The sequence below is a fragment of the Streptomyces sp. NPDC036813 genome, from assembly GCF_055609245.1.
Genome location: NZ_JBVJPV010000003.1, coordinates 502,984 through 551,627 on the forward strand (window position 1 = coordinate 502,984; position 48,644 = coordinate 551,627).

Annotated in this window: 42 protein-coding genes (1 of these 42 running past the window's edge); 17 read left to right on the forward strand and 25 right to left on the reverse strand. The window is 72.4% G+C overall.

Annotated features, from left to right (window positions below):
* Both ACZ67Q_RS09855 and ACZ67Q_RS09860 read left to right on the forward strand, forming a co-directional pair.
* Positions 1-514: the 3' end of a pyridoxal phosphate-dependent aminotransferase gene (locus ACZ67Q_RS09855; RefSeq protein ID WP_471178798.1), read on the forward strand. Its footprint begins 698 nt before the window's first position; the window shows 514 of its 1,212 coding nt (coding positions 699-1,212); the start codon falls outside the window, past its left edge; it ends in the stop codon at positions 512-514.
* Between the two features lie 99 nt (positions 515-613).
* Positions 614-1,042 carry an SCO4983 family protein gene (locus ACZ67Q_RS09860; protein WP_471178801.1) on the forward strand — a complete coding sequence of 143 codons (429 nt, stop codon included), beginning with the start codon at positions 614-616 and terminating at the stop codon, positions 1,040-1,042.
* Between the two features lie 201 nt (positions 1,043-1,243).
* Here ACZ67Q_RS09860 and ACZ67Q_RS09865 read toward each other — a convergent pair whose 3' ends face one another.
* The 3 genes from ACZ67Q_RS09865 to ACZ67Q_RS09875 all read right to left on the reverse strand — a co-directional run bounded on the left by ACZ67Q_RS09865 (position 1,244) and on the right by ACZ67Q_RS09875 (position 7,289).
* Complete coding sequence (locus ACZ67Q_RS09865; protein WP_471178803.1) at positions 1,244-2,974, reverse strand: Ig-like domain repeat protein; 1,731 nt, start codon at positions 2,972-2,974, stop codon at positions 1,244-1,246.
* Positions 2,975-3,134: 160 nt separating this feature from the next.
* The gene (locus ACZ67Q_RS09870) at positions 3,135-5,171 is read right to left on the reverse strand and encodes a calcium-binding protein (RefSeq protein ID WP_471178805.1); all 2,037 of its coding nucleotides are present in this window, start codon (positions 5,169-5,171) and stop codon (positions 3,135-3,137) included.
* A gap of 297 nt (positions 5,172-5,468) precedes the next feature.
* Entirely contained in the window at positions 5,469-7,289 is a 1,821-nt protein-coding gene (locus ACZ67Q_RS09875) for a phosphoenolpyruvate carboxykinase (GTP) (RefSeq protein WP_471178808.1), read from the reverse strand.
* A gap of 290 nt (positions 7,290-7,579) precedes the next feature.
* Here ACZ67Q_RS09875 and trhA point away from each other — a divergent pair, with 290 nt between their 5' ends.
* The 3 genes from trhA to ACZ67Q_RS09890 all read left to right on the forward strand — a co-directional run bounded on the left by trhA (position 7,580) and on the right by ACZ67Q_RS09890 (position 9,957).
* Complete coding sequence (gene trhA / locus ACZ67Q_RS09880; protein ID WP_471178811.1) at positions 7,580-8,329, forward strand: PAQR family membrane homeostasis protein TrhA; 750 nt, start codon at positions 7,580-7,582, stop codon at positions 8,327-8,329.
* Positions 8,330-8,401: 72 nt separating this feature from the next.
* On the forward strand, positions 8,402-9,031 hold the full coding sequence (locus ACZ67Q_RS09885) for a TetR/AcrR family transcriptional regulator (protein ID WP_471178814.1): 630 nt from the start codon (positions 8,402-8,404) through the stop codon (positions 9,029-9,031).
* A 197-nt stretch (positions 9,032-9,228) separates the two neighbouring features.
* Entirely contained in the window at positions 9,229-9,957 is a 729-nt protein-coding gene (locus tag ACZ67Q_RS09890) for a Mut7-C RNAse domain-containing protein (protein WP_471178816.1), read from the forward strand.
* Positions 9,958-9,971: 14 nt separating this feature from the next.
* On the opposite strand, the gene ACZ67Q_RS09895 is transcribed toward ACZ67Q_RS09890, so the two are convergent.
* Positions 9,972-11,153: a glycosyltransferase gene (locus ACZ67Q_RS09895; protein WP_471178819.1), complete on the reverse strand. Its 1,182-nt coding sequence runs from the start codon at positions 11,151-11,153 to the stop codon at positions 9,972-9,974.
* A gap of 678 nt (positions 11,154-11,831) precedes the next feature.
* Positions 11,832-13,865 (reverse strand): thioredoxin domain-containing protein, encoded by a 2,034-nt coding sequence (locus ACZ67Q_RS09900; RefSeq protein ID WP_471178821.1) that lies wholly within the window; start codon positions 13,863-13,865, stop codon positions 11,832-11,834.
* Positions 13,866-13,954: 89 nt separating this feature from the next.
* Between ACZ67Q_RS09900 and ACZ67Q_RS09905 the strand changes: the two genes are divergently transcribed.
* Together ACZ67Q_RS09905 and ACZ67Q_RS09910 are read left to right on the forward strand one after the other, a co-directional pair.
* On the forward strand, positions 13,955-14,458 hold the full coding sequence (locus ACZ67Q_RS09905; protein WP_471178824.1) for a hypothetical protein: 504 nt from the start codon (positions 13,955-13,957) through the stop codon (positions 14,456-14,458).
* Between the two features lie 370 nt (positions 14,459-14,828).
* Positions 14,829-18,035: a tetratricopeptide repeat protein gene (locus ACZ67Q_RS09910; protein ID WP_471178827.1), complete on the forward strand. Its 3,207-nt coding sequence runs from the start codon at positions 14,829-14,831 to the stop codon at positions 18,033-18,035.
* A gap of 84 nt (positions 18,036-18,119) precedes the next feature.
* On the opposite strand, the gene ACZ67Q_RS09915 is transcribed toward ACZ67Q_RS09910, so the two are convergent.
* Together ACZ67Q_RS09915 and mca are read right to left on the reverse strand one after the other, a co-directional pair.
* On the reverse strand, positions 18,120-18,377 hold the full coding sequence (locus ACZ67Q_RS09915) for a hypothetical protein (RefSeq protein ID WP_471178828.1): 258 nt from the start codon (positions 18,375-18,377) through the stop codon (positions 18,120-18,122).
* Positions 18,370-19,230: a mycothiol conjugate amidase Mca gene (gene mca / locus ACZ67Q_RS09920; RefSeq protein WP_471178963.1), complete on the reverse strand. Its 861-nt coding sequence runs from the start codon at positions 19,228-19,230 to the stop codon at positions 18,370-18,372. Before mca ends, ACZ67Q_RS09915 begins: the two co-directional genes overlap by 8 nt.
* A 252-nt stretch (positions 19,231-19,482) precedes the next feature.
* On the opposite strand from mca, the gene ACZ67Q_RS09925 reads away from it, so the two are divergent.
* Together ACZ67Q_RS09925 and greA are read left to right on the forward strand one after the other, a co-directional pair.
* Positions 19,483-19,881: a DUF4307 domain-containing protein gene (locus ACZ67Q_RS09925; RefSeq protein ID WP_471178831.1), complete on the forward strand. Its 399-nt coding sequence runs from the start codon at positions 19,483-19,485 to the stop codon at positions 19,879-19,881.
* Between the two features lie 230 nt (positions 19,882-20,111).
* The gene (greA, locus tag ACZ67Q_RS09930) at positions 20,112-20,609 is read left to right on the forward strand and encodes a transcription elongation factor GreA (RefSeq protein WP_471178833.1); all 498 of its coding nucleotides are present in this window, start codon (positions 20,112-20,114) and stop codon (positions 20,607-20,609) included.
* Between the two features lie 70 nt (positions 20,610-20,679).
* Here the strand turns inward: greA and ACZ67Q_RS09935 are convergent, their stop codons facing one another.
* From ACZ67Q_RS09935 to ilvA, 3 genes are all read right to left on the reverse strand, one after another.
* Positions 20,680-21,537 (reverse strand): ABC transporter permease, encoded by an 858-nt coding sequence (locus ACZ67Q_RS09935; RefSeq protein WP_471178835.1) that lies wholly within the window; start codon positions 21,535-21,537, stop codon positions 20,680-20,682.
* Positions 21,534-22,511 (reverse strand): ATP-binding cassette domain-containing protein, encoded by a 978-nt coding sequence (locus ACZ67Q_RS09940; RefSeq protein ID WP_471178838.1) that lies wholly within the window; start codon positions 22,509-22,511, stop codon positions 21,534-21,536. Before ACZ67Q_RS09940 ends, ACZ67Q_RS09935 begins: the two co-directional genes overlap by 4 nt.
* 197 nt (positions 22,512-22,708) lie before the next feature.
* A complete protein-coding gene (ilvA, locus tag ACZ67Q_RS09945) occupies positions 22,709-23,938 on the reverse strand; it encodes a threonine ammonia-lyase (protein WP_471178840.1) in 1,230 nt (409 codons plus the stop codon).
* A gap of 163 nt (positions 23,939-24,101) precedes the next feature.
* Between ilvA and ACZ67Q_RS09950 the strand changes: the two genes are divergently transcribed.
* The 3 genes from ACZ67Q_RS09950 to ACZ67Q_RS09960 all read left to right on the forward strand — a co-directional run bounded on the left by ACZ67Q_RS09950 (position 24,102) and on the right by ACZ67Q_RS09960 (position 25,518).
* Complete coding sequence (locus tag ACZ67Q_RS09950; protein WP_471178842.1) at positions 24,102-24,608, forward strand: MarR family winged helix-turn-helix transcriptional regulator; 507 nt, start codon at positions 24,102-24,104, stop codon at positions 24,606-24,608.
* 141 nt (positions 24,609-24,749) lie between these two features.
* Complete coding sequence (locus ACZ67Q_RS09955; RefSeq protein ID WP_471178844.1) at positions 24,750-25,256, forward strand: sigma factor-like helix-turn-helix DNA-binding protein; 507 nt, start codon at positions 24,750-24,752, stop codon at positions 25,254-25,256.
* Positions 25,257-25,269: 13 nt separating this feature from the next.
* Positions 25,270-25,518 (forward strand): hypothetical protein, encoded by a 249-nt coding sequence (locus ACZ67Q_RS09960; RefSeq protein WP_471178847.1) that lies wholly within the window; start codon positions 25,270-25,272, stop codon positions 25,516-25,518.
* A 52-nt stretch (positions 25,519-25,570) separates the two neighbouring features.
* Here the strand turns inward: ACZ67Q_RS09960 and ACZ67Q_RS09965 are convergent, their stop codons facing one another.
* On the reverse strand, positions 25,571-26,725 hold the full coding sequence (locus ACZ67Q_RS09965) for a cystathionine gamma-synthase (RefSeq protein WP_361634260.1): 1,155 nt from the start codon (positions 26,723-26,725) through the stop codon (positions 25,571-25,573).
* Between the two features lie 131 nt (positions 26,726-26,856).
* Here ACZ67Q_RS09965 and ACZ67Q_RS09970 point away from each other — a divergent pair, with 131 nt between their 5' ends.
* Positions 26,857-27,975 carry a hypothetical protein gene (locus ACZ67Q_RS09970; protein ID WP_471178850.1) on the forward strand — a complete coding sequence of 373 codons (1,119 nt, stop codon included), beginning with the start codon at positions 26,857-26,859 and terminating at the stop codon, positions 27,973-27,975.
* A gap of 91 nt (positions 27,976-28,066) precedes the next feature.
* Here ACZ67Q_RS09970 and msrA read toward each other — a convergent pair whose 3' ends face one another.
* Positions 28,067-28,579 (reverse strand): peptide-methionine (S)-S-oxide reductase MsrA, encoded by a 513-nt coding sequence (gene msrA, locus ACZ67Q_RS09975; RefSeq protein ID WP_471178851.1) that lies wholly within the window; start codon positions 28,577-28,579, stop codon positions 28,067-28,069.
* 77 nt (positions 28,580-28,656) lie between these two features.
* Entirely contained in the window at positions 28,657-29,337 is a 681-nt protein-coding gene (locus ACZ67Q_RS09980) for a TetR/AcrR family transcriptional regulator (RefSeq protein WP_471178853.1), read from the reverse strand.
* A gap of 191 nt (positions 29,338-29,528) precedes the next feature.
* Here ACZ67Q_RS09980 and ACZ67Q_RS09985 point away from each other — a divergent pair, with 191 nt between their 5' ends.
* Entirely contained in the window at positions 29,529-30,314 is a 786-nt protein-coding gene (locus ACZ67Q_RS09985; RefSeq protein ID WP_471178855.1) for an SDR family NAD(P)-dependent oxidoreductase, read from the forward strand.
* A gap of 84 nt (positions 30,315-30,398) precedes the next feature.
* Here ACZ67Q_RS09985 and ACZ67Q_RS09990 read toward each other — a convergent pair whose 3' ends face one another.
* Positions 30,399-31,445 (reverse strand): NAD(P)-dependent alcohol dehydrogenase, encoded by a 1,047-nt coding sequence (locus ACZ67Q_RS09990; RefSeq protein ID WP_471178857.1) that lies wholly within the window; start codon positions 31,443-31,445, stop codon positions 30,399-30,401.
* A 175-nt stretch (positions 31,446-31,620) separates the two neighbouring features.
* Here ACZ67Q_RS09990 and ACZ67Q_RS09995 point away from each other — a divergent pair, with 175 nt between their 5' ends.
* Positions 31,621-32,586, forward strand: coding sequence for a helix-turn-helix domain-containing protein (locus ACZ67Q_RS09995; protein ID WP_471178859.1), 966 nt, complete (start codon positions 31,621-31,623; stop codon positions 32,584-32,586).
* A gap of 169 nt (positions 32,587-32,755) precedes the next feature.
* On the opposite strand, the gene ACZ67Q_RS10000 is transcribed toward ACZ67Q_RS09995, so the two are convergent.
* From ACZ67Q_RS10000 to ACZ67Q_RS10025, 6 genes are all read right to left on the reverse strand, one after another.
* On the reverse strand, positions 32,756-36,079 hold the full coding sequence (locus ACZ67Q_RS10000) for a S8 family peptidase (RefSeq protein WP_471178861.1): 3,324 nt from the start codon (positions 36,077-36,079) through the stop codon (positions 32,756-32,758).
* Positions 36,080-36,210: 131 nt separating this feature from the next.
* Positions 36,211-36,894 (reverse strand): ABC transporter ATP-binding protein, encoded by a 684-nt coding sequence (locus ACZ67Q_RS10005; protein ID WP_471178864.1) that lies wholly within the window; start codon positions 36,892-36,894, stop codon positions 36,211-36,213.
* Between the two features lie 77 nt (positions 36,895-36,971).
* Positions 36,972-38,405, reverse strand: a complete 1,434-nt coding sequence (locus tag ACZ67Q_RS10010; RefSeq protein WP_471178867.1) for an ABC transporter permease — start codon at positions 38,403-38,405, stop codon at positions 36,972-36,974.
* A gap of 74 nt (positions 38,406-38,479) precedes the next feature.
* The gene (locus tag ACZ67Q_RS10015; RefSeq protein ID WP_471178869.1) at positions 38,480-38,962 is read right to left on the reverse strand and encodes a GNAT family N-acetyltransferase; all 483 of its coding nucleotides are present in this window, start codon (positions 38,960-38,962) and stop codon (positions 38,480-38,482) included.
* Positions 38,963-39,048: 86 nt separating this feature from the next.
* Positions 39,049-40,296, reverse strand: coding sequence for a L,D-transpeptidase (locus tag ACZ67Q_RS10020; RefSeq protein WP_471178872.1), 1,248 nt, complete (start codon positions 40,294-40,296; stop codon positions 39,049-39,051).
* A 221-nt stretch (positions 40,297-40,517) separates the two neighbouring features.
* Positions 40,518-40,865 (reverse strand): hypothetical protein, encoded by a 348-nt coding sequence (locus ACZ67Q_RS10025; protein WP_471178875.1) that lies wholly within the window; start codon positions 40,863-40,865, stop codon positions 40,518-40,520.
* Positions 40,866-40,999: 134 nt separating this feature from the next.
* Between ACZ67Q_RS10025 and ACZ67Q_RS10030 the strand changes: the two genes are divergently transcribed.
* A complete protein-coding gene (locus ACZ67Q_RS10030) occupies positions 41,000-41,320 on the forward strand; it encodes an LAETG motif-containing sortase-dependent surface protein (RefSeq protein WP_471178878.1) in 321 nt (106 codons plus the stop codon).
* 86 nt (positions 41,321-41,406) lie between these two features.
* Here ACZ67Q_RS10030 and hutH read toward each other — a convergent pair whose 3' ends face one another.
* From hutH to ACZ67Q_RS10045, 3 genes are all read right to left on the reverse strand, one after another.
* On the reverse strand, positions 41,407-42,945 hold the full coding sequence (hutH, locus tag ACZ67Q_RS10035; RefSeq protein WP_471178966.1) for a histidine ammonia-lyase: 1,539 nt from the start codon (positions 42,943-42,945) through the stop codon (positions 41,407-41,409).
* Positions 42,946-43,053: 108 nt separating this feature from the next.
* Complete coding sequence (locus ACZ67Q_RS10040) at positions 43,054-44,196, reverse strand: GGDEF domain-containing protein (RefSeq protein WP_471178881.1); 1,143 nt, start codon at positions 44,194-44,196, stop codon at positions 43,054-43,056.
* A 262-nt stretch (positions 44,197-44,458) separates the two neighbouring features.
* The gene (locus ACZ67Q_RS10045; RefSeq protein ID WP_471178884.1) at positions 44,459-45,268 is read right to left on the reverse strand and encodes an enoyl-CoA hydratase/isomerase family protein; all 810 of its coding nucleotides are present in this window, start codon (positions 45,266-45,268) and stop codon (positions 44,459-44,461) included.
* 216 nt (positions 45,269-45,484) lie between these two features.
* Here ACZ67Q_RS10045 and ACZ67Q_RS10050 point away from each other — a divergent pair, with 216 nt between their 5' ends.
* On the forward strand, positions 45,485-46,114 hold the full coding sequence (locus ACZ67Q_RS10050; protein ID WP_471178886.1) for a hypothetical protein: 630 nt from the start codon (positions 45,485-45,487) through the stop codon (positions 46,112-46,114).
* Between the two features lie 4 nt (positions 46,115-46,118).
* Here ACZ67Q_RS10050 and ACZ67Q_RS10055 read toward each other — a convergent pair whose 3' ends face one another.
* Together ACZ67Q_RS10055 and ACZ67Q_RS10060 are read right to left on the reverse strand one after the other, a co-directional pair.
* Positions 46,119-47,222: an adenylate/guanylate cyclase domain-containing protein gene (locus tag ACZ67Q_RS10055; RefSeq protein ID WP_471178889.1), complete on the reverse strand. Its 1,104-nt coding sequence runs from the start codon at positions 47,220-47,222 to the stop codon at positions 46,119-46,121.
* A 325-nt stretch (positions 47,223-47,547) separates the two neighbouring features.
* Positions 47,548-48,408, reverse strand: a complete 861-nt coding sequence (locus tag ACZ67Q_RS10060) for a biotin--[acetyl-CoA-carboxylase] ligase (RefSeq protein ID WP_471178892.1) — start codon at positions 48,406-48,408, stop codon at positions 47,548-47,550.
* Positions 48,409-48,644: the final 236 nt, after the last annotated feature.

The following is a 48,644-nucleotide window of genomic DNA, read 5'->3' on the forward strand; positions in this document are numbered from 1 at the left end:
CAACGGCATGTCGAAGGCGTACCGGGTGGCCGGCTACCGGGTCGGCTGGATGTCGATCTCCGGGCCGCGCGCCCACGCCGACTCCTACATCGAGGGCCTGACGATCCTCGCGAACATGCGGCTGTGCGCCAACATGCCGGGTCAGCACGGTGTGGTCGCAGCACTCAGCGGACGGCAGACGATCAACGACCTGGTGCTGCCGGGCGGCCGGCTGAAGGAGCAGGTCGACACGGCGTACGAGCTGCTGACCCGGATCCCGGGCGTGACCTGCGTACGGCCCAAGGGCGCGCTGTACCTCTTCCCGCGGCTCGACCCCAAGGTCTTCAAGATCAAGGACGACCGGCGGATGGTTCTCGACCTGCTGCGCCGCGAAAAGATCATGGTGGTGCAGGGCACCGGCTTCAACTGGCCCGAACCCGACCACTTCCGGGTGGTGACCCTGCCGTCGGTGACCGACCTGAGGGACGCGGTGGGGCGCATCGGGCGCTTCCTCGACGGATACGGCCAGCACTGACGTCACCCTGGGTGTGCACGGCGTCCGCTTTTGCGAACGACTCAACTTTAGACAATATCTAAGCTAGGATGGCTTCCTGAAGCACTTGGGAGGCCATCCATGTACGAACCGATCCGCACCACTTCCTCCAGTCGGTCCGTCCACAGCACGATGGCCGGCACGCCCTCGGACTTCCCGCACCGCTCCCGCGAGGAGGAGCTGGAGTTCCAGCTCGCGGGCCATCTCGCCGCCCTGCTCGCCGTCACGGACGAGCTGCGGGCGCTGACGCCCTCGAACGACCTGGACGCCGCCGGTGAGCGGCTCGCCGAGCAGGTGGCCCGGCTGCGGGGAAGCGGTGCGCCGGTGCGCGCCGTGCCGGATGCGGGCGCCGGTGAGGCCCGGGCCCTGCACGAGCGGGCGCACACCCTCGCCGGACGCGCTCTCGTCGTCGCCGCGTCGCGGGCCGACACGGCCGCGGCGATCCTGGCCGCCCAGCAGATGGACTTCCACGCCGCGGCGCTGGAGCCGCGCGAGCTGGCGTCCCACTGAGCCCTCCGGGGGCTCCCCCTGATCGGCCCCGGTCCGCGTGCCATTGCAGCGACGCGCGGACCGGGAGCCACTTCACTGCGTTCGCTTTCGCCGCGTGACTCGCCGCAGGGGCTTGTGATCTTTTGCGGGTGCGGGTCCGTCGTGGCTCGTCGCGCAGTTCCCCGCGCCCCCAGGCCGGCATGGCGTGCCGGTGATGACGGGTCAGCGTGTGACGTACACCGTTGCCGATGCCGTCGACGGCAGGTGGAGGGTGTCGCCGGGCCAGCTGACGGTGTAGGTGACGTTGCGGCGGGCGCGCGGCAGGTCGTCGATGGAGAAGGTGCCGTCGGCGGCGACGGTCACCGAGCTGAGGACGCCGCTGCCGAGGCGGTCCGTGCGCTCGACCTTCAGCGTCGCCCGTTCCGGCAGCGTCTTGCCCTGCGCGGTGAAGGTGCCGGTGATGTGCACCCCGCCCGCCTGGCTCGCCTCGGCGGGGGCGGTCAGCGCGATCGAGGTGGGGGCCTTGCCGACGGAGACGGTGGTGGTGAGGCCGTCGGCGGGGCGGTGCGTCAGGTCGCCGAGGAAGGACACCGTGTAGGTGGCGTCGCCGATCAGGTCGGGCTCGTCGAGGACGGTGAAGGTGCCGTCCGCCTTGACGGTGACGGTACCCAGGTCGTGGGTGCCGTTCGCGTCGGTGCGCGTCGCCGTCACCTTCAGCGGCTGACCGGGCGCGGGGCCGTCCCACTCCAGCTGTCCGCGTACGGCGAGGGGCTCGCCGGCGACCGCCTGGGCGGGGCTGTGGGTGAGGCCGCCGGTGAAGCGGACGTCGTACTGGACGGCGGGCGGCTGGATGACGTGCAGCCAGTACTGGGTCCCGGCCGCGTTGGTGGTGACCGCGAACAGCCGGGATCCGTCGGCCGACCACTGCAGGCCGCGCGGCGCGACACGGTCGCCGTCCAGGCTGCCCTCGAAGGCGAACTCCAGCGGGGCCGTGGAGTCGGCCGGGTCGGCGGGCTGCACGAGCAGGTCGGGGGTGGTACCGGTGGCGGCGGCGCCGCGCGCGATGTACTTGCCGTCCCCGCCGAAGGCCACGGCGCTGGCGGTGGCGCCGTCGGGCAGGGGCTGGTATCCGGTGCCCGCGTCGGACAGGTCGCCGGTGTTGAGCAGCCGGGTGCCGTACGCGGCGTCGGCGAGGGCGACCTTACTGCCGTCCGCGGAGAACGCCATGTCCTGCAGGTTCAGGGCGCCCTTGCCGTCGGCGTCGGCGAAGCGGCGGGCGGCGTTGCGCACCAGGGTGCCGTTGCCGGTGTCGAAGACGGTGACGAAGGGGTCGGCCGCCTTGGCGTTGAGCGGCTGGCCCATGAGCATCCGGTCGCCGGGGCCGGCCTTCAGCAGCAGTCGGCCGGAGTCGGTCCACCCGGTGCGGGTGTAGCCGTTCGCGAGGGAGTCGAGGTCGGTCTGCGCGGTGGGGCACTCGGAGGCCCACTGGGCGTACGGCGTGGTGAAGTACAACTGGCCGCCGGAGAGGGCGACGTCGCGGCCGCAGGTGTCGGTGGAGGCGACGGCGGCGGAGGTGCGCTGGTAGGTGACGGTGTCGTAGGTCTCGATGCGCTCGCGCAGGCCGACGTAGAGGGTGCTGCCGTCGTCGCTGACCGCGAGCCCGGAGACGTGGTTGCGGTCGGTGGTGATCGTGGTGAGGCGCTCACCGCCGAAGTCGTAGACGGCGATGGTGCCGGAGTTGAGGTAGTAGTCGATGTTGCGGTCGGCGACGAAGACGCGCTGGTGCACGTTGTCGACGGCCAGGGCCGAGAACGACGAGATCGGCAGCTTGGCCACGACGTCGGATGCGGCCGCGTGCGCGGCGGGCGCCACGGCGACGGTGAGGCCGGTGCCGGCGAGTACGGCGGCGAGGACCGTGGACGCGAGCCGTCCGGTCCGGTGTGCTCTGTTCAACTGTGCCCCCCACAGAGTGACTTGAGCGCCTCACCGAGCCCGGTGAGGCGCCTGCCCGTCCATGAAACAGGGGTGAAGATCGTGTGAGCAAGGGGGCGCGACGACGTCAGGCGGGCCCTGCACCGAGGTGCGGGGCCCGCCTGCGAGGGGAAGTGCGGGGTCAGGGGCAGCTGATGCGGGTGTCGCCCGTGTCCGTGGTGCAGCTGTCGAAGTCCGGGCCGCCGTTGGCCGTGTCGTTGCCGGCCACGCCGTCGGCGGTGTTGACCCGGTCGGAGCCGTAGTTGCCGTAGACGTTGTCGTTGCCGGGGCCGCCGTACAGGGTGTCGTTGCCGGTGCCGCCGTCGACGGCGTCGTTGCCGTAGTCGCCGTAGACGGTGTCCGCGCCGCTGCTCGAGCGGATCGTGTCGTTGCCGCCGAGGCCGCAGATCACGTCGTTGCCGGCCGTGCCGGTGAGCGTGTCGGCGCCGCTGGTGCCGACGATGGTGCAGCCGCGGGTGTTGGCCACGCCGGTCGTCGCGGTGGCGGTGTTGTTGCCGGTGGCGGGGTCGGTCTCGGTGGCGGTGACCCGCGCGGTGTTGGTGAGCGTGCCGATGGTGCGGGGTTCGGCGACCACCGTGACGGTGGTGCTCGCGCCCGGCGCCAGGGTGTTCAGCGCGCAGGTGGCGCTGGTGGCGGTGGTGGTGCAGCTGCCTTGCGCGGTCGTCGCCGAGACCAGCGTGGCGCCGGTCCCGGAGAGGGTGTCGGTCAGCGTGACGCCGGTGGCGGTCGCGGTGGAGCCGGCCGCGTTGGTCACCCGGACCGTATAGGTGGCCCGGTCGCCCAGGGTGATCGAGGCGGGTCCCGTCTTGGCCACCGACAGGTCGGCGCTCGCCGGGGGCGGCGGGGGCGGGGTGGTGCCGCCGCCCTGGTAGCGGGCCAGTGCGAAGTCGGCGTTCGGGCCGCCCTGGCCGGCGGCGACGATCCGGCCCGAGGAGTCGAGCTTGACGCCGCGGGCCACGTCGCCACCGCCGAAGTCGGTGGTCACCTGGCCGCCGTTGCCGAACCCGGAGTCCAGAGCACCGTTGGTGTTGTAGCGCAGGACGCCGAAGTCGCCGCCGCTCGTCCCGCCGACGACGACGATCCGGCCGTCCGGCTGCAGCACCTCGTCGTAGGCATTGCCACCGGGGGTGACGACCCGGCCGTCGCCGTCGAAGCTCGCATCGAGGGTGCCGTTGGCGGTGTAGCGGGCCAGCGCGTACTTGTCGTCGCTGGAGCCGGCCGCGACGATCCGCCCGTCGCCCTGGACCGCCAGCGACTCGACGGACTCGTAACCGCCGAAGTCGGTGCGGGCGATGCCGCCGGTGCCGAAGCCGGTGTCGAGGCTGCCGTTGCCGTTGAAGCGCATCAGCACGAAGTCGAAGCGGGTGGTGCCGACCTCGCCGCCGACGACGATCTTCCCGTCGGGCTGCAACGCCAGGGCCCGCCCGTCGCCGCCCTCCTCCAGCGACCCCGGCGCCGGGTCGGCGGTCACCACGCCGTTGCCGCCGAAGCTCGCGTCGGGCGTGCCGTCGCCGTTGAAGCGGGCCACCGCCACCTCGCCGCCGGTGTAGCCCGCGGCGACGATCCGGTTGCTCGAGTCGATCGCCACGTCGAGCGCCTCGGCGGGAGACGCGAGGTCGGCGATCGCGATGCCGTCGCCGTCGAAGCCGGTGTCCAGGCTGCCGTCGCTGTTGTACCGGGCGACCACGAACGAGCAGCAGTCCTCGACGTCGCGCCAGGCGGTGCCCGCGACGACGATCTTGCCGTCGGACTGCACCGCGACGGAGTCGGCCCAGTCGTCGAGCCCCGCGGGGGCCACGGGGGTGGTGACCCTGCCGTCGCCGCCGAAGGACGGGTCGAGGCTGCCGTCGGGGTTGTGCCGGGTCAGCGCGAAGTCGGTGTCCCCGGCCGCGCCCGCCGCGCCGCCGACGGTGACGATCTTCCCGTCGGACTGGAGGGCGAGTTCGTTGCCGTAGTCGTTGCCGCCGAAGTCGGTGAGGACCTTGCCGTCGCCGTGGAAGGACGGGTCGAGGTCCCCCGGGGCGGCGACCGCGGTGCCGGGCAGGGTCACGACGAGCGCGAGAACGGTGGCCACCACGGTCCCGGCCCGGGCCGGCAGGGACGGCCGGCGGCGCTCGTCGGTCCGGCGCCCCGCCGGTCGCACATGAAAGGTGAACATGTGCGACAGCGTTTCGCCGGTCGCACAGAGTGACGGCCGCCACGAGCCGTGTTGCGCCCACCGGACCTGCGAATGCACTCCGCTGGGTGACAGGCGGAGGGAAACCGGGGGAAGGCGGGTGAGACAGCGAGGGCCTGCCGTCTCCGCCGTCGTCGGGGCGGACGGGGCGGGGACGGCAGGCCCGGGGCCGCGCACGCCGTTGTGCGCTGCCTCGCCGGTGTGCTCCGCGGCCGGCCGTGACGATGCAGTTGGTCAGGGCACAGTCGGTTCAGCCGGCCGCGGGGTCTTGGAAGGGGCTCAGCCCAGGCGCTCGACCAGAGCGCGGTGCTGGTCCCACAGCTCCTTCGGGGTGTGGTCGCCGAAGGTGTTCAGGTGCTCGGGGACAAGAGCGGCCTCCTCGCGCCAGACCTCCTTGTCGACGGTGAGCAGGAAGTCCAGGTCCTTGTCGGCCAGCTCCAGGCCGTCCGTGTCCAGGGCGTCCTTCGTCGGCAGGATGCCGATCGGCGTCTCGACGCCCTCGGCCTTGCCCTCCAGGCGCTCCACGATCCACTTCAGGACGCGGGAGTTCTCACCGAAGCCGGGCCAGACGAACTTGCCCTCGTCGTTCTTGCGGAACCAGTTGACGTAGTAGATCTTCGGCAGCTTGGACTGGTCCTTGTCCTTGGCCACGTCGACCCAGTGGGCCATGTAGTCGCCCATGTTGTAGCCGCAGAACGGCAGCATCGCGAAGGGGTCGCGGCGCAGCTCACCGACCTTGCCCTCGGCGGCGGCGGTCTTCTCGGAGGCCACGTTGGCGCCGAGGAAGACGCCGTGGTTCCAGTCGAAGGACTCCGTCACCAGCGGCACGGCGGAGGCGCGGCGGCCGCCGAAGAGGATCGCGGAGATCGGCACGCCCTTGGGGTCCTCCCACTCGGGCGCGATGATCGGGCACTGCGAGGCCGGCACGGTGAAGCGGGCGTTGGGGTGGGCCGCCGGGGTCTCGGAGGCGGGCGTCCAGTCGTTGCCCTTCCAGTCGGTGAGGTGGGCCGGGGCCTCCTCGGTCATGCCCTCCCACCACACGTCGCCGTCGTCGGTGAGCGCGACGTTGGTGAAGACGGCGTTGCCCCACAGGGTCTTCATCGCGTTGGCGTTGGTGTGCTCACCGGTGCCGGGCGCGACGCCGAAGAAGCCGGCCTCGGGGTTGATCGCGTACAGGCGGCCGTCCTCGCCGAAGCGCATCCAGGCGATGTCGTCGCCGATGGTCTCCACGGTCCAGCCGGAGATCGTGGGCTCCAGCATGGCGAGGTTGGTCTTGCCGCAGGCGCTCGGGAAGGCGGCGGCGACGTACTTGGACTCGCCCTGCGGCGGGGTGAGCTTCAGGATCAGCATGTGCTCGGCGAGCCAGCCCTCGTCGCGGGCCATGACGGACGCGATGCGCAGGGCGTAGCACTTCTTGCCGAGCAGGGCGTTGCCGCCGTAGCCGGAGCCGTAGGACCAGATCTCGCGGGACTCGGGGAAGTGCGAGATGTACTTGGTGGAGTTGCAGGGCCACGGAACGTCCTGCTCGCCCTGCTCCAGCGGGGCGCCGAGGGTGTGGACGGCCTTGACGAAGAACCCCTCCTCGCCCAGCTCGTCGAGGACCGGCTGCCCCATGCGGGTCATGGTGCGCATGGAGACGGCGACGTAGGCGGAGTCGGTGATCTCGACGCCGATCGCGGACAGCGGGGAGCCGAGCGGGCCCATGCAGAAGGGGACGACGTACATGGTGCGGCCGCGCATGGAGCCGCGGAACAGGCCCTTCTCACCGCTGAAGATCTCCCGCATCTCGGCGGGGGCCTTCCAGTGGTTGGTGGGGCCGGCGTCCTCCTCCTTCTCGGAGCAGATGAAGGTGCGGTCCTCGACGCGCGCGACGTCGGTCGGGTCGGAGGCCGCGTAGTAGGAGTTCGGGCGCTTGATCGGATCGAGTTTCTTGAAGGTGCCCTTGGCGACCAGTTCCTCGCAGAGGCGGTCGTACTCGGCCTCGGATCCGTCACACCAGACCACGTTGTCCGGCTGCGTCAGTTCGGCGATCTCGTTCACCCACGAGATCAGTTCCTGATGGTTGGTGGGAACGCTGGAAGCCGAGTTGTCGCGCGCCACGGTTGCTCCTAAGTGAGGGATTTTGTCCTTGTGGCCCCGTGGGGGCTGCGACCCGGACGCTTGTGCGCTGCTCATCCGGTGCCGACCGCACTCATTTGATCGTATCCGACACGACCGCCCATATGTCCAGGGGGCCTCACAGGTGAGCGGCGTGAGGAATGCCACGGTTATCCGGCGGCTTTACGTTCCCTTTGTGTGCGTCTTGACTTAACCTGAAGGACTTTTTGCCCGCCCCAGTCCATGACCCGCGCTGACGCCTGACTTACGGCTGCGTGGGTACCATGCGGCCCATGACTCCGTCCGCCTCCGACGCGCCCACGGACGCGCAGGCCGCCGGCCGCGGTCCCGCCCCGCACTCCTCCGTGCCCTCGATGGCACACCAGCTCGCCCACTCGCTCGCCCAGCCGCTCAAGCCCAAGCTGCGCGGCTGGCTGCACCTGGGCATGTTCCCGGCCGCCCTGGTCTCCGGCCTCGTCCTCACCGCCCTGGCCCACTCCCCACGCGGCCGCATCGCCTGCGGGATCTACGCCCTGACGGCTTGCCTGCTGTTCGGCGTGAGCGCGCTGTACCACCGGGGCAACTGGAGCCCGCGCATGGACGGCATCCTGCGCCGGCTGGACCACGCCAACATCTTCCTGATCATCGCGGGCACCTACACCCCGCTCACCATGCTGCTGCTGCCCGGCGCCAAGGGCCGGTGGCTGCTGTGGGGCATCTGGGCCGCGGCCGCCGCCGGCATCGTCTTCCGCGTCTTCTGGGTCGGCGCGCCGCGCTGGCTCTACACCCCCTGCTACATCGCGATGGGCTGGGCCGCCGTCTTCTTCCTGCCGGAGTTCATGCGCGCGGGCGGCATCGCCGTGCTGGTCCTGGTCGTCGTCGGCGGCCTGCTCTACAGCGCCGGCGGCGTGATCTACGGCATCAAGCGGCCCAACCCGTCACCGCGCTGGTTCGGTTTCCACGAGGTGTTCCACTCCTTCACCCTGGCCGCGTTCATCACCCACTACGTGGGCATCTCGCTGGTGGCGTACCAGCACGCCTGACGTGACGTCCGGGCCACGGCCCGTGGCGCGGGTACCGCTCCCGCCCGCGGGCCGTGTCCGACAATGGCGACCATGACGGCCGCACCCTCCCCCACCCCCGCCGACCGCCCGCGACCGGGGCTGCGTGAGCGCAAGAAGACCAAGACCCGCCGGGCGATCCGCGCCGCCGCCTACGGGCTGATCCGCGAGCAGGGTTACGAGGCCACGACGGTCGAGCAGATCGCCGAGCGCGCCGAGGTCTCCCCGTCGACCGTCTCCCGCTACTTCCCGGCGAAGGAGGACATCGTCCTCACCGACGAGTACGACGCGATCCTGCTCGAACAGCTGCGGGCCCGTCCGCTCGACGAGCCGCCGATGGAGTCCCTGCGGTCGGTGATCCACACGGCCGTCGGCACAGGGCTTCGCGAGGAACCCGAGCTCACCCGCCTGCGGACGGCGCTGATGGCCGAGGTGCCGGCGGTGCGCGCCCGCATGATGGAGAACGCCTCCACCACCGGCCGGCTGCTGTGCCGGGCACTCGCCGAGCGCACCGGCCTCGCCCCGGACGCCCTGGAGGTACGGGTCTTCGCGACGTCCCTGATGGGCGGCCTGATGGAGGCGTCCCTGCACTGGGCCGAGAACGGCTTCCACGCCGACCTCACGACCCTCGTCGACCGCGCGTTCGACGTCCTGGAACACGGGTTGCCGGCGCGCGCGGGCTGAGGTGCGGCGCCGGAGCGGGCCCGCATCCGGCCGAGGCCCGTCGGGGTCCGCCCGCCGCCCCCCGCTCGCGTGTGCTCATCGCCCGGCCCGCGCCGCCGCATCGCCCGGCCCGGGGTACGGGGCACGCCCAGTCCGTGGTGCGGCCGTCGCCGGAAATCCGCAGGAGGCGTCCGCGCCCTCCATGCCATCCTGACCAGGTGAACACAGCCGAGATCCACGTCGAGTTCGCCCCCGAGCTGCATCTGTTCGTCCCGCAGGCACGGCGCCGGGGAGCCGCCGCCGCTCCCGTCGACGGCGTCTCGTCGCTCGGCCATGTCGTGGAGTCGCTCGGCGTTCCGCTCACCGAGGTCGGCGCGCTGGCCGTGGACGGCCATGAGGTTCCGGTGTCGTACGTCCCCGCGCCGGGCGACCGGGTCACGGTCCACGCCGTCGAACGCCCCCAACAGGTCCCCGGCGCCCCGCTGCGTTTCCTGCTCGACGTGCACCTCGGCACCCTCGCCCGCCGGCTGCGTCTGCTCGGCGTGGACACGGCGTACGAGTCCACGGACATCGGCGACCCGGCGCTCTCCGCCCGTTCCGCCGCCGAGCAGCGGGTGATGCTCAGCCGCGACCGGGGGCTGCTGCGCCGCCGCGAGCTGTGGGCGGGCGCGTTCGTCTACAGCACCCGGCCCGACGACCAGCTCCGCGACGTACTCGACCGTTTCCGCCCCGAACTGCGGCCCTGGACCCGGTGCACCGCGTGCAACGGCCTGCTGCGCCGGGCCACCAAGGAGGAGGTCGCCGACCAGCTGGAACAGGGCACGCACCGCACGTACGACGTGTTCGCGCAGTGCCGGGAGTGCGGGCGCGCCTACTGGAAGGGCGCCCACCACGAGCAGTTGGAGGCCATCGTGGAGCGCGCCCTGGCCGAGTTCAGCCGCGGCTGAACGCCCTGGCGACTTCAGTCGCGGCTGGTCTGCGGGTCACGTCGCCCGGAGCGGCGGCGGGGCAGGTACACCAGGGCCTCGGTGCCGACGAACCGCAGGACGAACGTCGTGACCAGCGCGAGCGCGGTCGCGGTCAGCGGGCCCATGCCGAGGTGCCGTACGAACAGCGCGATGAGCGGGATGCGCAGCACCAGGTCGGCGTTGGCGAGCAGCGCGAACCGGCCGAGCCGGTCCCACCAGCGGCGGTGGGCGCGCCGCTCGCGGAACAGCAGGTGCTCGATGAGCAGGAAGTTCCAGGCCACGCCGAACTGGTTGGCGACGATCTCCGCCGGGACGTAGTGCACGCCGAGCGCGGTGAGCGCCCACAGTCCGGCCAGGTTGGGCACGAAGCCGCTCGCCCCGATCAGCCCGAAGCCGATCATGCGGGCCAGCGGTGCGTCGGTGCGCAGTCCGGCGAGGTGGCGCAGGAAGCGCAGGCCCTCGCGGGCCGTCGACTTGGACTCGCCCGCGAAGCGCTCCTCGAAGACGAACGGCACCTCGGCGACCCGCTCGGGGCGGCTGCGCACGGCGAGTTCGAGGAGGATCTTGTAGCCGAGCGGCTTGAGGACGTCGGCGGTGACGGCGCTGCGGCGGATGGCGAAGAAGCCGCTCATGGGGTCGCTGATGCCGCGCAGCCGGCGCGGGAAGAGACCCTTGGTGAGCCAGGTGGCACCCCGTGAGACGGCCACGCGGTAGCCGCCGGCGAGTCCGGCCCGGCTGCCGCCGGCGGTGTAGCGGGAGGCGACGACGAGGGCGGCACCGGTCCGCTCGCCGGTGGCGACCAGCTCAGGCACCAGGTGCGGCGGGTGCTGGCAGTCGCCGTCCATGACGACGATCCAGTCCGCGCCGGCCGCCTTGATCCCTTCCACGACCGCACCACCGAGCCCGCCGGCCGGTTCGTCGCGGTGCAGCACGGTCACCGGGAAGGGGCAGTCGCGGGCCGCGTCGGCGATCACCTGCGGGGTGTCGTCGGTGGAGTCGTCCACGAAGACGACCTCGCAGGGCAGCCGCGCGGGCACCGACTCGGTGATGCGGTGCAGCAGCTGCCGGATGTTCGCCGACTCGTTGAAGGTCGGTACGACGATCGTGACGGCGCCGGGCTCGGGCAGCTCGGCCGCGCCGAGATCAGGGGCGGGCACGGTGTACTCGTGGGTCATCGGACGCCTCCCGGGTCGTCGTGAGGAGGAGCGAGCCGTGGCCGCACGTACGGCAGCTCGCCCTTGGGCAGGGCGATCTCCCGAGTCCCTGAACCCCCGGTACGCGACAGCGGTCACTTCCATCGCGCCCAGCCGCCGAAGCTAACGGCGGCCCCTGACGCCCGAGGGCCCTCTTGATGGGTCCCAGATGAACACCCCCCGACGCCCGGGCAACGCACCCGCACGCGCGTGCACCGCCGGACGGCTTCCGACTGCCGCGGGGCCCGGCGCCGCGCGCGCCGCGGCGGCCTGCTGTGCGGCGTGGCTCGATGCCGAGCGCGACGCAAGCAGGCACGGCGCCGCACGCGCGTGCGTTGCGGCGCGGGCGCTCCGGGCGCGGTCACCCCGGCGCGCCGCCGCACGCGGTTCCGGCCGACCTGCCCTCGCCGCGCGCGCCCGCAGCGACGGCCGGTGCGGTCACCCTGGCCGGCACGGCGCACGCGGTGGGGGCGGCTTCGGCCGACCCGGCCCGCGCCGCGAGCTCACGCAGCCACCCCCACCCAGCCCCCTCGAACGGGCGCGGTCGCCCCGGCCCCGGCGCCGTACGCGGTACGTGGCTTCAGGCCGCCCGCGGGCCGCGAGCGGGCCCCGTCCGCGTCGTTCGCGGCTCCGGCCGGCCCGCGTCCCCGTCGGCGTCGTTCAGCCGCTCAGGGCCGCTCGCAGCCTGTCCGGGTCGGTGGTCGGGGCGTCGCAGGTGAAGTTGCGGCAGACGTAGGCCGTCGGGGTGCCGTCCCTGAGGGGGCGGTCGGCGAGGAGGGGGAACTCGTCGCTGTCGGGGGTGCCGTAGGCGACGACCGCGCCCGGAGCCGTGCCGAGCAGCGCCGTGCGGTGCAGGGTGCGGGCGGCCGCGTCGTCGGTCGAGGCGCCGACCACCGCCACCTCGCGCGGGCCGTCGAGGCGGGCCTCGGCGACGGCGAGGCCCCAGCCGATGAAGCGGGGTACGCGCGGGCCGAGCGCCTTCACCACGCCGAGGGCCTTCTCGGCGGCGGCCCGGTGCGGCTCGGATCCGGTGTGGGCGGCGTAGCTCAGCAGCGCGCCGGTCGCGGCGGTCCAGCCGGAGGGCGTCGCGTTGTCGGTCGGGTCCTGCGGCCGGCGGATCAGCTGCTCGGCGTCGGCGGCGGTGTCGTACAGGGAGCCGGTCCCCGGGTCGACGAAGCGGGCCAGCACGTGGTCGAGGAGGATGCCGGCGAAGTCGAGCCACACGCCCTCGCCGGTGACGGACGCGAGCGCGAGGAAGCCCTCGGCGACGTCGGCGTAGTCCTCCAGGACGCCGGTGTGCGCGCCGACGCGTCCGTCCTTGCTGGTGCGGGCGAGCCGGGCGTGGTCGTCCAGGTGCAGCCGGACCAGCAGGTCGGCGGCGCCGAGCGCGGCGTCGACGAGGTCGGGACGGTCGAAGTAGGCGCCGGTCTCGGCGAGCGCGGCGATCGCGAGGCCGTTCCAGGCGGCGACGACCTTGTCGTCCCGGCCGGGAGCGGGCCGCAGGGCGCGGGCGTCGAACAGCCGCTGCCTGATGCCGTCGATCCTCCCGGCGTCGAACACACCCTCCGTCTGCGGGAGTTGCAGGACGGAGGAGCCCTGCTCGAACGTGCCCTCCTCGGTGACGCCGAAGTACTGCGCGGCGACGTCGGCGTCCTCCTCGCCGAGCACCTCGCGCAACTGCTGCGGCGTCCACACGTAGTACGCGCCCTCGACGTGCTTGCCGGTCCCGTCGTCGCTGTCGGCGTCGAGCGCGGAGGCGAACCCGCCCTCGGTGGTGCGCAGTTCGCGGACCATGAAGTCGGCGGTCTCCAGGGCGACCCGGCGGGCGAGTTCGGAGCCCGTGGAACGCCACAGATGGGCGTACACCCGGCACAGAAGGGCGTTGTCGTACAACATCTTCTCGAAGTGCGGCACCGTCCAGTCCCGGTCGACGGAGTAGCGCGCGAAGCCGCCGCCGAGCTGGTCGTAGATTCCCCCGCGGCCCATCCGCTCGCAGGTGTCCTGCGCCATCTGCAGGGCGCCCTCGGAGCCGGTACGCGCGTGGTGGCGCAGCAGGAACTCGATCACCATGGACGGCGGGAACTTCGGCGCCCCGCCGAACCCGCCGCGCTGCGGGTCGTACTCCCGGGTGAGCCCGAGCAGCGCCTGCGCCAGCTCCTGCTCGCCGGGCGCGTCGACGGCGTCGTAGGAGATCTCCCGCGCGGACAGGTCCCGCACGATCTTCCCGGCGACCTCGGCGACCTCCTCGCGGCGGTCGGTCCACGCCTGGTGCACGCCCTCCAGCACCTGCACGAAGGACGGCATGCCGTGCCGGGGCGCGGGCGGGAAGTAGGTGCCGAAGTAGAACGGCTCGGCGTCGGGGGTGAGGAACACGGTCATCGGCCAGCCGCCCTGCCCGGTGGCCGCCTGCACCGCCTCCATGTAGACGGCGTCCACGTCGGGGCGTTCCTCGCGGTCGACCTTGACGTTGACGAAGTGCGCGTTGAGGTAGTCGGCGGTGGCCTGGTCCTCGAACGACTCGTGCGCCATGACGTGACACCAGTGGCAGCTGCTGTACCCGACGCTCAGCAGCACCGGGACGCCCCGTTTGCGCGCCTCTTCGAAGGCCTCGGTGGACCAGGGCCACCAGTCGACCGGGTTGTCGGCGTGCTGGAGGAGATACGGGGACGTCTCATGCGCCAGTCGGTTCGGCATGGTGTCCATCCTGCCGCAGTACCCCGAGCGGGGCGCGCATCACGAGGTCCTGCCGTATCGTGCTGGCCGACGCAAGGGGGGGCGTGCACATGTCAGCAGATGACTGGTCGGCCTGGATCGCCGCACTCGCCTTCGGGGTGTCGGCCGTCAGCGTCGGGCTGCTGATCAAGCAGACGCGTTTCCTGGCCGAGCAGACCAGGGCGGCCGTGGAGCAGGCCAGGGTGGGCAACGGCGAGGCCGCGGTCACCGCGAACCAGGCCGTCCTCGCCGCCTTGCGGGAGCTGCATCTCGAACTGCTCGACCGGGACCTGCTCGGCTACTTCTACGACGACGAACCTTGTCCCCGGGACCGCGAGGAGCGGCGCCGGGTGATCACCATGGCGGAGCTGCTCGCCGACGTACTGGGCCTGGGCCTGCACGGACACGCGAAGCTGCCCGACAGCGAGAGCATGGCTCCCTGGCGCTCCTACGCCCTGCACGTGCTCACCCACAGTCCCGTCCTGCGGCAGCGGCTGGAGGAGGACGGCGACTGGTGGCCCCATCTGGCCGCGCTGTACGCGCAGATGCCGCCGCCCGGACCACCGGCCGCGTGACCCGCACGGGCGGCGGCGGCGCTGCGGCCTGCCGGCGGTAGCACCGCGCGCGCCACGGTGGTGCCGCCCGCCGCGGTGGTGGGGCCCGATGCGGTAATGCGGGCTGCCGCGGTGGTGCGGTTCCGTGCGGTGGTGCGGCCCGGTGCGGTGGTGGTGCGGCGCCGCCGCAGCAATGCGGTCCCGTGCGGTGGTGCGGCCCGGTGCGGTGGTGGTGGTGCGGCCCGCCGCAGTGGTGGTGCGGTCCCGTGTGATGGCCGCGACCGGTCCGGCCGCGGCCGGACCCGCGCGTGATCGGCACCACCCCTCGCGCTCACGGCCGAGGCGAAGGACACTCGTGGGCAAGGGAGTTGCCGTCGGAGGGGGACGAGGCATGCGTGACGCGCACCGCACGGAGGCCGAGCGGCTGCTGGCCCGGGCCGTGGAGGAGGAGGTACGGCGCTCCGGAGGGCGCACCGACGGCCAGGTGCTGCTCGGGCGGGCGCGCGCCTCGCTGGACGCCATGGCACGGACGGCGGGCGAGGAGTACGCGGCCTACACCCGGGCCCTGGACGAGTCCGAGGCGGGACGGCTGGGCTTCAGACAGCGCTACGCCCAGCAGGGCGGCACAACTCCCCTGCTGGTGGCGGCCGTCGCCGCGGTCGCCGCCGGGGTCACCGACCTGGCCCTGGGCACCGGCGCCGGTACCGCCCTCGGCGCCGGCGTGACCGCCGGTGTGGTCGGCGCCGCGGCGACCGTGGTCAAGGCGGCCGGCGCGCACCTGCCCGCCGCCCACCACCGCGCCGGTGCCGTCGGCCAGCCCGGCGGCCCGGAGCAGCTGCGGCTGCAGTGGCTGACGGCGCTCGAAGTGCGCGGCATCCGTCCGTTCCTGGACCAGCAGCGGGTGCTGGCCGCCTCCACCGGCCCGGTCGGCAAAACGGCCGGCCCGCAGCTGCGCGGCGCCGACAAGAGCGCGGCCGCCCGCGGCCGTACGGCGCTGGAGCAGTCCTTCGGCCACCTCCCGGACGCGGACGGACCCTTCGCCGGGCGGCGGGCGGAGCTGGCGCGGATCCGGCAGTGGGTGCAGGCGGCCCGGGCCGGCACCCGGACCAAGCCGACCGTCGTCGTCCTGCACGGCGTGCCCGGCAGCGGCCGCACCACCCTCGCCGTACGCGCCGCGCACGATGTGCGCGACCAGTTCCGCGGGGCGTGCGTGGTCGACCTGCGCGGGGACGGCGCGGGCGAGCCGCCGCTGCCCACCCGGGACGCGCTGCTGCATCTGCTCAACCGGCTCGGCGCGCCCCGCGAGCAACTGCTCTTCCGCGAGCGCTCCTCTCCCGACCAGCAGATCAAGCGGCTCGGCGAGCTCTACCACCGGCATCTGACCGGAGTGCCGGTCACCGTGATCCTGGACGACGCCGATGACCCCGAGCAGGTGCGCGCCCTGGTCCCCGAGCACTCCGACAGCCTCGTCCTGGTCACCGCCCGGCAACCCCTCCAGCTGCCCGCCGGCCTCGACGCCTGGGTGCACCACGTGAGCGTCGAGGCGCTCGACGCGGCCGGCACGGAGGAGCTGCTCGGCGCCACGGCCGAGGACAGCTCCGGGCCGTACGACGCCGAGTCCACCGACCGGATCCGGCAGCTGTGCGGCGCGCTGCCGCTGGCGCTGCGCATCGCCGGCTCCGCGCTCGGCCCGCGCTCACCGCGGCAGCTGGCCGGCGACCTCGGCGCGTACGGCCCCGTCGAACCGGTCGAGCGGGCCCTGTGGTTGCGCTACACCGACCTCGACGAGCAGCCGCGGCGGCTGCTGCGCCGCCTGGCGCTGGCCGGCCGGGCCTCCCTCGGCGCGGCCGCGGCCGCCGCTCTGCTCTCCACCGACCGCACGGAGGCCACCCGGCATCTGACCGCCCTCGCCCGGGCGGGCCTGATCGACCATGTGCGCGGCAACCGCTACCGGCTCCACGACCTGGTGCGCGCCTTCGCGCAGGCCCGTCTCATGGACGAGGAGGACCCCGCCGAGCGCACGGCGGCGCAGGAACGGCTCATCCTCAGCTACGCCGATCTCGCCGACTCCGTGCTGCGACTGGTCGACGGCAACGTCTCCACCCGCTCGGACCGGTTCAGCCCGCACGGCTTCACCTCGCTCGACGAGGCGCTGCGCTGGCTGGACGACGAGTCCAGCTTCATCACCGCCACGCTCCGGCACGCCGAGGGCGTCGACCAGCGCGCCGTGCTGAACCTGCTGGGCGCGCTGTGCGACTACTGCCTGCTGCGCGGCGACCTGTACCGGCTCGGCGAGATCAGCGAACTGGCGCAGAGCGTCGACGAGGGCCTGCTGATCCGCTCCGTGCAGTGGCGCACCGGCATCGCGGCCCGCCAGCTCGGCGAACTGGACAAGGCGCGCACCACGCTGACGTCCGTGGTCGATCTGTACCTGGAGGCGCACCACGACGCGGGCGCCGCGCGCGCCCTGTGCTCCCTCGGCATCACCCTGCACCACCAGGGCAACCTCACCGAGGCCGCCGCCAAGCTGCGCGAGGCGCTTCAGATGCAGGCGCCCCCGGACCTGGCCACGGACCGGGCCTGGACGATGCACGCGCTCGCCGCCGTCGAACGCGACCGGGGCCGGCTCGCCGAGGCGCTGGCCCTGCTGGAGGGCTCCCTGGTGCTGCACCGCGAGGGCAGCTCCGTGCACGGCGAGGCGTGGGCCCACTTCCAGCTCGGTCAGCTGGGGCTGCGCATGGGCGACGTACCGCGCGCGGACGGTGACCTGCGCCGGGCGCTGGAGCTGTACGGCCGGACCCGCGACGCGCGCGGCGAGGCATGGGCGATGACCCAGCTGGCCCGGGCCCGGCTCGTCGACGGGGACGCCGCCGAGGCGGTGGACGCGCTGCGCCGGGCGGCCTCCCGGCACCGGGACAACGAGGACGCCCGCGGCGAGGCGTGGACGCTGTACTACCTGGGCCAGGCGCTGGAGGAGACCGGCGACCTGGACCGCGCGGTACGCGAGCTGGAACGGGCCCGGACGATGTTCTCCCGGATGCGGGACGTGTACGGCCTGGCGTGCGCCCGGCACCACTCGGCGCGGGTCACGCGGGACCAGCGGGCGGCGCAGACCGGCAGCCTGCGCAACTCCGGGTTCGCCCGGCAGCTGCTGGTGGACGCCCGCGCCGACTTCCAGCGCATCGGGGTCGCCCACGGCGAGGCATGGACGTGCCTGGAGCTGGCGGTGGTGGACGCGGGCAACGCGCGCACGCCCCAGGCGCTGGCGCTGTGCGAGGAGGCCGCCGCCCTGTTCGCCTCCTACGGCGACCGGCGCGGCGAGGACTGGGCGCGCTTCCTGCGCTGCACTCTCCTGCCGTACGCCGCTCCCGGCGGTGTGGAGGTCGGTACGGCGGTGGCGCAGGAGGAGCTGTCCCAGCTGGCCCGTGCCACCCATCCGGGCCGGGACGGGAAACTGGACGACTACCTGGAGGCGTACCAGCTGCTGCTGGAGCGCGGCATCACCCTGGAGGCGGGCTGGCAGGCCTGGCGCCTGGGCATGACTCCGGACCGCCACGCCCGTGAGGTGATGGGGGTGCGGGTCCCGACGGAGAACTGACCGCAGCCGCCGGGAGCGTCCCTCCCGGTCGGGCCGCGATGTGCGGCCCCGCCGGCCGGGCTGCACCCGGCCGGCAGGGCCCGCTCAGCCCTGCTGCGGCTTGACCTTCCCGGAGGGCGTGCCCTGGGTGCCCGAGGGCTCGTTCTCCGGCGTCTCCTGGAAGTCCACCTTGCGCATGTGCTTGCTCATGGACTTCATCAGGGCCCACACCGCCAGCGCCATCGCCGCGAAGACGATGAAGCCGAGGACGCCGGGGGTCACCTTGTCCTTGTCGAAGCTGTCGGCGGCGACGGGCAGAAGGTGCGTCACGGCCAGGCTCATGCTTGCGCTCATGTCAGGCATTGTCGCGGATGCCCGCAAAGAGGTCGTCCTCGGGGAGGGAGGTATCGACGAGCGACTTCGCCAGCTCGTACTCCTCCGTCGGCCAGACCTCCTTCTGCAGCTCCAGCGGCACCCGGAACCACCCGCCGTCCGGATCGATCTGCGTACGGTGCGCGATCAGCGCCTTGTCGCGGATCTCGAAGAAGTCGGCGCACGGAATGTGCGTGGTCAGCGTGCGCTCCGGCCGGTCCGACTCGTCCCACCGCTTGAGCCACTCGCCGTAGGGGGACTCCAGCCCCCGGTCGAGCAGGGCCTTGTGCAGCGCCTCGGTCCGCTGACGGTTGAAGCCCTGGTTGTAGTACAGCTTCAGCGGCTGGTACGCCGGGCCGTACACGTCCTCCGGGTACCTCTCCGTGTCCGCCGCACCCTCGAACGCCACCATCGAGATCTTGTGGGTCATGATGTGGTCGGGGTGCGGGTAGCCGCCGTTCTCGTCGTAGGTGGTGATCACCTGCGGACGGAAGGCGCGGATCTGCTTCACCAGCTCCCCGGCCGCGTGGTCGACGTCCTCGAGGGCGAAGCAGCCCTCCGGCAGCGGCGGCAGCGGGTCGCCCTCCGGCAGTCCGGAGTCGACGAAGCCGAGCCACTCCTGCTTGACCCCGAGGATCTCGCGGGCCTCGTCCATCTCCTTGCGGCGGACCTCGTGGATGTTCTCCTCGATGTACTTGTCGCCCTGGAGCTTGGGGTTGAGGATGGAGCCGCGTTCCCCGCCCGTGCAGGTCACCACCAGCACGTCCACCCCCTCGGACACGTACTTGGCCATGGTGGCCGCGCCCTTGCTCGACTCGTCGTCGGGATGGGCATGGACGGCCATCAGTCGCAGCTGGTCAGTCAAGACTCGATCCTCGGTAAGTCGGCGCCCCCGGGGTCCCCCGGTGTCCTCGGGCGCAAGTTAGCTGGTGTCGTCCCGCGGGGACGTCGTTCAGGGGCGGTGGTCGGGTGGCGGGCGGGCGGCTTCTATAGTGACCGAATCGGGCGGCGAATAATTCCGGCTCCCCCACGGGCGTCCGTTTCCGGACTTCTCTCCGCCCCGCCGTCCCGCCGAGGGCCTGCCGAGAGGACGATCATGAGTACGGCGAGCACCCAGCTGCCGCAGGAGCGCTACGGCCGCTCGTCGGACGTGCGCAGCGACCGCACCCTGAAGATCGTCGGGGCGGTTCTGGGTGCCGTGCTGCTCGCGGTGATCGGCTGGTTCGGCTACCACTACGTCGCCGGCAGCGGCATCAGCGCCCAGGTGGTCACCTTCGACGCCTCCGACAGCGCGGTCAAGGTGCATCTCGAGGTCCACAAGGACTCCGGCACCGACGGCTACTGCACCCTGCGCTCGCAGGCGGCGGACGGCACCGAGGTCGGCCGCGCCGACTTCCGCTTCACCGGACCGGACACCCGTATCGACCGGGTCGTCACGCTGCGTACGACCGCTCGCGGGACGACGGCCGAGCTGCTCGGCTGCCACCGGAGCTGACCCCCGTGACCCAGCGGTCACACCGGACACGCGTGACACCCCTGATGCGGCTGCCACGTCCACCGTCCCCCGGAATACGTGTCGCCTGACCTGCGTTGACACAAATTAGATGGCTTATGTCCTCCCCCTGCGGCCGCTGAATTGTTAGGCTCGTGGTTTCGCCCATCCATGAGGGAACATTCTTCTGGGTAGGGCGATGCTTTGTATCCCAGTACCTACGAGGAGCACCTGTGACCCAGACCAGCGAGAACGTCACCTGGCTGACCCAGGAGGCGTACAACAAGCTCAAGGCTGAGCTTGAGTACCTTACTGGTCCCGCGCGTGCGGAGATCTCGGCGAAGATCGCGGCCGCGCGCGAGGAGGGCGACCTGCGTGAGAACGGCGGGTACCACGCGGCCAAGGAGGAGCAGGGCAAGCAGGAGCTCCGCGTACGCCAGCTGACCCAGCTCCTCGAGAACGCCAAGGTCGGCGAGGCGCCGGCCTCCGACGGCGTGGTCGCGCCGGGCATGGTCGTGACGATCGCCTTCGACGGTGACGAGGACGACACGCTGACCTTCCTGCTCGCCTCCCGCGAGTACGCCAGCTCCGACATCGAGACCTACTCGCCGCAGTCCCCGCTCGGCTCGGGCGTGATCGGCCACAAGGTCGGCGACGACGCGCAGTACGAGCTGCCCAACGGCAAGAAGGCCTCGGTCCGCATCCTGACGGCCGAGCCGTACAACGGCTGACCGCCCCCACCGGCTGTACCGCGAAGCCCCCGGCGTCCACGCGGCACCGGGGGCTTCGCCGTGCCGGAGGTCAGGCCGTGGCCGAGCGGTACTTGCGGACCGCCAGGGTGCGGAAGACCACGATGATCAGGAGCGAGTAGATCAGCGACGCCCACACCGGGTGCTGCATCGGCCAGGCCTCGGAGTGCGACTGGCCGGGGTTGGCGAACAGCACGCGGGCGGCCTGCACCGTGGCACTGAACGGGTTCCACTCCGCTATGTGCCGCAGCCACGGCGTCATGTGACTGGTGTCGACGAACGCGTTCGAGATGAACGTGACCGGGAAGAGCCAGATCAGCCCACCGGAGGTGGCCGCCTCGGGGGTGCGCACGGACAATCCGATCAGTGCGCCGATCCAGGTGAAGGCGTATCCGAGCAGGAGCAGCAGCAGGAACGCGGCGAGGACCTTGGCCGCGTTGGTGTCGCCGTTCGACCCGACGCGCCATCCGACCAGCAGCGCCACCACGGCGAGCACGACCAGCGTCAGGGCCGTCTGCACCAGGTCGGCGAGCGTACGCCCGGTGAGCACCGCGCCGCGCGCCATGGGCAGGGAACGGAAGCGGTCGATGAGCCCCTTGTGCATGTCGTCGGCGATACCGGCACCGGAGCTGGCGGTGGCGAAGGTGACGGTCTGCGCGAAGATGCCGGCCATCAGGAAGTTCTTGTAGTCGGTGGCGCTGGTGCTGCCGCCGATCTGCATGGAGCCGCCGAAGACGTAGGTGAACAGCACCACGAACATGATCGGCTGGATCAGGCCGTAGATCACCATCTCGGGGATCCGGGACATCCGGATCAGGTTCCGCTTGGCGACGACCAGGGAGTCGCGGACGGACTGGCTGACCGGGTTGCCCGACGGGGCCACCCGGGTGATGTCGGTGAGGGCACTCACTTCACGGCCTCCTCGTCCGTCTCCTCTTCCTTCTTCTCGGCGATGTGACCCGTCAGGGACAGGAAGACGTCGTCGAGGGTGGGCCGGCGCAGACCGATGTCGTCGATCTCGATGCCGCGGGTGTCGAGCTCGCGGATCACCTCGGCGAGCAGCTTGGCACCGCCCGTGACCGGCACGGTCAGCTTGCGGGTGTGCTCCTCGACCGTGGTGTCGCCCTTGCCGAAGCCGCGCAGCACCTCGGTGGCGATGCGTATGTGCTCCCGGTCGTGCACCACGACCTCCACGCGCTCGCCGCCGGTGCGCGCCTTGAGCTGGTCGGAGGTGCCGCGGGCGATGACCCGGCCGTGGTCGACGACCGCGATGTCGTGGGCGAGGTGGTCGGCCTCCTCGAGGTACTGCGTGGTCAGCAGCAGCGTGGTCCCGCCGGAGACAAGCTGCTTGATGACCTCCCACAGCAACTGGCGGTTGCGCGGGTCGAGGCCGGTGGTCGGCTCGTCCATGAACATCACCGGCGGGGACACGACAAGCGCGGCGGCCAGGTCGAGGCGGCGGCGCATACCGCCGGAGTACGTCTTGGCGGGCCGGTCGGCGGCGTCCGCCAGGTCGAACTGCTCCAGCAGCTCGGCGGCCCGGGCCTTCGCCGCCCTGGCCTTCATCTGGTAGAGCCGGCCGACCATCTGGAGGTTCTCCCGGCCGGTCAGATACTCGTCGACCGCGGCGAACTGGCCGGACAGTCCGATGGAGCGGCGCACGTCGTTGGGGTGCTTGAGCACGTCGACACCGGCGACGACGGCACGGCCGCGGTCGGGGCGCAGAAGGGTGGTCAGGCAGCGGACCGTGGTGGTCTTGCCCGCGCCGTTCGGCCCGAGCAGGCCGAGGACGGTGCCCTCGGGGACGTCGAGGTCGACGCCGTCCAGAGCCTTTACGTCACCGAAGGTCTTGACCAGCCCTTCGGCATAGATGGCGCCTGGCATATGGGTCTCCACGTCATGGGGGATTCTTCGGAAAGCCTAGATTCGGGTGGTTTGTCCCGCCTGGTAGGTCCGGGTGGATGCGATCGGCGGCAGGCCGCTCTGCGAGCCACACCATAACGCGATGTATCGCGTTCCTCAATGGATTTCCCCGAACGAGTGACGCGAGGGGTTCGGCGTGCGCTGTCCGGCGGACGCCGTCAGCCGATGACCGTGTAGCCCGCCCGGCTGAGGGCCTGGCCGACCTCGGCGCAGTGCGCCGGGCCCTTGGTCTCCAGGTGCAGCTCGACCTCCGCCTCCGTGAGCCCGAGCCGGGGATCGGTCCGCACATGGCTCACGTCGAGGACGTTGGCGTCGACCCCCGACAACACCCCGAGCAGCGCCGCGAGCGCGCCCGGCCGGTCCGTCAGACGGATCCGGACGGCCAGGTAGCGGCCCTGCGCGGACAGGCCGTGGCGCAGGATGCGCTGCATCAGCAGCGGGTCGACGTTGCCGCCGGAGAGCACCGCCACCACCGGGCCGTCGAAGGCGTGCGGCCGGCTCAGCAGCGCCGCGACCGGGCTGGCTCCGGCCGGCTCGACCACCAGCTTGGCCCGCTCCAGGCACAGCAGCAGCGCGGTGGACAGCGCGTCCTCGCTGACCGTGCGGACCTCGTCGACCAGTTCCTCGACGATGGCGAACGGCACGTCGCCGGGCCGCCCGACCCGGATGCCGTCGGCCATCGTCGCCGGGTGCTCGACCGCGACCGGCCGTCCCGCCGTCAGCGACGGCACATACGCGGCGGCGCCCTCCGCCTGTACCCCGACGACCCGCACGTCCGGCCGCAGCGACTTCACCGCGACCGCGATCCCGGCCGCCAGACCGCCGCCGCCGATCCCGACGACGATGGTGCGGACCTCCGGGCACTGCTCCAGGATCTCCAGGCCGACCGTGCCCTGACCGGCGATGATGTCGGGGTGGTCGAAGGGGTGGATGAACACCGCTCCGGTCCGCTCCGCGTACTCCTGCGCGGCGGCCAGCGTCTCGTCGACCACGTGGCCGTGCAGGCGCACCTCGGCGCCGTAGTCCTCGGTCGCGCTGATCTTGGGCAGGGGAGCGCCCTTCGGCATGAACACCGTCGAGCGCACGCCCAGCAGCGACGAGGCGAGCGCCACGCCCTGCGCGTGGTTGCCCGCGCTCGCGGCGACCACCCCGGCGGCCCGCTCCTCGGGCAGCAGCCCGGCGATCCGTACATAGGCGCCGCGCAGCTTGAACGACCCGGTCCGCTGAAGGTTCTCGCACTTGAGGTGCACCGGCGCGCCCACCAGCTGCGACAGGCGCCGACTGCCCTCCATCGCGGTCACGCGCGCGACCCCGGTGAGCATCTTCCGGGCCCCGCGGACGTCGTCCAGGGTGACCGGCGGCAGGGTGGTGGCCATGCGGTGGTTCATCCCTCGAGTCTCGCAGTTCACGCGGGCGCGCCGCCGTTGTGACCAACCACCGAGACCCGGATCGCGCAGCGTCGGTACGGCCAGGGGCCGGGCCGCGTACCCTGTCCCCCAACCCAGCAGCCCTTCATGAAGCGAGCCCCCGGCCATGCCCACAACACCAGAAATGTCGATGGACATGACGACCGTCGGTGACACCGGTCTTCTCGACACCCTCCAGCACGAGGTGGCGGTGTTCGCCCGCCGTGCCGAACAGACCCGGCTCGGCGGGGTCGGTCAGGTGCGCAACTCCATGGACCGCGCGGCGTATCTGCTGCTCAACCGGCTCGACAAGGAAGGCCCGATGGGCGTCAAGGCGCTCGCGGCGAGCATGGGGATCGACTCCTCGACGGTCACCCGCCAGGTCGCGCCGCTCGTGGACACCGGCCTGGTCAAGCGGACCTCGCACCCCGAGGACGGCCGGGCGGTCGTCCTGCAGCTCTCCCCGCGCGGGCAGACCCGGCTGGAGGAGGTGCGCTCCTCCCGGCGTCAGCTGATGGCCGAGCTGACCCACGATTGGGCGCCGGAGGAGCGCGAGACGTTCTGCGCGCTCCTGACGCGCTTCAACGGCGCCCTCTCCGCCCGCACGGCGTCCCAGGGCCTGCCCCAGGCCGAGACCGCGCCCGCGTCCTGACGGCCGGGGCTCACGGCTCGCACGAGGTCGTGCGCGGCTCTTGACCGAAAGGCTGCGCCTGGCCTCATATGAGACCGGGTCCCCGCGCCGGTACGGCCCCGGGGCCCGGTTTCTCTTCGGACGCCCTCAGGGGGAGGCGCGGTGCGGGAACGGCATGCGTCGCGGGGTGCCCGGCGGGCCCAGGAGTTCGAGGCGTTCGTGGCGGGGGCGGCCGGGCGGCTGCTGCACGCCGCCACCCTGCTGACCGCCGAGCCGCCCGACGACAACCCGCGCGCCCGGCGCCTGCTCACCCTGGCGCTCGCGCACACGTACGCGTGCTGGGACCGGCTGCGCGGCGAGGACCCCTACGACCGCGCCCGCCAGTATCTGGCCACCCGCTTCGCCCACAGCGCCTGGCACCAGTACGGCGGCCTCCTCGACCGCACCCCGCCCCGGCCCGGGTCCGTGCTGGGCCGTCTGTCCCCGCAGGAGCGGCTGGTCCTGGTCCTGCGGCTGTTCGAAGGCGTCGGCGAGGAGCAGATCGCGGCGCTGCTGGGCTTCCCCGTGGACCGGGTGCGGGCCCTGTCCCACCGCGCCATGACGACCCTGCTGCACCCGCCCCGCGGCCCGGCCCCGGCTCCCGTCGCGGCGAAGGCGGCCCCGTCATGACCGGGAGGCGGACGTGAACCGGCCGGAGCGCGAGGCGGAGGTCCGGCGGATCATGGAGCGGGCGTCGGTGCGGGTGCCGCCGGAGCTGTACGCGGAGGCGGTGCGTCGCGGCACGCGCGTGCTGCACCGCCGTGCGGCGGCGCGCCGGCTGATGTGGCTGCTGCTGGCCGCGGCCGCGGTGGCGTTCACCGTCTGGGCGCTGACGGTGCAGCCGTGGGCGCAGCCGCCGTCCGACACGACCCCGCCCCTGACGGGCTGGTGAACGGCCCGGCCGGTCCGGTCGACCCGCCGGGCGCCCACGGTTTCCCGGCGTTCTAGCCGAGCGCCTGCTGCAGGTCCTCCAGCAGGTCGTCGACGTTCTCGATGCCGACGGACAGGCGCACCAGGTCGCCCGGCACCTCGAGCGCGGAGCCGGCCGCGGAGGCGTGGGTCATCCGGCCGGGGTGCTCGATGAGCGACTCGACACCGCCGAGGGACTCGCCGAGCGTGAACACCTTCGCGCGGTTGCAGACCTCGACGGCCGCCTCCTCGCCGCCCTCGACGCGGAAGGAGATCATGCCGCCGAACGCCTTCATCTGCTTGGCGGCGACCTCGTGCCCGGGGTGGTCCTCCAGGCCCGGGTAGAGCACCTTCGTCACGCGTGCGTGCCGGGTGAGCATCTCGGCGACCTTGGTCGCGTTGGAGCTGTGCCGGTCCATGCGCACCGCGAGCGTCTTGGTGCCGCGCAGCACCAGCCAGGAGTCGAACGGTCCGGCGACCGCGCCCATGGCGTTCTGGTGGTAGGCCAGCTCCTCGCCGAGCCCCTGGTCGCTCACGATCAGGGCGCCGCCGACGACGTCCGAGTGCCCGCCCATGTACTTGGTGAGGGAGTGGACGACGACGTCCGCGCCGAGGGACAGCGGCTGCTGCAGGTAGGGCGTGGCGAAGGTGTTGTCGACGACGAGCTTCGCGCCGGCGTCCCGGGCGACCTGGGCGACGGCGGCGATGTCGGTGATGCCGAGCAGCGGGTTGGAGGGCGTCTCGACCCACACGACCTTGGTCTTGGGGGTGATCGCGGCGCGCACCGCGGCCGGGTCGCTGGTGTCGGCGACCGACCACTCGACACCCCAGCGGGAGACGACCTTGGCGAAGAGGCGGAAGGTGCCGCCGTAGGCGTCGTTGGGGATGACGACGTGGTCGCCGGGGCTGAGCAGCGTACGCAGCAGGCAGTCCTCGGCCGCCAGTCCGGACGCGAACGCGAGGCCGCGGCGGCCGCCCTCCAGGGCGGCGAGGTTCTCCTCGAGGGCGGTGCGAGTCGGGTTGGCGCTGCGGCTGTACTCGTAGCCGCCGCGCAGGCCGCCCACGCCGTCCTGCTTGTAGGTCGAGACCTGGTAGATCGGCGGGACGACCGCGCCGGTGAGGGGATCAGCGGTGTTGCCCGCATGGATCGCGAGGGTCTCGAAGTGCTGACTGATGTGCCTGTCGCTCATGGGCACCGAGCGTAGTGCGCGCGTCGGCCGAATGACGCCCCGACGGCGGTCGCGGTGCCCGTCCCGAGGGTTTTCCACAGGTCCGCCGAACGGGTTGGCCAATTGTCGGCACCGTCTGGTTCGCTGGAGCCATGGAGATTCTCTGGGCCCTGATGGCCGCGGCCATGCTGTCCGTCGTGCTGCTGCCGGTGCTGAGGCGTCGGCGGAGCATGATCGAGCAGGTCCCGCCCGGCCATCCGGACGCGGCGGACCCCGCGGACTACGGCTTCGTGCGCGAGGAGGAGCTCGACATCCGCATGCCCGGCGCCGACCAGGACCTGCTGGACGTGCTGGACGTCGTGCAGCACACGCAGGAGTACAAGGCGGCGGCGCAGCTGCTGGCGGGCACGGAGACTCAGGGCGAGCTGCGCTGGCAGCGGGTGCAGGCGTTCGCGGGCGCGGCCGCGCTGGAGCTGCAGCAGCGGCCGGGCGGGGTCGGCGAGATCCCGGGCGGGCAGTGGCTGCGGGTGTGGCGGGCCGAGCAGCCCAAGGACGCGGGCGGCGCGGCGGTGCACGCCGAGTTCCTGGTGCAGCAGGCGTGGCGGACGTCCACGCCGGGCACGGACGACTTCCGGATCATCATGGAGGAGGCGAAGGCGGCCTGCGATCAGGCGGCGCTGCTGGCACCGGGCGACCCGGTCCCGTACATCGTCGAGCTGTCGGTGGCGCGCGGTCTGGCGTACCCGCGCGAGGAGTTCGAGCAGCTGTGGCTGAAGATCCTGGACCGCGCGCCGAACCACATGGGCGCGCACCTGGCCGCCCTGCACTACTGGTGCGAGAAGTGGCACGGCTCGCGTGAGCTGGCGTACCAGTTCGCGGAGGCGGCGGCCGCGCGGGCCCCGCAGGGCTCGCTGCTGGCGGCGATGCCGCTGTTCGCCGTGTTCGAGCACCTGCCGGAGGTGAACCTGGTCCGCGGGTTCTACCAGAGCGAGGTCGTCACCAAGGCGATCCACGGCGCGCTGCACGCGGTGCACGCGGCCCGTCACGACGACCCGATGCTGGCGCACGTGCGTCACCTGCTGGTGTTCTTCCTGGTGCGGGCCGAGCGCTGGGCGGAGGCCATGAACCAGCTGGTGCACGTCGACGGCCATGTCGGCGCCCTGCCGTGGACGCTGTCGCCCGACCCGGCAGCCGCGTTCGCGGTCTACCGGGCGCTGGCGGTGGCGGGTTACGAGGCGAACGGCGGCAGCCCGGCGACGCTGCCCCACTGAGCGCGGGGCGTCGCCGCGCGGGAACTGCCGGCCGTCCACCGGCATCCGGCGGGACCGCCTGGCTCTCGCCCTCCGCCGGACCCTGTCGAGGTCAGCCCTCGGCGCGGGTGGGCAGCCGCCATCCCGGGCGCGGGAAGTGGCAGGTGTAACCGTCCGGGTACCGCTGCAGGTAGTCCTGGTGCTCCGGCTCGGCCTCCCAGAAGGGGCCGACCGGCTCCACCTCGGTGACGACCTTGCCCGGCCACAGGCCGGAGGCGTCCACGTCCGCGATGGTGTCCTCGGCGATCCGCTTCTGCTCGTCGTCCACGTAGTAGATCGCCGAGCGGTAGCTGAGGCCGATGTCGTTGCCCTGGCGGTTCTTGGTGCTCGGGTCGTGGATCTGGAAGAAGAACTCCAGGATGGCCCGGTAGTCCGTCTTCGCCGGGTCGAAGAGGATCTCGATGGCCTCCGCGTGCGTGCCGTGGTTTCGGTACGTCGCGTTCGGCACGTCACCCCCGGTGTATCCGACGCGGGTCCCCGTCACGCCCGGGAGCCGGCGGATCAGTTCCTGCATGCCCCAGAAACATCCGCCCGCCAGTACGGCCCTCTGCGTCTGCGCAGCCATTGCGACCCTCCAAAACTTGTCAGCTTGCCCTCCCCCTCAACACCTGACGTCCCCGGGCGATTCCGCGCCCCGCGTCGTCACGCCAGTAGCGGCAGACCGTCCGCCACGTCGCGCAGGCAGCGCACCGCCAGTTCCGCCGGGGAGCCCTCGCCCGTGGTGTCGGCGTCCGTCGTCGCCCAGGTTTCCAGCGACACACGGATCGCGTCGGTCGCTGCGGCGGCGAGGAGGCGCAGCTGAAGGGGATCGGCGTCCGGGCCGGCCAGCTCCGCGAGGACGGGGAGGAGCTTCTCCTCCGACTCACGGTTGACGTCGTACCAGACCGACCGCAGGGCCGGGTCCGACGCGGCGGCCCCGAGCAGGCCGCGGGTCCAGCGCAGGGCCTCCCTCGCCGTGTCGTCGGGCGGCGTGAGGGAGGCGACGACGGCCGCCTCCAGAGCGTGGGCGAGCCCGCTGCCCCGGCCGGCCCCCGCCGGCTCACGACCGCCGCCGGCCTCCGCCGCCCCGGCGCCGTGACCGGCCTGCGCGAGCAATGTGCGCCAGCGGTCGCCGCCGGAGGCCAGGAGGGGCGCGACCGCGTCCTGCTTGCTGCGGAAGTACCGGTAGAAGGTCCGCAGCGCGACCCCGGCACGGGCCGCGATCTCCTCGGCGGTCGTGCCGTCGGGCCCCTTCTCCGCGAACAGCTCCGCCGCCGCGCGAGCGATGTCGAGCTGGGTCGCGGCCTTGCGGCGCTCGGTGAGCGAGGTCCTTGGCTGGTTCATGGCAGGAAGCGTACGGGGGACCTTCGCATGACAGAAGGCACGAAGTGCCTTTATGGCAAAACGTGCCATCCAGGCGTACGGTGCACTGGGGCGGGCGCCCCGCGAACACCGGGCCGCCCGCACCCCACGCCCGCATCCGCACTGCATCCGCACCCGCACCCGCACCCGCACCCGCACCCCAGGGAGAGACCATGAACCGTTACGAGGGCCGCCGCGCACTGATCACCGGTGGCGGATCCGGCATCGGCCAGGCCACCGTGCTGCGCCTGCTCGCGGAGGGCGGCCGCGTGGTCGCGGCCGACGTCAGCGAGGCGGGTCTGAAGGACACCGTCGCCAAAGCCGGCGACGCCGCCGACCGGCTCACCGCCCTCGTCGTCGACATCGCCGACGAGAACTCCGTACGGGAAGGGGTCGCCGCCGCCGTCACCGCGCTCGGCGGTCTCGACGTGCTGGTCAACGCGGCCGGCATCCTGCGCTCCTCGCACACCCACGAGACGTCCCTCGCCGACTTCACCAAGGTGATCACGGTCAACCTGACCGGCACCTTCCTGATGATCCGCGAGGCGATACCGGCGCTGCTCGAGGGCGACGCGCCGGCCGTGGTCAACTTCAGCTCGACGTCCGCGATGTTCGCCCACCCCTACATGGCGGCGTACGCGGCGAGCAAGGGCGGCATCCAGTCCATGACGCACGCGCTGGCCGCCGAGTACAGCAAGCAGGGCATCCGGTTCACCGCGGTGCAGCCCGGATCCATCTCCTCCGGGATGACCGACGGCTCCGGCCGGAGCAGGCAGAGCCAGGGCCCCGGCCTGCCCGAGGACACCGACTGGAGCCTGTTCGCGAAGCTCGCCCCCGCGCTCGGCGAGGGCTTCGCCGGGCCCGAGGCGGTCGCCGGGGTCGTCGCGATGCTGGCCAGTGAGGACGGGAAGTTCATCACCGGCACCGAGATCCGCATCGACGGCGGCACCCACCACTGAGCACCGGTCACGGCAGGCAAAGGACCCCGGGGCGGACAGCACCCCGGGGCCCCTCGTACGAACGACGTCAGATCGCCGCCGACGTCAGATCGTCGCCGTGTCGATCACGAACCGGTACCGCACATCGCTGCTCAGCACCCGCTCGTACGCCTCGTTGATCTGGTCCGCGCGGATCAGCTCGATCTCGGCGCCGAAGCCGTGCTCCGCGCAGAAGTCCAGCATCTCCTGGGTCTCCGCGATACCGCCGATCATGGAACCGGCGAGCGTCTTGCGGCCCCCGATCACCGAGAAGAGGTTGAGCGAGATCGGCTCCTCCGGCGCGCCCACGTTCACCAGGGCGCCGTCGATCTTCAGCAGCGACAGGTAGGCGTTGAAGTCCAGCGGCGCCGACACCGTCGACACGATCAGGTCGAACGTGCCCGTCAGCTCCTCGAAGGTCTTCGGGTCGCTGGTGGCGTAGTAGTGGTCGGCGCCCAGCCGCAGCCCGTCGTCCTTCTTGCGCAGGGACTGCGACAGCACGGTCACCTCGGCGCCCAGCGCGTGCGCGATCTTCACGCCCATGTGGCCGAGGCCGCCCATGCCGAGGATCGCGACCTTCTTGCCGGGGCCTGCGCCCCAGTGCTTGAGCGGGGAGTACAGGGTGATGCCGGCACACAGCAGCGGCGCGGCGACGTCGAGGGACAGGCCGTCGGGGATACGGACGACGAAGTCCTCGTCGACGACGATCTTCTGCGCGTAGCCGCCGTAGGTGGGCTCGCCGTCCTTGCCGACCGCGTTGTACGTGCCGACCATGCCGCCGCCGGTGCAGTACTGCTCCTGGCCGGCCTTGCAGTTCTCGCACTCGCGGCAGGAGTCGACCATGCAGCCGACGCCCACACGGTCGCCGACCTTGTACTTCGTCACACCGGAGCCGACCTCCGCGACGACGCCGGCGATCTCGTGGCCGGGGACCATCGGGAAGATGGCCTCGCCCCAGCCCTCGCGGGCCTGGTGGATGTCGGAGTGGCAGATACCGGCGTACTTGATGTCGATCAGGACGTCGTGCTCACGGACCGCGCGGCGCTCGATGGTGGTGCGCTCCAGCGGCGCCTTGGGGGCGGGTGCGGCATACGCGGCAACAGGGGTGGTCATGCCGTGGTTCTCCTTGCCAAGAAACGTCCGCGCCCGGCCTGCCTTCCGGCCGGGCACGCCTTCCAGGGTGCCCCGGCCGCGGCCATCCACCCAGGCCACGGCTTTGCGTACGCACACTGTGCCTACCACTGGCGGGGTCAGGCTCCGGTGCGTACGACCCGGAATACTGGACGACATGGACGTACACCCCGAACCCGCCCGCGATCCGGCTGCCCCACCGGCTGCCGAGGCCTTCGGTGAGCCGGAGAGCGGTGCCGGCGCCCCGCTCGACCGCCGCGCCGAGCTGAGCGAGTTCCTGCGCACCCGCCGGGCCCGGCTGAAGCCGTCCGACGTGGGCCTTGCGGACTACGGCCGGCATCGCAGGGTGCCGGGGCTGCGCCGCGAGGAGCTGGCGCAGCTGGCCGGGGTGTCGGTGGCGTACTACACGCGCCTGGAGCAGGGCAACGGGCGGAACGTGTCGGCGGAGGTGCTGGATTCCATCGCCCGCGCGCTGCGGCTCACGGACGCCGAGCACGCGCACCTGACGCATCTGGCCAAGCCGAAGCGGCACAAGAAGAAGCCGGCGGCGCGTCCGCAGCAGGTGCGCCCGGCGCTGCGGCAGCTGCTGGAGGTGATGGACGGCGTCCCGGCGTACGTCGTGGGGCGGCGCGCGGAGATCCTGGCCTGGAACCGTATGGCCGCCGCCCTGTTCGGGGACTGGGCGGAGCTGCCGGCGGCGGAGCGGAACTGGGCGCGGCTGACGTTCCTGCGCCCGGAGTACCGGGAACTGTTCGTGGACTGGGAGCAGAAGGCGATCGACATCGTGTGCGCGCTGCGCATGGACGCCGGCTGCTACCCGGACGACCCGCGGCTGTCCGCGCTGGTCGGCGAGTTGTCCGTGAAGAGCGAGGACTTCCGCCGGCTGTGGGCGACGCACGACGTGAAGGACAAGACCCACGGCGTGAAGCGACTGCACCACCCGCTGGTGGGTGATCTGGCCCTGCAGTTCGAGTCGTTCCGCCTGACCGACGGCAGTGAGCAGTCCCTGATCACCTACCACGCCGAGCCGGGCTCGGCGTCAGCGGAATCACTGCGGCTGCTGGCCAGCTGGGGCACCGACGCCACCCTCGCGGGCACGGAGTCGACGACCCGCCACGGCTGACCCCGGCCGGCCGCCTCCCCACGGCTGACCCTGATCCGCCGCCCCGCCCCGCCGTTGCTGACCCGTGCCGGTCACCCCGCCACGCCCCCGGACACACCACCGCCCGCCGGAGGAAATCCCCGCGGCGGGCGGTGTGTTCGTCGCATGACCGTCGGTCAGCGTGCGCGGCTCACTTGCCGTAGTACGCGTTGAAGACCGTGATCGTCGCCGTGTCGCCCTTCTTGTCGCTGACGGCGGCCCGCAGCGAGACGGACCTGCCCGCCGCCGGGTTCTTCAGGGTGACCTTGCCCTTCGTCACCTGGATCCGCTTCCAGGTCTTGCCGCCGTCGTAGGACGCCCACACCGTCAGGGACTTCAGGCCCCGGCCGGCGGCCGCGCCCTCCACCACGACGGGGAAGGTGGCCGTGCGTCCCGCGGCGACCTTGCTGTCCAGCGTGGTCGCGGCGTTGAAGCGGACCGTGGAGACGGGCAGCCTGGCCTGCCGGTCGGCCGCCGGCTTGACGGAGCGGAAGGTCCAGCTCGCGTCGATCCGCGTGGACACGCCCGCGACCTTGGCACTGCGGCTGACCGACGTCGACAGCCGGTACGCCGCGTCGCCGGCGGGGACGGTGAACACGCCGTCACCGGCGAGCGGGTCCTGGTTGGAGCCGACCTTCTTGCCGTTGCGGTACAGCGTCGTCGTCGCCTTGGTGAGGAGCGACGACCCGGCGTGCGCGCTGCCGTCAGCGAACAGCGGCAGCACACCGTAGAGGGTGTTGCCGTCACGGAAGACGCCGTAGTCGGCGTCGACGTGCGGGGCGAAGACCGCGGTGTTGAAGGTCTTCGTGTACGTCCTGCCCGCGGCGAAGGTCTGCGGGTCACCGAGGCTGTAGGCGGCGTCCACGACGGGGAGGCCGTCGGCGTCCTTGCCCGCGTACTGCTCGAAGTCGAACGTCCACTGGATCTTGTCGGCCGTCGACAGGTACAGCGTCCGGGTGCTCGGCAGCTTCTGCGCCACCGACGCCCCGACGGCGACGTCCTCGGCCAGGAAACCGAGCGCGGTCAGGCCGCCGGTCCTGCCGGGGGCGGAGGCACCGAGGCCGGCCCGCACGGTGCTGAGTTCACGGGCCGTGAAGTGGCGGACCTTGTCGCCCTGGACCCGCTTGACCTTGGCGCTGGTGGCCACGTCGTACTCGGCTGTGGCGCCCTTGGTCCACTGCCCGTTCCAGGTCTGGGTGAGGCCGGTGACGTCCGGGCCGAGGGCGGCCATCCGCACGGATCCGAAGGAGGTCTGGCTGAACCCGGCGAGCACGCCGGCCGCGTCGTAGGAGTAGTCGATCGTCGCGGACAGCGGCTTGGCGGCGCGGTCCGGGACGGTGATGTCCGCCTTCTTCGCGGTACGGGCGTCGAGGGTGAGCGTCAGGTTCCGGGTGACGTCCAGCTTGGGCTGGACCAGCCAGTCGATGCCGCCCTTGAACTCCTTGAAGTCCTTCGCGAGCCAGGCGTCCAGCAGGTAGGTGCCCTTGGGCACGCGCACCGTGGTGGTGCCGGAGGCGGCGACCGGGGCCTGGTAGTGCCGGCCCTGGGCGAGGCCGGTGTAGCCGAACAGGTCGGTGAGGTAGCCGTCGGTCGCCTTGCCGTCCCGGCCGATGTGCCTGACCGTGACGTCGTACGACTCGATCTCGCGCTGCACGGCCGCGGCGGTCCGCACGTTCTGCCCGTCGCCGCTCGCGGTCACGTAGGCCGAGTAGGCGCCGTCGAGGGTGCCGCCCAGCTTGGTGTTGACGGTGAGGTCAACGGACGCCTTGCCGCCCGCAGGGACGGTGGCACTGCTCGCGCCGAGCGTGAAGAAACCGGCCGGGGCCGCCTTGCCCTTGGGGTCGGTGGCGGACGCGGACAGCTTCAGCGTGACGGCGCTCTTGCCGAGGTTGCGGTACGTCACCTGCCTGGTGACCGGCTTGTCGTCGGTGTGCGGCCAGGCCTGCGTGCCGAAGCTCACCGACACCGGGTCGGCGACCACGGCCTGCTTGATGGCCCGGTCCACGGCGATTCGGCCGCTGCCCTGCTGGAACGGCGTGTACGCGCCGCCCTTCGCGGAGCCGGTCAGCGCGCCCTTGAGCTCGGCGTACCCCCAGTCGGGGTGCTCCTGCTTCAGCAGCGCGGCGGCGCCCGCGACGTGCGGGGTCGCCATCGACGTACCCGAGATGGTCAGGTAGCCGGCCGGGTTCTCGCCGACCTCCTGGTCGATGACGCTGCCCTTGGCCGCGGCGGCGGTGATGTCGACGCCCGGCGCGGTGACGTCCGGCTTGATGGCGCCGTCGCCGACGCGCGGACCGGTGGAGGAGAAGTCGGCGAGCTTGTCCTTGTCGTCGACGGCGCCGACGGTGAGCGCGGCGTCCGCGCTGCCCGGCGAACCGATCGACTCCGGGCCCTCGTTGCCCGCGGCGATCGCGAACAGGATGCCCTTGTCGGCGGACAGCTTGTCGACCTCGGCCTCGAGCGGGTCGATGTCGGGCGTGTCGTAGCCGCCCAGGCTGAGGTTGACGACGTCGGCGCCCTGCTGGGCCGCCCACTCCATGCCGGCGAGGATGCCGGAGTCGTCGCCGGAGCCGCTGTCGTCGAGGACCTTGCCGTTGAGGATGCGCGCGCCGGGCGCGACACCCTTGTACTTGCCCTTGGACTTGGCGCCGGTGCCGGCCGCGATGGACGCGACGTGTGTGCCGTGCCCGAAGTGGTCGGTGGCGTCCTTGGCGGTGGAGAAGTTCTTCGCCGCGACGACCTGGCTCTTCAGATCGGGGTGGGAGGCGTCGACGCCCGTGTCCAGGACGGCGATCTTCACGCCCTTGCCGGTGTAGCCGGCGGCCCATGCGGCCGGTGCGCCGATCTGCGGCACCGACTTGTCGAGGCTGGCCCTGCGGACGCCGTCGAGCCAGACGTGCGCGATGCCGGAGGCGGTGCGGTCGCCGTTGGTGACCGCGTCCCACAGTGCCGGCGTCTCGGCCTGCGGGGTCTGCACGGCGTCGGCGTTGAGGGTCGTCAGGGTGCGACGCAGGGTGCCGGCCTCGCGTACCTCCGCGCGGGCGGTGGCGGCGGCACCCCGGTAGCCGACGATGACCTTCAGGCCGTTCTTCTGGGCCTTGAGGGTCGCCGACCGGGTCAGCTCGGTGACGTCGAACAGCCGCTGGTCGACCACGCCGGTGGCGACCATGCGGGCCGCGTCGGCGGGCAGTACGACGGTGTGCCCGCGGACCGTGCGGATCTGGACGGGTATGTTCTCGCGGCCCTTCGCCCGCTCCAGGCCGACGACGCGCCCCTTGGCGTCGACGGCGACCCGGTCACCGGTGATGAGGGTGACGCGGTGCTTGGCCTGCAGCGAGGGCTGGACCCGGGCGGCGCCGGTCGCGCGCTGCCCGGTCGGGGCGGCCGCCGCCGGGCTGGTCATACCCGCGGCGAGCGCCACCGCGGCCGCGGCGGCGACAGCGGCCGCGCCCGCGTTCTTCACTTGTCTGCGCAAAACTCCCCCTTGCTGGGTACCGGGCGATTTCCCCTGTCACCCGGCCGGGGGCAGTCTCGTACGTCTGCACGTCAACCCCCCGGAGTGCGCAGTATGCCGGGGGGTGATCAGTGCCTCAATACGGCCGTACGTCACGAGTTGGCGTTTTCCGTCACCGTGATCCGTCCCTTGCGAAGGGTCGCGAGCCGGGGTGCCTTCCGTGCCAGCGCGGAGTCGTGAGTGACCATCACGAAGGTCAGCCCGTGCTCCTTCCACATGCGCTCCAGCACCTCCATCACCTCGTCGCGCATGCCCTCGTCGAGGTTGCCGGTCGGCTCGTCCGCGAGCAGCACCTTGGGCCGCTTGACCAGCGCGCGGGCGATCGCGACGCGCTGCTGCTGACCGCCGGACATCTCGCCCGGCAGATGCGCGAGCCGCTCCCCGAGCCCCACGGAGGCGAGCGCCTCGGCGGCCCGCTCACGCCGTTCCCTCGCCTTCACACCGAGGGGTACGAGGGCGGTCTCGACGTTCTCCTGCGCGGTCAGCGTAGGGATGAGGTTGAAGGACTGGAAGACGAAACCGATGGTCTCGCTGCGCACCCGGGTGAGCCTGGCCTCCGGCAACTTGGCCAGATCGACACCGTCGAGGACGACGTCGCCGGAGGTCGGCCGGTCCAGTCCGCCGAGCATCTGCAGCAGCGTGGACTTGCCGCCGCCGGTCGGGCCCTGGATGACGAGCCGGTCGCCGTCGTGGATGGTGAGGTCGACGCCGTCGAGGGCGTGGACGGTGTCCTTGCCGCGGGTGTAGCGCTTGGTGACGCCGTTGAGTTCGTACATGGGGTGTCCCTGGGTCGGGCGGGCGGTGGGGTCGAGCGTTCGCTCGGCGGGGTGGCGCGTCCGGGCCTGCGAGGCCGCTACTCGACGCGGCGCAGCGCGTCCGCCGGCCGCAGCCGTGAGGCCCGCCAGCCGCCGAACGCCCCGGCGGTCAGCCCACCGGCCACGGCGAGGGCGACGGCGAGGGCGACGGTCGTGAGGGAGACCGGCGCGGTGAGGGCGACGTCGAGCGTCCGCTCGGCGAGGCGGCGCCCAGGCCCGCCGAAGCCGCCGCCGTTGCCGCTCCCGCCGCCCAACTGCGCCTGCAGCGTGGGGCTGACGGCGGAGACGGCGTACGCCCCCGCGAGTCCCAGCGCGATGCCGAGGACGCCGCCGAGCAGCCCGTTGACGACGGCCTCCCCGACGACCTGCCCGGTGACACGCCCCGACTTCCACCCGAGCGCCTTGAGCGTGCCGAACTCCCGCACCCGCCGTGACACGGCGGAGGAGGTGAGCAGCCCGGCGACGAGGAAGGCGGCGATGAGCACCACCACGGACAGCCATCTGCCGACGCTGGTGGCGAGGGAGGAGGCGGTGGACAGCGACCCGGAGACGGTGTCGGCGAGATCGGCGGAGGTGGTGACGGTGGTCCCGGAGACGTTCTTCCGGATCGCCGCCTTGACGCTGTCGATCCGCTGCGAGTCGGTCGCCTTGACGTAGATGGTGGTGACCTTGTCCGCGGCTCCCGCGAGGGTCTGCGCCCGCTTCAGCGGGACGTAGAGATCGGCGGCGGCGTCCCCGCTGTCGGCGGTGGCGACGCCGATGACGGAGAACTTGACGCTCTTGATGGTCACGCTGGACCCGACGGTGAGCTTCTTCTCCTTGGCGTAGCCGGAGTCGACGACGGCGACGGCGGCGTCGGCCTCCACGGTGCGGAAGGTCCGCCCACTGCTGATCTTGGAAGAGGTCAGCGGCCCCAGGGCGGGCTTGGTGACGTCGGTGCCGTAGACGGAGTAACTGTTGACGTCGAAGTCGGCGCCGCCGCCCCTGACCTCCCCGCCGGGCTGCCCGTACCCGCCGCGGGGACCGCCGCTGCCACCGTTGCCGTCCTGCTGGAACTGCCCCCGGGTGAACTGCCCGCTGACCTTGAGCACTTGCAGGCTCAGGCCCCCGACGGCGTCGGCGACCCCGCTCTGCCGCCCGACCTCGGTCACGGTGGAGGAGGCCAGCGTCTGGAACCCCTGCACCATCACCCGGTCACTGCTCTGTTCGGTGCCGTCCCCGCTGTCCCGCGCCCCGAACTGGAACCGCGGCCGCTGCGCCCCGTCGGCCGCGGGCGCGGCGGCCTTGGTGACGGTCATGTCGGTGCCGAGCCCGTACAGCGACTGCAACACCTTGTCCTGCGCCTTCCCCATGCCGGCCGACACGGAGTTGACGACGATGACGAGCGCGATCCCCAGCGCAAGCCCGGAGGCGACGACGAGGGCCGCCTTTCTGCGGCGCCGCAACTCGCGCCTGAGGTAGGTGAAGAACATGCGGGGGAAGCTAGGCGGGGCGTGTGATGGAGCCATAAGCGCGCCATAAGAGAAGGATGAGAACGCGGCTCGCGTCAGACGAGCCGGCGTTCGAAACGCAGACCCGGCCGCCCGCCGACGGTCGTCTCCCCCGCGGCCCTGAAGCCCGAGGCCGTCAGTACCGCCCTGGACGCCGCGTTGTCCAGGGTGGTCCGGGCCGTCAGGGTGGACAGGCCGTACGCGTCGGCCGCCAGCCGGCACACCTCCCGCACCGCCGCCTTCGCCACCCCCCGCCCCGTGAAGCGTTCGCCTACGCGGTAGCCGAGTTCGGCCGTTCCGGAGGCCGCGTCCAGCAGGTTGATGCGGCCGGCCAGGGTTCCCTCGGCGTCGAGGATCACGTGGAAGTGGCAGATGCCCGCCTCCTGTTCGGCCAGGAGAGCCGCGTGGCGGGCGGGGAAGTCCGTGAAGTACGCGTCGCCTCGGTCGGAGACCGTACGGGCGAAGTACGCGCGGTTCTCGCGCTCGAAGGACAGCAGCGCGTCCGCGTGGTCGGGGCGGAGGCGTTCCAGTCGGATCATGCGGAGCAGCGTAGGCAGACAGAAGGCGGCCGTCGCCCGGGTTTTTCCGGGCGACGGCCGCCGTTCGTGTCAGCGAGGGGGCGGCGTCAGATCGCCGAGCCGGCCTTCCAGTCGGACCAGCTCATGTTCCAGCCGTTGAGGCCGTTGTCCGGGGCGACCGTCTTGTCGCCGGTGTTCTGGACGACGACCACGTCACCGACGAGGGAGTGGGTGTAGAACCACGCGGCCGGGGTCGACGGGTCGTTGGCGCCCTTCGTGTCGGACAGGCCCACACAGCCGTGGCTGGTGTTGACCGAGCCGAAGATGGACTTCGCGCCCCAGTAGTTGCCGTGGATGAACGTGCCGGAGTTCGACAGGCGCATGGCGTGCGGCACGTCCTTGATGTCGTACTCGCCCTTGCCGTCGTCGTCGGTGAAGCCGACCGTCGCGCCGTTCATCCGGGTCTCCTTGAACTTCTCGGAGATCACCATCTGCCCCTGGTACGTCTTGTGGTCGGGTGCGCCGGCGGAGATCGGGATGGTCTTGACGACCTTGCCGTCCTGCGTGACCTTCATCTGCTTGGTCTTCGCGTCGACGTAGGAGACCTGGTTGCGGCCGATGTGGAAGGAGACCGTCTTCTGCTGCACGCCCATGACACCGGACGCGCCCTCGACGCCGTCCAGGGCGAGCTTCAGGGTGACGGTGGAGCCGCTCTGCCAGTACTGCTCGGGGCGGCAGTCCATGCGGTTGGCGTTGAACCAGTGGCAGGCGACCTCCTGGCCGCTGCTGGAGGTGACCTTGATGCCCTTCTGGACGGCCGCCTTGTTGGTGATCGCCTTGTTGAAGTTGATCGACACCGGCATGCCGACGCCGACCGTGGCGCCGTCCTCCGGGGTGAAGTTGGCTATGAAGCTGTTGGCCGGGGAGACGGTGGTGAACGAGGCGTTCTCGTGCGCGACCCGGCCGTCCTTGTCGGTGGCCTCCGCCGCGAGCTTGTAGGTGGTCGACCGCTGGAGCTGGACGCTCGGCTTCCAGCTGGTCTTGTCCGCGGACAGCTGGCCCTCGACCTGCTTGCCGTCGGCCGACGTCATCGTCACGGAGGTGAGAGTGCCCTTGCTCACCGTGACGGCTGCGGAGTTGTTGATGGAGGCGTTGTCCGAGCCGTCCTTCGGTGTGATCGTGATCTGCGCCTCGGACGACTTCTGGGCTGCCGCCTCGTCGACCTTGGCCGAGGTGTCGTTGCCGCCGCCACCGGCGGACGCCTTCTCGCCGTCGGAACAGCCGGTGAGCACCAGCACCCCGCCGAGCAGTGCGGACGCGGCCATCAGGCCCTTGCGCCGCTTACCCTCCGTCATCACACGCTTCTCCATCGTTGCCGAATCCCGAAAACCCCGAGTGTCCCCGTAAGAACGTTCAACGCTACGACCGGTTCGTCCCGTTCCGCATTCCCCTGAGGTGTGGGACACACCACGTCCGCCGGGCGTGCTGGTGCGGGTACCGGTCCCTGCGCCCCCTGGGACGACGAAACCCCGGACGGCGGTTGCCGCCCGGGGTCATGGCATCCCCCTGCGCGGCCTCAGCCGGTGCGCTCGTCCTCGTCCTCGTCCTCGTCGCCATCATCCTCGTCCAGGTCCCAGTCCGGCGAGTCCGGGTCGTAGTCGATCCGTTCGCTCGACCAGGACGCCTGCTGCAGCTCTACCCCCGGAACCTCGCTGACCAGGCCGAACGGATCGACGAGATAGGCGAGTGCCTCGGCGGTGTCTTCCGTCACAGCCCCCTCGGCCTGCGTGCGCTCGGCCTCCGGCATCTCCGGGTCCTCGGCCAGACGCCGCAGCGCCGCGGCGGTCACCGCCTGCTCGTCGTCGACCTCCAGTACGAGTTCCACGCGAAGCCGCACAAAACGTGATGTCTCTTCAGTGGTCATGCCGGGAGCGTAAGGCTCCCCGCTCCCACAACTTTCCCGCGACCCGCGCCTTTCATTAGCATCGCCCCCAAGCATTGGCCCGCACGGCCAATTCGCCGGCCAATTCGCCAGCGCCACAAGGGGATCGATAGTCCGTGTCATCCGCCCGCCGCTCGTTGCTGACCGCCACCGCCGCGGCGACCCTTCTGGGCGCCCTGTGGTTCGTCCCGTCCGCCAACGCGTCGTCCGAGACTCCGGCGAGAGCGCGGGACACGACGACACGGGCCCAGGCGGCTTGGGCCGGTACGACGGACACGTCCGCCGTGGACGCCTCGGGGGTCTCCGGCGCCGGCACCCAACTCGCCGACACCGGCAGCTTCGACACCACTCCGTACGTCGTCGGCGGCAGCGTCTTCCTCTCCCTGGGCGCCGGCTTCGTCGTGTACTCGGTACGCCGGGAACGCCTCGGCTTCTGAGCCACGGTCGGCGTCGCCGCCTCGCCGCACACGCACAGGGCCCCGCCGCACCGAAGTGCGGCGGGGCCCCGCGCGGTTCGAACGCGCTACTGCAGCGGACCGGTGACGGACTCCACCGCGGCGACCAGCCGCCCGTCGCGCACGAACGCGTCCGCCGCGGCCAGGTCGGGCGCCAGGAACCGGTCCGGGCCCGGCCCCTCGACCCCGGCGGCCCGTACGGCGTCGATGACGGCCTGCGAGGCGGGCGCCGGCGTCAGGCCCTCCCGCAGCTGGATCGCCCGCGTCGCCGCGTACAGCTCGACGGCGATCACGCGGGTGAGGTTGCCGACGGCGGTGCGCAGCTTGCGCGCGGCCGACCACCCCATGGACACGTGGTCCTCCTGCATGGCGGAGGACGGGATGGAGTCGGCGGAGGCCGGCACGGCGAGCCGCTTCATCTCGCTGACCAGGGCGGCCTGCGTGTACTGCGCGATCATCAGCCCGGAGTCCACGCCGGCGTCGTCGGCGAGGAACGGCGGAAGTCCGTGGCTGCGGTTCTTGTCCAGCAGCCGGTCGGTGCGCCGCTCGGCGATGGAGGCGAGGTCGGCGGCGGCGATGGCGAGGAAGTCCAGCACGTAGGCCACCGGGGCGCCGTGGAAGTTGCCGTTGGACTCGACCCGGCCGTCGGGCAGGACGACGGGGTTGTCGACGGCGGCGGCCAGCTCCCGCTCGGCGACCAGGCGCGCGTGCGCGAGGGTGTCCCGGCCGGCCCCCGCGACCTGCGGGGCGCAGCGCACCGAGTAGGCGTCCTGGACGCGGGGCGCGTCGTCCATGTGGTGCCCGGTCAGGCCGGAACCCTTGAGGACGGCGAGCATGTTGGCGGCGCTGGCGCCCTGCCCCGGGTGCGGCCGGATGGCGTGCAGCTCGGGCGCGAGCACCTTCTCGGTGCCGAGCAGGGCCTCCAGCGACAAGGCCGCGGTGACGTCGGCGGACTTGTACAGCCGGTCCAGGTCCGCGAGCGCCATCACCAGCATGCCGAGCATGCCGTCGGTGCCGTTGAGGAGTGCCAGGCCCTCCTTCTCGCGCAGTTCGACGGGCTCGATGCCGTGCGCCGCGAGGAGCTCGCCGGCGGGCTTGACGACACCGTCGGGGCCCTCGGCGTCGCCCTCGCCCATCAGGGTCAGGGCGCAGTGGGACAGCGGGGCGAGGTCGCCGGAGCAGCCGAGGGAGCCGTACTCGTGGACGACGGGGGTGATCCCGGCGTTGAGGATGTCCGCCATGGTCTGCGCGACCTCGGGCCGGACACCGGTGTGGCCCGAGCAGACGGTCTTCAGCCGCAGGAACATCAGGGCGCGGACGACCTCGCGCTCGACGCGCGGGCCCATGCCGGCGGCGTGCGAGCGAACGATGTTGCGCTGGAGCTGGGTGCGCAGTTCGTGGCTGATGTGGCGGGTGGCGAGGGCGCCGAATCCGGTGGAGACGCCGTAGACGGGGTCGGGCTTTGCCGCGAGCGCGTCCACGATCCCGCGGGCCGCGGCGAGGGCGGCCACCGCCTCCTCGGAGAGCTCGATGCGGGCGCCGTCACGGGCCACCGCGAGAACGTCGGACGCGGTCACCCCGGACGTCCCCACCACCACAGTGTGCATACTCATATTCAGGAGCGTACGCATTGAAGACGAAGATGTCACCAGTGGGCCGGGGGTCCACCCCTTACCGGCGGGGCGGCACGCAGTCGGCAGGCACCGGGCGGCCCCCTACAGGCGGCCCCTGAAGGCGCGGCGTTCCGGGGCCGCTTCCGTCGTGGGCTGGTCCGCCAGCCGGATCACGGGGTCGTCCGGACCCTCCTGACCGGCCACCACCGGGCGGGTGGAGCGTTCGGCCTTCGCACGGTACTGGGCGGCGTCCGCCAGACGGAACAGCCGGCGGGCCGAGTGCAGCGGGCCGATCGGCTCCTCGGTGGAGGCGACCCCGCAGGCCACTCCCTCCCCCAGCTCCAGCTCGGCGGCCCTTCGGCACAGCTCGTCGGCGACCTTGACCACGTCCTGCACGGGCGGGCCGACGACCAGCAGGCAGAACTCGTCCCCGCCGAGCCGGGCGGCCAGCGCCCCCGGCAGCATGGCTCCGCACAGCGAGAGCACCGAGCCGAACCGTTCCAGCAGACGGTCGCCCACCGCGTGACCGAGGGTGTCGTTGACGTGCTTGAGCCCGTTCACGTCGCACACCACCAGGCTGACCACCGCACCCTCCCTGCGGTGCCGCTCGATCGCCTCGTCCAGGCGGGCGTCCACGGCACGGCGGTTCGCGAGCCCGGTCAGCGCGTCGCTGAAGGCCAGCCGTCGCGCCTCCTGCAACCGCTCCGTCTGCGCCAGGCCCGCGGCGGCCACGGAGGCCAGCACGGTCGCGAAGTCCGCGTCACCCCGGTCGAAGAGGGGGGAACCGGCCCGGCGCGCGACGTACAGCTCGCCCCAGGCGCGGCCGTTCATGACGATCGGCGCGACCACACAGCACCCGCGGCCCCGGCGGCGCAGGGCGGCGACCCGCTGGTGGCAGTAGCCGGCGTGGCCCGCGGTCGGCCCCTCGGCGGTCTCCACCCACGCGTTGGGCTCGCCGCCCGACGCCCAGCGCTCGTGCAGGAACTCGGTGATCTCCGGGAACTGGTGGACGGGGTACGTCTCGTCCACCGGGAACTCCTCTTCCTCCGGAGCCCGGTCCCCCACGTTCACCAGGACCCGCAGCCGGCCGAGGTCCCGCTCCCACACCGACAGCGCGGCGAAACTCCCGGCCAGCGCGCGGCAGCCGCCGAGCGCCGCGGCGCGCCACGATTCCCGCGGGCTGTGTGCCGCGGCCATCCCCTGGGCCAGGGCCACCACAGCGGCCAGGCGCCTGTCCTCACCCATTGCTCCAGGCTAGGGAGGTTTTGGCTGAATCGGTGCGTTAATGGGGCGAACAGGTGTGTGTGAGTTCTGGTGGGTTCGGGGTGCGGGCGGGTTGCCGGCACCTGGGGGCTGCGCCCCCAGACCCCCGGGGGCTCGTTCTTCGGGTGCGGGCCGCGAGGGCTGGTCGCGCAGTTCCCCGCGCCCCTCCCGGGCGTTGCAGTCACCCTGCTCGCATGCACCCCGTCAGGCTGTCGCTCTCACGCCTGTTCGTATGCGCCCCTGCTTACTCCCCCGGCCACTGAGGCTCGCGCTTTTCGTTGAAGGCTGCCACGCCCTCCGCCCGGTCGCCCGAGAAGGCCACGGAGCGCCAGGCGGCGTCCTCGACCTCCAGGCCGGCCCGCAGGTCCAGGCCGTGACCGAGGCGCAGGGCCCGCTTCGCGGCGCGCAGGCCCACCGGGGAGTTCCCGGCGATGCGCGCGGCCAGCGCCAGCGCCTCCGCGCGGTCCTGCCCGGCGTCGACCAGCTGGTCCACGAGCCCGAGCTCGGCCGCCTCCGGGGCCTCCAGCCGACGCGCCGTGAAGATCAGCTCGGCGGCCCTCGCCGCGCCCACCCGCCGCGGCAGCAGCTGGGTGCCGCCGCCGCCCGGGATGACGCCCACCGACACCTCCGGCAGCCCCACCACGGCCGTGCGGTCGGCCACGATCAGGTCGCAGGACAGCGCCAGCTCGAAGCCGCCTCCGAGCGCGAAACCGTGCACGGCCGCGATCGTCGGCACCGGCAGTTCCAGCACGCCCGCGTAGGCACCGCGCGCCACCGGCCGCTGCCGTACCAGGTCGGCGTCGGAGAAGGAGTTGCGCTCCTTCAGGTCGGCGCCCACGCAGAACGCCCGCTCGTGCGTCGACGTCAGCACCACCACGCGTACGTCCCGGTCGGCGCCCAGGGCCTCGCACGCGGCGGCGATCGAGCGGGCCATCTCGGTGGAGACCGCGTTCATGGCCTTGGGCCGGTCGAGGGCCAGCTCCGCGACATGCCGGGCACCCTCGTCCCCGTGCCGCCGCACCAGCACGAACTCCCCGAACCGCTCCTCGCTCATGACACCCTCCCGGTTAACGCGGGTTAACAGACGACAACGGCCCGATCATCGCAGGCCGGGGCCGTCCGGAAAAGGGCCGGACCCGGGTCGTACGAGCCGCCGGGCACCCGTTCGAGTGACATCCCGCCCAAATCCGGGTCCTCCGTCCGGGGGAGCGCATACCGTGCGTCCGCCACGGCGCATCGGGGGCGCAAGCGCAGAAGGGGGAACGTCGCGATGACAAAGACGCTGACGGAGACAGCGGACCAGCAACCGCACGACACCACCCACGGCCGGCACCGCCGGCCCCGCCACCGGCGGGTGCTGCTCGCCGCCGGCGGTCTCGCCCTGGCCGCCGGTGTGCTCAGTCTCGTACGGCTGGCCCCCGAATCCGGCGTCCCCGGCCTCGGCACTGCGGAGGCAGGTCCCCGCACCGATCACGAGCCCGGCCGCCGAACCGTCACCGAGCGGGCGGCCGACGCCGCCGCCACCGTCTCCGCCGCGCCGCGCCCCGGCCCCTCCGCCACGGACGTGATGGGCGGGAAGAGCACCGGACCGCTCGCGACGGTCCCGGTCACGGCAGATGCCGGGCGCCACCCGTCGGCCGTCGCCACCCCGTCGTACTCCGTCCCGCTCTCGCAGCCGCCGGCCACCGCGTCGACCGGCTCCGGGCGGACGGCCGCGCCTCCCGCCGCCCCGCCCGCGTCCACGGCGGCACCGGCCCCGCCTCCCCGGGCGCCCGCACCGAGCCCGTCGCACTCCACCGCGCCGGCGACTCCGCCACCGGCCGGGCAGCCCGGCGATCCCGGCCAGGGACTGTGTCTGCCGATCATCGCCGTGTGCCTGGGCCCGGGGCTCCTCGGCTGAGCCGCTACGCCCTGCCGTCGTCGCGCCGGCCGAGCAGCCAGGGCGCGACCACGCCGAGTCCACGCACCGGACGCTGGTACATCGGCTGCAGTGCGAAGCGGTACGTCGGCGGCTCCTCGCCCTCCTTCTCGGCGGCCGCCGCCTGCTCGGCCGCCTCCGCCTCCGAGGCGGGCGCCTCCCCGGTGCGGATCAGCTCCTCCGCGAAGGCACTGTCGACGAGGACGGCGTCCGGGGGCGCTATCGAGGTCAGCCGGGACGCCAGGTTGACGGTCGTACCGAAGACATCACCCATGCGAGTGGTCACCGTGCCGAACGCCATGCCGACCCTCAGCTCCGGCATCGTCTCGTCGTTCGCCATCGTCTCGATCAGCCGCTGCCCGATCTCGGCCGCCGTGCCCGCGTCGTCCGCCGCGAACAGCACCTCGTCGCCGAGGGTCTTGATCAGCCGCCCGCCGCGCGCGGCCACCAGGTCGGCGGCCGTCGTCTCGAACGCCTCGACCAGCTCGCCGAGCTCCTCTTCCTCCATACGGCGGGTCAGCCGCGTGAACCCGACCAGGTCCGCGAAGCCCACCGCGAGGCGCCGGTCCACCATCTCCTCGTCGTCCGCCGCCTGGACGACCCGGCCGGTCGCGGCAGCGAGCTGGCGGCGCCAGACGTAGACGAGGAACTCCTCCAGCTCCGGCAGCAGCAGCTCGACCAGGGGATAGGTGACCTCGGTGCGGGTCATGCCGGGCTCGGGCGGCTCGGTCAGGCCCTCCAGGAAGGAGTCGATCTGCCATTCCGCCAATCGGGCGGTGGTCTGGCCCGTCGAACGAGCCACCTGCACCGCCATCGCCTCGCTGAGCAGGCCCGCCTCGACCAGACCGGCGAGCCGGCGCAGGGCGAGGACGTCGGCTTCGGTGAGGGCCTTGGCCTGGCCGATGTCGGCGAAGCCCATGGCACGCCAGAAGCGGGATGCAAGCTCCATGGAGACACCGGCGCTGCGGGCCGCCTGAAACGGGGTGTAGCGCCGCTCGGCGCCGAGGATCAGCTGTTCCAGGCGCAGCGCGAGGGGGTCCTCGCCGGAGTCGGAGGCGTCGGGTCCGGAGCCCGAGTCGTCGACGGTCACGCCTGCTGCCCTTCCGATCTGCCGAGGTCAGGTATCGACCGGCCTCCAACTTTACGGCAGGTGTGCGCCACCTCACTCCGTTGCGGGGGCCGGGGGTGACGCGCGCGGGGTTGTGCTGTCACCCGGGGTGCGTGGCGTCCCTCCAGGAGGCTCCGCCCCCTTGGACCCCCCGGGGGGTCCGTTCGGGGTGGCTCGTCCCGGCGTCCGGGTGCCGGGGTGTGGAGGGCTGGTCGCGCAGTTCTCCGCGCCCCTGGGTCGGCCGTCCTTCCGCCCTCCGGCCGCCACCGCGGCTGCACGCACCAGGTCGACGCCCGGCCGCCGCAGGTCACGCCGGGCGCAAATGCACGATGTCCCCCGCGCCCACCGGCTCCTGCACGCCCTCCTTCGTGGCGAGGACCAGGCGGCCGTCGCCGTCGATCGCCACCGCCTCGCCCACCAGGGACCGGTCCCCCGGCAGCTCCGCGCGGACCGTGCGGCCCAGCGTCGCGCAGCCCGCCGCGTACGTTTCCTGCAGGCCGCACGCAGCCGGGTCGCCGCCCGCCTCGCGCCACCGGCCGTACCACTCCTCCAGCGCCCGCAGCACGCCCCTCAGCAGTGGGTCGCGGTCCGTGCTCACCGCTCCGGCCAGCGCCAGCGACCCGGCCTGCGGTACCGGGAGTTCCGTCGCCTTCAGCGTGACGTTGATGCCGACACCGACGACCACGCCGCCCTCTCCGGCCCGCTCGGCGAGGATGCCGCCGGCCTTGCGTTCCTCGCCGTCGACGGTGACGAGGAGGTCGTTCGGCCACTTCAGGGCCGTGTCGACACCTGCCGCCCGGGACAGGCCGGTGGCCACGGCGACCCCGGTCAGCAGCGGGATCCAGCCCCAGCGGGCCACCGGGACGTCCGTCGGCCGCAGCAGGACCGAGAAGAACAGGCCCGAGCGCGGCGGAGCCGTCCACTGCCGGTCCAGTCGCCCGCGGGCGGCCGTCTGCTCCTCGGCGACGAGGACCGCGCCCTCGGCCGCCTCGCCCGTCTCCGCGCGGGCGACCAGGTCGGAGTTGGTGGAGCCGGTGCGCTGCACCACGTCCAGGTCCGACCACAGGCTTCCCTCGCGCACCAGCGCGCGCCTCAGCGCCGCGGCGCTGAGGGGCGGGCGGTCGAGGTCGGACCAGCGGCTGTCGTCTGATGCATCTCGCGGCGTCATGCAAGCCACCCTAGGTGTGGGAAACGCCGCACTGCCGTCGGCTGGGGGCCGCACTACGCTACGGATGAGTAACCGTCCCCCCTTTTGAGCAGGCAGGGAGCCGCGATCCCGATGTCCGAGCCGGAAGAGATCGACCTTCACACGACCGCGGGCAAGCTCGCGGATCTGCAGCGCCGTATCGAGGAAGCGACGCACGCCGGCTCGCAGCGCGCCGTCGAAAAACAGCACGCCAAGGG

What these genes read in the sequence shown, in the direction of transcription:
- trhA (WP_471178811.1), top strand. Translation starts at nt 7,580, where the DNA reads ATGACTCCGTCCGCCTCCGACGCGCCCACGGACGCGCAGGCCGCCGGC.
- ACZ67Q_RS09905 (WP_471178824.1), top strand. Translation starts at nt 13,955, where the DNA reads ATGTCAGCAGATGACTGGTCGGCCTGGATCGCCGCACTCGCCTTCGGG.
- ACZ67Q_RS10010 (WP_471178867.1), bottom strand. Translation starts at nt 38,405, where the DNA reads ATGTTCTTCACCTACCTCAGGCGCGAGTTGCGGCGCCGCAGAAAGGCG.
- ACZ67Q_RS09895 (WP_471178819.1), bottom strand. Translation starts at nt 11,153, where the DNA reads ATGACCCACGAGTACACCGTGCCCGCCCCTGATCTCGGCGCGGCCGAG.
- ACZ67Q_RS09925 (WP_471178831.1), top strand. Translation starts at nt 19,483, where the DNA reads ATGAGTACGGCGAGCACCCAGCTGCCGCAGGAGCGCTACGGCCGCTCG.
- ACZ67Q_RS10015 (WP_471178869.1), bottom strand. Translation starts at nt 38,962, where the DNA reads ATGATCCGACTGGAACGCCTCCGCCCCGACCACGCGGACGCGCTGCTG.
- msrA (WP_471178851.1), bottom strand. Translation starts at nt 28,579, where the DNA reads ATGGCTGCGCAGACGCAGAGGGCCGTACTGGCGGGCGGATGTTTCTGG.
- ACZ67Q_RS10025 (WP_471178875.1), bottom strand. Translation starts at nt 40,865, where the DNA reads ATGACCACTGAAGAGACATCACGTTTTGTGCGGCTTCGCGTGGAACTC.
- ACZ67Q_RS10045 (WP_471178884.1), bottom strand. Translation starts at nt 45,268, where the DNA reads ATGAGCGAGGAGCGGTTCGGGGAGTTCGTGCTGGTGCGGCGGCACGGG.
- mca (WP_471178963.1), bottom strand. Translation starts at nt 19,230, where the DNA reads ATGGCCGTCCATGCCCATCCCGACGACGAGTCGAGCAAGGGCGCGGCC.
- ACZ67Q_RS09950 (WP_471178842.1), top strand. Translation starts at nt 24,102, where the DNA reads ATGTCGATGGACATGACGACCGTCGGTGACACCGGTCTTCTCGACACC.
- ACZ67Q_RS10060 (WP_471178892.1), bottom strand. Translation starts at nt 48,408, where the DNA reads ATGACGCCGCGAGATGCATCAGACGACAGCCGCTGGTCCGACCTCGAC.
- ACZ67Q_RS10050 (WP_471178886.1), top strand. Translation starts at nt 45,485, where the DNA reads ATGACAAAGACGCTGACGGAGACAGCGGACCAGCAACCGCACGACACC.
- ACZ67Q_RS09900 (WP_471178821.1), bottom strand. Translation starts at nt 13,865, where the DNA reads ATGCCGAACCGACTGGCGCATGAGACGTCCCCGTATCTCCTCCAGCAC.
- ACZ67Q_RS09970 (WP_471178850.1), top strand. Translation starts at nt 26,857, where the DNA reads ATGGAGATTCTCTGGGCCCTGATGGCCGCGGCCATGCTGTCCGTCGTG.
- ACZ67Q_RS09995 (WP_471178859.1), top strand. Translation starts at nt 31,621, where the DNA reads ATGGACGTACACCCCGAACCCGCCCGCGATCCGGCTGCCCCACCGGCT.
- ACZ67Q_RS09885 (WP_471178814.1), top strand. Translation starts at nt 8,402, where the DNA reads ATGACGGCCGCACCCTCCCCCACCCCCGCCGACCGCCCGCGACCGGGG.
- ACZ67Q_RS09940 (WP_471178838.1), bottom strand. Translation starts at nt 22,511, where the DNA reads ATGCCAGGCGCCATCTATGCCGAAGGGCTGGTCAAGACCTTCGGTGAC.
- hutH (WP_471178966.1), bottom strand. Translation starts at nt 42,945, where the DNA reads ATGCACACTGTGGTGGTGGGGACGTCCGGGGTGACCGCGTCCGACGTT.
- ACZ67Q_RS10040 (WP_471178881.1), bottom strand. Translation starts at nt 44,196, where the DNA reads ATGGGTGAGGACAGGCGCCTGGCCGCTGTGGTGGCCCTGGCCCAGGGG.
- ACZ67Q_RS10005 (WP_471178864.1), bottom strand. Translation starts at nt 36,894, where the DNA reads ATGTACGAACTCAACGGCGTCACCAAGCGCTACACCCGCGGCAAGGAC.
- ACZ67Q_RS09985 (WP_471178855.1), top strand. Translation starts at nt 29,529, where the DNA reads ATGAACCGTTACGAGGGCCGCCGCGCACTGATCACCGGTGGCGGATCC.
- ilvA (WP_471178840.1), bottom strand. Translation starts at nt 23,938, where the DNA reads ATGAACCACCGCATGGCCACCACCCTGCCGCCGGTCACCCTGGACGAC.
- ACZ67Q_RS09915 (WP_471178828.1), bottom strand. Translation starts at nt 18,377, where the DNA reads ATGCCTGACATGAGCGCAAGCATGAGCCTGGCCGTGACGCACCTTCTG.
- ACZ67Q_RS09980 (WP_471178853.1), bottom strand. Translation starts at nt 29,337, where the DNA reads ATGAACCAGCCAAGGACCTCGCTCACCGAGCGCCGCAAGGCCGCGACC.
- ACZ67Q_RS10020 (WP_471178872.1), bottom strand. Translation starts at nt 40,296, where the DNA reads ATGACGGAGGGTAAGCGGCGCAAGGGCCTGATGGCCGCGTCCGCACTG.
- ACZ67Q_RS09860 (WP_471178801.1), top strand. Translation starts at nt 614, where the DNA reads ATGTACGAACCGATCCGCACCACTTCCTCCAGTCGGTCCGTCCACAGC.
- ACZ67Q_RS09910 (WP_471178827.1), top strand. Translation starts at nt 14,829, where the DNA reads ATGCGTGACGCGCACCGCACGGAGGCCGAGCGGCTGCTGGCCCGGGCC.
- ACZ67Q_RS09870 (WP_471178805.1), bottom strand. Translation starts at nt 5,171, where the DNA reads ATGTTCACCTTTCATGTGCGACCGGCGGGGCGCCGGACCGACGAGCGC.
- ACZ67Q_RS09990 (WP_471178857.1), bottom strand. Translation starts at nt 31,445, where the DNA reads ATGACCACCCCTGTTGCCGCGTATGCCGCACCCGCCCCCAAGGCGCCG.
- ACZ67Q_RS09965 (WP_361634260.1), bottom strand. Translation starts at nt 26,725, where the DNA reads ATGAGCGACAGGCACATCAGTCAGCACTTCGAGACCCTCGCGATCCAT.